This is a genomic window from Kribbella sp. NPDC051137 (assembly GCF_040682535.1).
Classification (GTDB): Bacteria; Actinomycetota; Actinomycetes; order Propionibacteriales; family Kribbellaceae; genus Kribbella; species Kribbella karoonensis.
The window spans coordinates 756,388-812,496 of the sequence record NZ_JBFBBI010000002.1 but is presented as its reverse complement, the minus strand read 5'-3'; the positions used below and the strand labels follow the sequence as shown (position 1 = coordinate 812,496).

Genomic DNA, 56,109 nt, shown 5'->3' with positions numbered 1-56,109 from the left:
GGCATGGCACATTGCTCCTCATGTGGGTTTGATGTTCCCGGCAGGCACCCGCGCGGCTGCGATGGGTCAGCTGTGAATTGCGCCAATGTGATCGCGGACGGCAACGGGTCCACCGGATAGCGCCCCCGTTTCGGCCACTTCTTACCGGCTAGCACCCGTTTCGGCCGCTTCGTGACGAATTCGTCGCCAGCGGCGGTTCGCCGGCGACCTGTTGCGGGTCGAAGACCCAGACGTCTCCCTCGCGCTCGCGCAGACCGCGGGTGGTGTCGAGGATGTCGCGCTTGTTCGACGTGGCAGTGACGGCACCGGGCGCGTGCACTTCGCGCACAGGCCCGTACGGACGGGCGACCGCCGTGCGGGCCTGTGCTGCTTGGTCCGGTGCGGCGAGCAGCCGCGCCCTCGTCAGCTGGAGGACTGGACGTACTTGATGAACCCCACCGCATCCGGGGCATTCAACCGACCCACTGCTCCGGTCGAGTATGTGCTCAGCAGCACGCGGCCGTCGGGATCGAGGATGAAGCCGGTCGCCTGCACGTACGACGGGCCCTCGTGGACGAACGCGCCGGTGAGTTCCGCGAGCCGCGCGGGCGAGGCGCCGTACCCGACGGGGAACGCGATGCTGTGGGAGTCCACCATCGTGCTCGCGTCGTCCTTCGGGTCCGCGGAGATGGACACGACGGCCGCCCCGACGGCGTCCAGGTCGGGCAGGGCCCTGGTGAATCCCTTGAGTTGCGTCACGCAGAACGGGCACCACGAGCCCCGGTTGAAGAGCACGACACCGTACTGGCCACGCAGGTCGTCCGGGAGGACGATCTCCCCGCCTCCTACGCGATCCACGACCAGGCTGGGGAATTGATCACCTTCGTTGAGCAACGGCATGGGCGAACTTTCCTTTCGTGAGTTGTCACGGGTTAGAGCCCGCCCGGGCCGGGTTCTTACCCCCACCGACGGAGATCGCCCCGTCCCCGGTCACGGGCGTGCGGCGGCTGCCGTCCCCGGAGTACCGCACGAGCGAGTTGCCCTTGGTGTTGATGTGCAGGCTGAACACGTCCGGGCGCGAGTAGTGCCCGACCGGGTCCAGGTGCGACTTGACGCCGACGATGTCGTTGAGGTCGATGTCGGCATAGAGGATTCCCTCGGCGTCCGGAGCCAGGCGGGCAACACAGCGGCGCTCTCCCTGGGGACGCCCTGCCAGCTTGCCGAGCAGGTCTGGCCTCAGGCTTTGAGGAGCTCGGCCGGGATCATCTGGTCCGCTTCCAAGGGCGCACCGAGGATCGTCTGACCGGTGGCCCGCGACGCCTGCCCGAGCCCGTCGTACGAGACCTGCCAGCCGTCCGGCCGGGGCTGCCGCACGTCACGGCCGGCCATCCGAAAGAAGTCCTCCAGCCCACCCGGCGTTGTGACCGCGAGCATCTCTGCGTCCGAGGTGATGCGGTACGCCATGGGAACACCGCGCGGCACGACCACCACACCACCGGCCGTCAGGTCGTAACGGTGCCCACCAACCCAGTAGATGCCGCTGCCGCTCAGCAGCACGATGATCTCGTCCTCTTCGTTGTGCACATAGACCGGCGACGCCGAACCCGCCGACGCATCGGACCGGAACAACGACAGTTGGCCTCCCGTGTGCTGCCCGTTGAGAAGGACCCGCATCAGTCCCCCGCCGAGCCATTCGAGCGTCTCGTGCTCACCGGCCCCGGCCACGTAGGCCGCAAGACCTGCGGCGGCTTCGACATCGGTCGGCAGCTTGTCCTCCGGACCGAGCGGCGGGCCGAGAATGAGCTGACCGTTGTCCGCGGCCGCCTTGGCCATGGTCTGCGGCGTGACGCTCCACCCCTCCGGCTTCGGCGTGCGGAGGTCGTGGCCCGCGCCCCGGAAGAAGTTCTCCAGGCCGGACGGCGTACTCAGCGCCAGCAGGTCCGCGTCGGACGTGATGCGGTACGCGTGCGGTACGTCGCGCGGCAGGAACGCGACGCTACCCTCACCCACTTCGAACCGCTGGTCGCCGACCCAGTAGATGGCACTGCCACGCAGCAGCACGAAGATCTCGTCCTCGCGCGTGTGCAGGTGCGCCGGCGAGGCCGCCCCGGCCGGCGCGGACGACCGGAACATGGAGAACTGCCCGCCGGTCCGCTCACCGTCCAGCAGGACCTGCATGACGCCGCCACCGAGCCACTCCAGCTGCTGGTGATCAGCAGCTGGCCCCGCATACGAGATTGCCATCGTTTCGTCCTTCCGATTCGTGCTGCTGCCAAGTTCCCGCGCCGGGACAACTTAGTGGGGCAGGCCCAGGCGTGACCCGTTTCTTTCAGTCCCGTAAGAGATGGACCAGCGGAGGTTCAGCCGGTCGGCCAGGGCTTCTTTCAAGAGCGTAAGAATTCTCCGGCCGGGATCGGCCGCCGCTACGGTGGTGGGCATGGAGGACAACGTCGAGGTGATGATCGTGGAGGACGACGCCACCGTCCGAGCCGTCGTCACCGACTACCTCCGCGGTCGCGGGTACCAGGTCACCGAGTTCGCCGACGGCCGCACGGCTCAGGAAACGCTGCGCACCGCCCGGCCGGACGTGCTGGTCCTGGATCGGATGCTGCCCGGCGTCAGCGGAGACGAGTTATGCCGTCAGGTGCGGTTCGCGGCGCCGCAGACGTCGATCATCATGCTGACCGCGCTGGGAGCGGCCGACGAACGGATCGACGGACTCGAACACGGCGCGGACGACTACATCGCCAAGCCCTTCGTGCTGCGCGAGCTGCAGCTGCGGATCGACGCGATGGTCCGGCGCAGCCGCCGTCCGCACTTGTCCTCCGCCCCGTTCACGGTCGGCCCGTTCCGGGTGCACCCCGCACAGCGGACGATCTGGCTGAACAGCACCGAGATGACACTCACAACCCGCGAGTACGAGCTGTTCCTGTACCTGTTGCAGAACCCGGACCGCATCCTCAGCCGGGACGACATCCTGCGCGAGGTCTGGGGATGGAGCTTCGGCGAGACGTCCACCGTGACCGTGCACGTGCGTCGGCTGCGGGAGAAGATCGAACCGGAGCCCCGATTTCCCCGCTACCTGCTCACCGAGTGGGGCCGCGGCTATCGTTTCACGGTGGAGGGCGTCGCGTGAGGCTTCCCGCGATCGACCTGCTGCTCATCCTCGGCAGCGCCGTCGGCTGCACCATTGTGATCACAGTGATGGCGCTGCTGATCCTCCGGTACTGCCCACCCCGGTCCATCACATTCCAGTTCACGGTGGTGGTCGGCGCCGCCATCGCGTCCATCGTCTGCTCCACCGTCGCGGTCGCCGTACTGATGTATCTGTCCCTGCACGATCTTGCGGTGCTGCTGTGGGTCGTCGGGATCTCCGCGGCGCTGAGTCTCGCGGCGACCCTGCTGACCGCTCGCACGGCGAGTCGCGCGTTCGACGACCTGCGGGTGACGGTCTCCCGCGTCGGCCAGGGCGACGTCGTCGACGCCCAGCCTCACAGCGGCAAGGAGTTCGCCGAACTGTCCACCCTGCTCGCCGACGTGTCCGAGAGGCTCGCGGCGGCCCGCACCGAGATCGAGCAACTGGACGCCTCGCGCCGGCAGTTCTTCGCGTGGATCTCGCACGATCTGCGCACCCCGCTCACCGGAGTCAGCGCCCTGGCCGAGGCGCTCGAGGACGGCGCCGTGGAGGATCCCGCCGACTACATCCGCCGCATCCGCCAACAGGCCGCAACCATGAACCGGCTGGTCGACGACCTGTTCGAGCTCTCCCAAATCCAGAGCGGGCAGCTCCGGCTCCGGCCCGAGAACATCGAACTGCTCGACATCGTCTCCGACGCCGTCGCCGACGTCCACCAGCTCGCGCTCGCGAAGGACATCCGGATCGTCCAGGCGAACGTCGAGGGCCACATGCTCCGGGCCGACCCGCACGAGCTCACCCGGGTCGTGGTCAACCTGCTCACCAACAGCATCCGCCACGCCCCGCACGGATCGGAGATCCTCATCTCCGCCGACCAGCACGACGACCGGCTGGTGCTGTCGCTGCTGGACCAGGGCGGCGGCGTCGACAGCGAAGACCTCACCCGGATGTTCGAGGTCGGCTGGCGCGGCACCGCCGCCCGTACCCCCGCGGTCCAGCCGGCCGGATCGCCCGGTGCCGGGCTCGGGCTGGCGATCGTCCGCGGCATCGTCCGGGCCCACGGCGGCGACGTCCACGCGGAGCACGCCCCCCAGGGCTTCCGGCTGAACATCGCCCTGCCCACGACAGCGACACCAGCCGGCTGACTCGCCGCCCACCCGCTCCGTTGTGCGGCTCCGCCTCCTGGAATCCCCTCCGTCCTGCACAGAGTTGTTCAAACCTCTTCAGCTGGAAGTACGCAGCCAAAGGGGACTGCACGACCTGGATCGTCAGGGCTGGGCTGTCAACTGGTGACGTCACGCCCAGCGGACCGGGCGTCCAGCGTCATCGCGCTTTCCAGCGTGACCAGACGGGCGTTCTGCAGGGTCGCTACCTCCCAGCGGCCGTTCCGCGACCCGACCGCGAGTAGTTGCATGAAGCAACGGTTCGAGAGTACTTCGTCCTCGCCCGGCATCACCAGGCAGACGCGGTGGTGCACCACGCCCCAGCCGGGGCGGACGATCCGCGCGAACGGCACCTCGCTCCGGACCATTCGGGAACCCTTCAGTACGGTGTCGAACAGGGGCTGATTGAAGGCGATCACCGCCTCGCTCCCTCGGTGGATGGTTCCCTCGAAGTCCACCAGCTCGGCGTCGTCCGCGAGCTCGGCGGCGAACGCGGCGGCGTCGCCCTTGTTCCAGCCCGCGTTCATCCGCGCCGGGATGGCGGCCATCGCTTCGACCGTCTGTTCCATCTGTTTGCCCTTCTGTTGCTCCGCTTTCAGGCACCATCCTCGGCGGACCAGGCGGGAGAAGCATTGACCATCTGTGCACGGTTGTTGGGTCTGAGCGTCACCGCGTTGTACCCGTAGGTCTCCTTGAAAAGCCGACTGAAGTGCGCCGGATCGGCGAATCCCCAGTTCGCCGCGATGGCCGCGCAGGGGCGGCAGGCCACTCGTCGCGAGAGCCTCCAGAAAGGCGTCGGCGCCGCTCATGCCACGCCCGGGCGCTGGTGTTTCGTCACGCCCGGCCCCCGTCGTCGACGAGGCCGCCGAGGATCAACTCCAGCTTGGCGGACAGCTCGTCGCCGAGTGCGAACGGTGGTGGCTGGTCGGCGATCTGCGGCGGGGCCCACCGGGTCACCGTGTCCGTGAAGCGGGCCGAGAACACCTCAGGGACCCCACGGGCCGGTACGGCGATACGGAACTCCCCTCGATCCTGGCCCGACTGAACGGCCAGGCGCAGTGCCTCGAAATGCGGGAACAGCGCGCTCGGGTTGCCGATCTCCGTCAGTCGGCCGGAAGTTTCCAGGTCGTCCCGGAGCGGGCGGCCGGCGACCTCCGATCCGGCCGGGAACGACGGCGGGATCAACTGACCCGGGCTGCGGCCTTCTGCACGCGCTCGGTGAACTCGGGGTCTTCGAGGATCTCCGGCCCGGCCACGAGATTGATCAGCCGGACGAGAACCTCACTGACCTCGACGTCCTGCGACGCCGCCCGGTACATGCTGCTCATGAAAGCGTTGATCTGCTCGACCTCGGGAGTTCGCGGTCCCGCGACCTCGGGGTACCGCAGATCGGCTCCCACTGCCGTCGCCCAGGCGAGATCGACCATCGGCGTGACCTGCGCATAGAAGTCCCGGCTGACTCCCGCGCCTTCGGACCAAGGTCTGCCGGCTCGGACCTCCAGACAGCTGTCGAGCAGTTCCGCTTCCAGCGCGGCCATCGCCATGCCCTGACCGTAGATGGGGTTGAAGCTGCACAACGCGTCGCCGAGCGCGACATAGCCGTCGGGCAGCGTGGCGAGCGTCTCGAAGTGGCGGCGCCGGCTGGCGGGGAAGCGGATCAGCGTCCCGTCGTCGAGCGGCTCGGCGCGCTCGATCACCTCGGCCACGTCCGGGGCGGGCACGCTCGCGGCGAACGCCCGGAACCCGTCGAGGTCCACCGGTGATTCCTCGCCGAGGTACCCGAACAAGGTGGCGATCCAGGTGCCGTCCTCCTGCGCGTTCAGTACGGCGCCGCGGCGGTTCTCGGCCGTAGGCGTAATGATCACGGCCTGATCGCCACCGAGCTCTCCAGGGGAGCGCCGGAAGTGTCGCGTCGTGTAGGCGATCCGGATGGTGGCCTCGTCCTCGTCGGGAACGCCGAGTCCGGCCGCCCGCAGCCAGGCGGTTCCGCGGCCGCCACGGCCGGTCGCGTCGACCACGAGCTCGGCTTCCAGGAGCGTGCTCGCGGTCGGGTCGTCGGCGGGTGCGGTGTACACCCCGCTGACCCGGCCGGTCTCGCTGTCGAGGGCGAGCCCGGTCACCTCGTGGCTGTCGCGGAAGGTGACGTTCGGTACGGCGCGCAGCCGTTCGCGGATCCGCCCTTCGAGGAGCGGCCGCCCGGCGAGAACGGCCTGCAGATCCATCGGCGCCCGCTCGGCGCGGTGACCTTCCAACACGTAGCGGATTCCGCCCAGCACGTCGGTGGACACGGCTCCGTCGGCCAGCAGTTCGGCCGTCAGGCCGGGCATCAGCTTCTCCATCGTCTGCCGTCCCAGCCCGGGCAGGATGTGCAGGTGCCGGCTCTGCGGCACACCGCGCCGGTGGCTCCGGTCGTTCGCCGGGAGCAGATCGCGTTCGACCAGCGTGACCCGGGAGAAATGCCGGGCCAGGCAGTGCGCGGCCAGCAGGCCGGACACACTGCCGCCGGCGACAACGGCGTGGCCGTACGGTCGATCGTGCGTCATGATTCGAGTCCTTCGTTCGGTGCGGTACAGGGAGGGGAGGTTCCGCCTGGCCACGCCCGCGGACCACTGCGGGCGGCCGGCAGAACGACCTGGGTCGAGGCTAGGAGCCGGACAGAGGCCGAGTCGTGGACCGCAGCGACGACATCGATGGAACACCGGCGCCACCCGCGGGCTCACCACCAAGATCGTTTGAGCTCGAACGAGACGACTGGAGCGCGTGGTCGAGTTCCCTCTCGGCCCAGATGGCAGGCCCGACGTCACCCTCGGCCAGCCGCTGAGCATCATCTCCCAGACGGTTATGTCGGCCCGACACGTGTTCGCCGAGGCCGAGCACATGGCTACCAGTGGTTACGACCGGCTGATCAGTCTGGCGGGCCGCATCACCGAGCAGCTGCCCGGCAACCACGTCACCGCCCTGCAGCGATCAAGCATCCGGATGGAGGTCGTCTCCGTCCTGCAGCAGTTCCAGCGAGCCGTCGGCCTGCTGCTGGACCTGCACGGCTCCAGCGCATTTGCCCTCGGCAACCTGTGGCAACGGTTCTGGCGGGACCTGAACGTCGGTGCCCGCCACGCCCAGATGCTCGGCGGCGTACGTCAGGAACACCGCGACCTGCTCGTTCTCGACCCGCCGGCCGGGTCCGTGTGTTGCCGCTGCACGCCGACCGACCTGGTGCCCTTCTTCAGGTCTCCGGTCTCGTCGACCACGAGCACCGCACAGGAAGCGGTACTGGGAAGGGAGGGTCAACGGTTGTGACCCTCCCTTCGCCCGCGATTCGGCCACCCCTGGCGCGGGATCTGCGCTCTGGCTATGGTCGCGTCCGTTTACGCGACCTACTCAGTTCCTGGCAGTTCTGGTCTGCGTAGCGTTGGCGGCCCGCACGAGACCCATGCCCAGGCGGGACAGCCGCGGCCGACCCAGCAGGCGGTCGAGCGCCTTGTTCAGGGAGGCAGCCTCGCCCCGAACCACCACCTCACCTGGGCCCGAGACGGGCAGCTCGACGATCGCGATCCGCAGCACGTCGACGGGCCCGTAGATGTCGCGGAGGAGAGCCCTCACGTCGTCACCGGCCGTCGCTCGACGTTACCGGGACGCGCTGCAGGACGAGGAACTCGGTGACCCCGAGGAGGCGCACCCAGAAAGTGTGTCCCCGGAACAGGTGGGGCGCCGCCTCGGCCCGCCCGACGACGCGCGCGGCCGATACCTGGTGCGCCTGGCCGTCGACCACCAGCTCGGCGATGCCCGCCGCGCGGAGATTCCGCAGCCAGTCCGTCTCCTGCCCGTACGACAGGTTGACGAGATAGCCCTCCTCCAGCGGGTACACACCAATGGGCGTCTCGTAGGGCTTGCCCGAGCTCCGTCCCACGTGCCGGAGCACACTGAGCTCCGCTCCGGGCTTGCCCGCGTGCCGCAGCATCCGGGGGTTGTTGAGCCGCCGGTTGAACCCGCGGACGACGGCGAGCGCCCGCGGCTGCTTGGTGCGCATGGTGAGCACGAGCGCGAGGGTCGCGCCCAGCGTCAGCACCACCAGGCCGACAACCGTCCAGAGGACCCAGCTCCACATATGTTCCGCCTTCCGCGACGTAGGTTCCCTGAGTGCGGCTGAGCATCGGACTGGCCTCCGGCCAGCGTGATCAACTGGATGGGCCTTGGATATGCCGGAAAGTGTCAGCACCCGCCCAACGACAGCAGCGCGGGCGCTTAAGGCCCTTCGATGCCCAACTTGCAGCCTTTCGCCCCGCACTGCCGACTTGTCCGAATTTGAGGCAAGCGCCGCCCGGACGGGTAAATCCTTCGGGATCGTAAGAAATCGAATCGTCCCGATGGGCCAGAGCGGCGGCGTTGACTGGCCTGCTGGGCAGGCAGTTGCGTGGCCAGGCCCCACAGCGTCCGCCCGTCGGGCTGGGCTCAAGCGCACGAGCACCGCCGGCGCCTTGCGCGCGTAGACGCGACTGGTCCTGTTGAACCCGGCCATATGGAGCTGGACCGGTCCCCCGCTCGTCAGCGTAACCACAGCCGGTCCAGGTCCGGGTGTTCTTACGTTGTTGAAAGACTTCCCGGTCCGGAGTCCGGCCGTGCCTATGTTCGGGGGACGTCGGCGGTATGGGTGTTGCCTCCCCCCATGCCGCCGGCCTCAGACCGGACCGGACAGAAAGAAGAAGCCGGCGTGTCGAGAACCAGCGACGAGATGGAGGACGCATGACACGGATGGTGCAGTTCGCCTGGCGGACGCTGGTACGGACCAGACCGGTGCCCGGACGCCGGCTGCTGGACCCGGTGGTCACCCGGATGCGGGTGCTGCCGCAGGACCTGGACGCGATGATGGTGGTCAACAATGGCAGCCATCTGCAGCTGATCGACGTCGCGGCTGCCCAGCAGATCGCGGAGATGGGCGGCACGCGGCTCGCGGCCAAGCGCTCCTGGGTCGGGTTCGTCGCGGCGTCCACGATGCGCTACCGCCGGCCCTTGAAGCTGTGGGACCGGATCGAGATCACCTCGCGCGTGATCGGCTGGGACGAGCGCCTCTTCTACACCGAGCACGTGATCACTCGCGGCGGGGAGCTGTGCACCCGCGGCGTGGTGGGCCGCCGGTTCGTCAGCACCCGCACGGGCGACCGCATCGTCCCGGGCGACATCGCGTCGCTGCTGGCCCAGGAGCGGGGCTACGTGCCGCAGGAGCGGCCCGAGCTCCCCGCCGACGTCGCGGCTTGGATCGCGTCCTGGAACGGCGCACCAACCGATGCTGTGCCGACCGGCCCCACCCCGACCGACCCCACCCCTACCGCGCGGACTGCGCAGTGAACCGACAGGAGTCCTTGGTGTCCACGAACCCCCTCGACGCCGCAGGCTTGCGGGCCGCGCTCGTCGGCAGCCTTGTCCTCCCCGGGGAGACGGGCTGGGACGAGGCGCGCCAGGCCTTTCAGCTGGCGGTCGACCAGCGGCCCGACGCCGTCGTGCTCGCCGCGTCCCCGAGCGACGTGGTCGCGACGGTGAACGCCGCACGGGCGGCCGGTCTGCGGGTCGCGGCCCAGTCGACCGGTCACAACGCCGGGCCTCTCGGGGCTCTGAACGGCACGGTGCTCCTGCGGACGTCCGGTCTGACCGGGATCACCGAGAATCCCGGGGCCGGCATCGTCCGCGTCGAGGCGGGCGTGCTCTGGGGCGACCTGACGGCCGCCGTCGCTCGTCACGGGTTGGTCGGTCTGGCGGGCTCCTCACCGACCGTCGGTGTCGTCGGTTACACCCTGGGTGGCGGGTTGTCGTGGCTGGGCCGCCAGCACGGGCTCGCCGCCAACCACGTGGTCTCGGCCGACGTCGTGACGGCAGACGGCGTGGAGCGGCACATCGACGCCACAAGCGACCCCGAGCTGTTCTGGGCGATCCGGGGCGGCGGCGGCAGCTTCGCCGTCGTGACCGCGCTGGAGATCGCCCTCGTGCGGACACCCGACCTGCACGGCGGCGTCCTGTTCTTCCCGCTTGAGCGGGCCTTCGAGGTGCTGCACGCCTGGCGGGAATGGACCGCCACCGTGCCGGACGCGGTCACCTCGATCGGGCGGATCCTGCGGTTCCCACCAGTGCCGGACATCCCGGAGGAGGTGCAGGGTCAGTCGTTCGTCGTGGTCGAGCTGGTCTCGCTCCTGGGACAGCAGGAGACCGACGAGCTGCTCGCCCCGCTTCGCGCACTCGGACCCGTGATGGACTCTGTGCGCCCATCGAGCCCGGTGGAACTCGCCTCGATCCACATGGACCCGTTGGTGCCGGTGTCCGCAGCCGGCGACGGGTTCCTCCTGACGGACCTGCCCACCGACGCCCTGGACGCCTTCCTGTCCGTCGCCGGGCCGGGCGAGGACTTTCCCATGCTGGGGACCGAGATCCGGCACCTCGGAGGGGCCTTCGCGCCGGACCCGGCCAAGGGCGGCGCCGTGACCGGACTCGACGCCGGGTACGTGGTCTTCTCGGCCGCGCTCACCCCCGACGAGCTGAGCGCCAAGGTGGCGCACTTCGCCCTGGACCGGCTGCGCGACGCCCTGCGGCCCTGGGGAGCGGCGACGTCGTACCTGAACCTCACCGAACGTCCTGGCGGCGCCCCGTTCGCGGACGAGGCCACGCTCGACCGCCTCCGCCGGGTCAAGGCCCTGTACGACCCCGCGGACCTGGTCCGCGGGAACCATCCGGTCGAGCCGGCCCGGTAGGCGGCCCCGCTGGTCCCGGCCACCTGAGGGATGGCGGCTACGGCGAGGGCCCGCACGGCGAGCTGACGGACCACGTGACGCCTCGGTCCCGGCCGGGTGGCTCGGTCACGTGGTCTACGGCGCTGCCGAGCAATGCCCGTGCAGTCGGCGCACCTGATCATGCACGGGACGACGCACATCGCGGCAGTCGGGGTCGATCGCCACAGCTACGCGATCGGAGGACTTCAACACGGCAGAGCCCTCGGTCCTGATCCGAGTCTTCAACCGCTCCCGAAGCTTGTCCTTCGCGTCAGATCGCGACGTTCCCCAAGCAGCTCGCGCAATGCGCAACGGCGTACCCGAAAGGGTCAGCGTGGTGCGGGTGTCCTGGGATCTCGATCGCAGTAGGCGACAGCGAAGAGGACCAGAGCGGTCACGATACTAACGCCCGCGTTGGTGAGGAGGTCGGACGTGGCCATCCCGATCTCGTGGCCCCAGTAGGCAAGTTGCGAGGTCGCGTCCCAGAGCAGATACAGCAGCGCGTTGACAATGACCAACTTGCGCCGATCGGCGGCGCGGGACAGTGTCATCGCGATGATGGTGACGGCGATGATCAGGACGTGGCAGCCGGCGACGGCGTACCACTGGAAATGGCGTGTCGGGGTCATCTCGCCGCCGCGGTAGGCGCGGTCGGTGAGCTCGGGGTCGAAGGTGAGGACCACGACCTGCAGCAGGTTGAACGCGACGTAGAACCAGAGGACGACTCGCAGCGAAGATTTCATCCCAGACCCCTCTCAGAGGCCGACATCGGCGGAGACCCCCGGACGGACCTCGACCGCATGGGCCACCAGCAAACGTGCGGTTAAGGTGCCCCCTCCGACACAGCAACACCTTGGGGGCTGAAGGCAACGCGAGTCTGCCGGACTCACCTCCTTCAACGACGAACAGTCGCTCCTTCTGGCTACTAACAACCTGCTGCTGGAGCGCGCGCTCGACGGTGCGCTCGCACGACAACCGCCGCCTGTACGTCGTGAACCGGGGTTCGGGGAAAGTCACGACGTACCGATTGGCGGCGAAGGAGAGCTCGACGACCCGGTCACGGTCAGCGTCGATCGCGTCCTGCCCCGGTCGCCCGCCGATCGGGCGGCACCGTCGGTCTGATCCACCCGTCCGAGCAGTTGCTGCGGCTCGGGCTCAGGGGTACGGCGGGCGAGTCGCGACGGTGGTTCGCCGTACTCACGCTTGAAGGCGCGGACGAAGTGGCTGGCGTCGGCGAAGTGGTAGCGGGCGGCGACCTCGGAGATGCTCGAGCCGCTCCCGGCGCCTGCCGTGAGGACCTGATGGGCCTGCGCCAAGCGGCGGCGCCTGATGTAGCTGGACGCGGACTCACCCGTGGTGGCGAAAGCTCGTTGCAGCGTGCGCAGGGACACGTGCAGCTCGCTCGCCAGGATGTGGGGGCTCAACTCGGCGTCGGTGAGCAAGGAGTCGGCAAGGGACCGGGCAGCGTCGGCGAGCGCGACGGCGAGCTGTGGCTCCGACGGGTCGGGCCCCTCACCCGAAACCACCGCCCTGGTCAGCTCGACCAGCGCGTTGCGTGCGGCCTTCACCGCCGCCGGGCTGAGGTCGGTCAGGGACTGCTGGACCGCGGTCACATGGGCCATCAGCAGCCGGAGGTCCGCGGACTCCGTGGTGCCGACGATCGCCCGGTCCGTGAACAACGAACCGAGGTCGGCCGTGGGCAGGATGAGCACGGTCGAGCGGGTCCGTGGACCGATCCCGAAATCCCACGACCGGTCGTTGCGCCGGGCAACGAACTGGTTGCGCGCCATGTTGATCACGTCGCCGCGCTCGTCCGAACGGGTGAAGCGCCATGTTCCACGCCGGCCGAGGTGGACGACGACCCGGTCGTTGAGGTGCTCGAACCGGCCGCCGGTGCCGCCCACGATCGACTCGCTGTAGAGGTCCTCGACGACTGCATCGTCGATCTTGCTGTGCCGGATGCGGATCCGGTAGTCGCCCGCGCCGACCGGGGACGACGGCGGGATCGGGATCACACGGCCAACCTGCGCGTCCCAGCGGCGCTCGAGGCTCTCGATCATGTCGTCTTCCTGCGGTGACACAGTGACATCCACTGTGTAGACGCGCTGCTCGCCGGCGGACCGGGCCGGCGCGGGCGTCGGTGCCACTCGGGTGTTGTCCATGAGCCGTCCCCTTCAGCTGCGCCGGCCCGCCAATGAACGCAGTACCAGGTCGTCGAACTCCGGGTCGTCGGCAACGGTCACGAGGCATCTACCCTGTTCGGGCCCCCGCGGCGCCCCGGCACGAGATGCACGAAGTGGCCGTGTCACAGGACCAGCTCTGCCAGGCGGTGGACATCGTCGATCTCGTCCGTCGCAGAGTTGAGGATGAGCTCGTCGGCACCGATGTCGGCGAAGGCTTTCACTACGGTGCGCACCGCTTCTGGCGTGTCGCTCAGTGTTCCGACCACGAGGTCTGTGAACTCGGTGTCGGCGTAGTAGTCCTTGAGGTTCCGGCGTCCGAGCCCGGGGTCGGTGAGCGCGAAGTACGCGATACCAACGAGCCATGGCTCACCCCGTCGGTCGGCGTCCCGCCACGCCGCACGTGCCTGGTCGAAGGAGGCCTCCGCCATCGGTGGGGGTACCGAACCGGCGATGTAGCCCTCTCCCCACCGTGCCATCCGCGCGAGAGCAGGCGCGGACATCCCGCCGAACAACAGCGGTATCGTCCGCGCCTGGCTCGTCACCGCCGGGTTGGTGCCACCGCCCGCCGGAGCACCGCCCCAGACCTCGCGATAGGTCGCCAGGTCTGCGTCCATCCGACGGCCACGGCTGCCCGGCCCGAGACCGTCGACGACGAAGTTGTCCGGCCGGATACCCGCACCGATCCCCAGGGTGAGCCGCCCGCCCGAGATCTCGTCGATGCCTGCGACCTCCTTGGCGAACAGGGTGGCGGGCCACACCGTGCTGACCGTGATCGCGCTCATCAGACCGATCCGGCTGGTCGCACCGGCAGCCGCGGCCAGCGTGACCGTGTCCATGACTCCCGGGTAGGCGATGCGGCCCGTGGTGCCGAGCGTGGAGAACCCGGCTTCCTCGGCCATCGCCGCCCACCGGGGAAGGCGCGCGGGCCGCACGTCGCGGGCCTGGTTGGGAAGTCCGATGCCAATCTTCATCAAGCACCTCATGACGTATCAGGACGGAACGACAGCGGGTGCACACGGTAGGCACGCGCCGATGTTCGGCCACGTTAGGTACGACGAAGCTCCACGTGCGAGAACCTTTCGGAACCGTAAGAAGTCCGCCCGACAGCGACCCTGGTTGGCACACCAGAAGACGTCAGCCGATCATCAGGTTGCCCACGCACTTTCCGGCGTCCTCCCTCGAGGCGGTCCCGAACATCTGCGCGAACTCGAGCTCCTGCCACTGGAAGGGCCGCAGCACCTCGCCGACTCCGCTCGCGGGCCCTGCGAGCGCCGGCATGTACGTGATCTTGTAGCCGTGGAAGCTCGGGCCCGGCCGGTAGACGTCCGTCGTCTCCGGTGGCCGGTTCCGGGCGCTCAGTGGAACCGTCCTGGGGCGGCGGCGGCCGCCCCGCCGCCGTACGGCGGGGGGAAGCTTACGAAGTCTTACGAGTTGCGTCCGGACCTCGAACACCGGCGCGTCATGGTGGAGCCTGTGTGCGGGACGGGCCGCCGTCGACGTGTGCGGCATCGGCCCGTGCCGCTCAGGAGTACTTCAACCGGAGAGTGATCATGGAACACGACCAGCTGGTCGAACCGGGTGCGGCCCGCGTCCTGTCGTCCTATCTGACGTGCGAGGCCGCGACGATCTCGCGCTCAGGCACACCGATCGCGTGGCCGGTCACGGGCGTGTGGCGTGCCGACGAGCAGACCTTCGCGCTGTCGACATCGATCGGTTTCCCGCAGAAGGCGTTCAACATCCGGCGGGACCCGCGCGTCGCCCTGCTCTTCTCGGACCCGACGGGAAGCGGCCTCGACCAGGCAGGTCAGGTCCTCCTGCAGGGCGAGGCCGAGTGCAAGGACGAGATCGTGACCAAGTTCTCGCAGAACGCGGATGTCTGGCAGCGGGTAGCGCAGGCGCAGCCGTCGTCGCGGGCCCTGTCGTCCAACCGAATCCTCCGCCGCCTCCTGGACGTCTACTACATGCGGTTGTTCATCACGGTGACGCCCACCGTCGTCACGGCGCGTCCGTCACTGCCCGAGACCACAGCCCGGCTCTCCGACCTGGCGGTGCCGGGCCTGACCCCGACGATCGTCCGGAGGATCGGCGAGTTCCCCAGCGGAGTCCTGGCGAGCCTGGGCGACGGCGGGCAACCCTCCCTCGCCCGGGTGGTTCCCGAAGCGGACGACGGCGGCCTGCTGCTCACCGGCACCGACGCGCGGCCGGGGCAGGCGAGCCTGCTGTTCCACCGGCACGACGAGCTGCTGGCGAACCAGCGAAGCTTCGTCGTGGTCGGCGAGCTCTCCGAGAGCGCCCGCGGGCTCGTGCTACGCCCCGAGCGGGTGGCCGATGGAGTCCAGCCCGGGGGGATCTTCTCGCAGATCAGCACGACCCGCGGCCTGCGCCGCCGGGCCCAGGCGTACTTGGACAAGCGTGGACTGGACCGCCCGCGGATCCCGTGGCACGAGCTCGAGGAGATCCACGCGCGGATCGACGCAACGAACGTCGACGCAACGAGCTCAGCACGCTGACCGCTTCCTCTCGGTGTGCGTTCGAGACCGAGAGGAAGCGTGCTCGTCACACCACGTCGGGCAGCCTGACGTCGCCGGCCACGACGGTCCAGTACGACGCCGACCCCTTGCACGGGCAGTGGCTGACGGTCTCAGTACGGATCAGCAGGTCCACTCGTCCTGCGCGAGCCAGGTGTCAAAGGATGCGTGCCCGTGTCCCACCCGGTGGGGTTCTTACGCTCCTGTAACACCTCGGCTGCGGCGTCTCCGCATGACTACCGTTCCCATCGACGGCCGCCGACCCGCGAGCTCAGGGTCGTGGCCGTGCGTGGTCCTGGTCACCACGAGCAGCGCCGGCGGCGCACGGGTCAGAGGACAAGAACGATGATCGGTCAGGGCAGAGGACACGCCGTGGTCATCGGCGGGAGCGTCGCGGGGCTGACCGCGGCACACGTACTCGCCAAGCATGCCGCGCGTGTGACGGTCGTCGAACGCAACCGGTACCCGGAGCAGCCCGTAGCCCGCAAGGGTGTGCCCCACGGCAAGCACACCCACATCCTGCTGCGAGGTGGCCTGGCGTCGATGCTGCGCCTCTGCCCGGTATCGACGGGGACCTGCTCGCGGCCGGGGCGGTTCGCGTCGGGCGGGAGCTCGATGACCAGGGCGTTTTGTTACGGGTCCGAAAGAATCCCCCGGCGGCATCCTCCTTTACCGACACTGGGGACGAACCAGACGGGGGCAACTCACGAGGCCTGCCCTGCTCAGGCATCACTCAAGAGGAGACACTTCATGGCACGCGCCCTTGACGACACCATCGCCGCGATCGACGCGCTGGATGCCGACGGCTTTATCGCGGGTCTCAGCACCGATGTCGTCCTCACCTTCGGCAACGCACCGGCGGCCACCGGCCACGACCAGGTTCGCGCGGCCTGTACGCAGCTCTGGTCGACGATCAGTGGTGTCCGGCACCGCGTGCAGGACCTCTGGCACCCGGAGCCCGATGTGACCGTCGCGTACATCCAGGTCGACTACACGCGACTCGACGGAATCGTCGTGACGGTTCCCTGCGTGGACATCCTGCGCTGGAAGGGCGACGTGGTCGCCGACTGGCGGATCGTCATCGACATCGCACCGGTCTTCGCCCCGGCCGACGGGACCGTCTAGGTTCCCCGGCCGCGCCATGGCCGTCTCGTACGCTGCGCCAACTCGCGTCCACCGGCCGGGGCGGATCGTCGCCGGCTCCGTCCAGGTCGTGCTGAACAGCGAGAGCATCGGTGGGCAGCGCGCGACATTCCGCCGGACCGCGCCGGCCGGAGCGAAATGCGCACTCATTGGAGTTTCACTGCAGTGAATAGAGCCTCACTTCATCTAACTCGAGGAGCATCATGCAGTACGTCTTCGTGCCCGGCGCCTGGCACGGCAGCTGGGCCTGGCATCCCGTGGCGCAACGCGTCACCGCTGCCGGCCACGGCGCAGTCGCCCTGACCATGCCCGGCCTGGCGGCCGGTGACGATCCCCGAGGTCTGCGCCTCGCGGACGCCGTCGATCACCTGGTCGGGGAGGTGGAACGTCGGGACCTGTCCGATGTGGTGCTGGTGGGCCACAGCTGGGGCGGCATCCCGATCGCCGGCGCAGCGCCTCGACTGGGCGACAGGCTGCGCGCCGTGGCCATGGTCAGTGCCTTCGTACCGCGTCCCGGCGAGTCGATGGCGGACGCGCTGGGCCCGGACATCGGCGCATTCGTCCGCGCCTCGATCGCGGCATCCGCCGAAGGGACGATCGGCGTGGATCTCGCCGCGGTCCGCGAGTCCCTGATGCCGGGTGAGCCGGAGCCCCTCCAACGTCTCGTGCACGACCTGCTGCTACCACAGCCCGGCGGGTACATGCTCGATGCGCTGGACGAGGTGGAGCTCACGAGCCTCGGTGTGCCGCTGAGCTACCTTCTGGCCGAGCGGGACCAGGCCCTTGCCGCACCCGGGGCGCAGCTCGCAGCGCGGATCGACGCCGAACCGCTGATGGTGCCGGGCACGCATGAAGCGATCCTCACGCACCCGGACGACGTCGCCAAGGCATTGCGCAACGCCACCGGCGGCTGACCGCGCCTGCTGAATCGTCGGGGTTGAACGACCGATGCTGGGTTGGTGCTGCGTTCTGATGTGATTTCTGATGAGTTGTTTGAAGGGCGCTGCCAGTCGCGATCTGTGACGGGTGCCCGGCGGTACGGCGGGAGGAGTACAGCCGAACATGAACCCGCACCATCCGAACATGGCCGGGCAAGCTGCCACGACGGTTGAGTGCGTGTCATGAAGTTTCGACTGCCAAGCCTGGCCGTGCCGTCGCATCTGTGGACATGCGCCAGGCCTGCGCCACCGTCCTGTCCCGACCTCGCTTCCGCACGGAGGCCACGAACCGGCGATCCGAGGTGGTGACCCTGCCGACGGCCGGGGCGCTCGTACGCGATCTCGAGAACCTCGCCGGCAGCCCGAAAGTCCGAGAGTTCACCGTTGACATCCCGAAACCTGTGCTCGACCTGGCTCCCCGACCATCTCCCCGGCACCGGTCATGACCTGGGGTTCGACGGAACATATCTGCGGGACGTCCTCGAACACTGGGCGATCGACTTCGACTGGCGTGCCGCTGAGGAACGGTTGAACAGCTTCGCGAATCGCACCGCCACCATCGACGGCACGGCACTGCACTTCGTCCACGAGAGGTCACCGCAACCGGACGCGGTACCGCTGCTGATGCCGCACGGCCGGCCGAGTTCGTACGTGCAGATGCTCGACATCATCCCGATGCTGACCCACCCTGAGCGCGACGGGACACCATTCGACGTCGTCGCCGTGTCCCTGCCCAGATATGGCTTCTCCGAGATCCCGCGGCAGGCCGGCGTGACCTTCCCGGCCATCGCAACCCTGACGCATCGATTGATGACCGAGGCGCTCGGGTACGAACGGTACGGCATCCGTGCGAGCGATCTCGGCTTCGGTGTCGCCAACGCCAACGCGGTCGCTCATCCTGATGTGGTCGCCGGTCTTCACACCAGCGGCACCAACCCGACCCTGCCCACACCGTTACCCGAGGATCTGACCGGCGAGGAGCGCCGATTCGTCACCGATGCCCAGCAGTGGAACGCGAACGAGATGGCTTATCTGCAAGTGCACGCCAACAAGCCGCAGACCCTCGGTGCCGCACTGAACGACAGCCCAGCCGGTCTCGCCGCCTGGATCGGTGAGAAGTTCTGACGCTGGACCGACAACAACGGTTTCGTGGAGGACGCGATCGACCGTGACGCCTTCCTCACGAACCTCACCATCTATTGGGTCACCCAGACCGTCACGTCGTCCATGCGTCTCTACTACGAGGCGTTCCGGGATCCGGCCGGCTGGCAACCCGCGACGGTGCCCATCGGATACCTCATGTCTGATCGGGACATGTTTCCGACGCCCCGGTCCTGGATCGAGCGGCGAGGCCCGGTTGCGCACTGGACGACCACCGACCGTGGAGGCCACTTCCTCGAATGGGAGCAGCCAAGGGTTGTAGCCCAGGGCCTGCGGACCTTCTTCGGTGCCCTCGGCCGGCACCCCGAGCCGTAGCCGGCCGACGGGGACCCGATGGCTGCAGGTGTGCTGCCTCAGCCATCGGGTGCCGGACGGCCGTCGTACCCGACCCGACATGCTTCCCGGAGGAAGATCGTCCGTGACGACTCACGAGAACACCATCATGCGGCTGTTGAACGGGCTCACCGATCAGCTACTCACGCCGGTGCAAGGGCTACCAGAAGACGCCCATGTCGTCCACTTGGGGTGCGGAACCGGCGGGCTGAGTCTCGCGCTGGCCCGTCGACGTCCTGATCTGCGGATTACCGCGATCGACGTCAACCCCACGGCGTTGGAGGCGGGCCGAGCCGGTGCCGCCGGGCAGAATCTGTCCGTCGAGTTCCGGACGATGTCGATGGCCGACCTCACGTTCGCCGACAGCAGCGTCGATGCGGTCATCTCCCGGATGGGTCTGTTCCTGCCCGGGACGGCGCCGTTCGAGGTGGCGGCACGCGAAGCTGCCCGGATTTTTCGACCGGGCGGGCTGCTGAGCATCGGTACCTGGGACGACCTGGACGGCAGCCCTTACACCCGCATCGGTCTTTCCGTACTGCGTAAGGTACTTCCCGCCGGCGCGGTTCCCGAGCTGGAGGTCGCCTTCGCCGAGTCGGTACGGCCCGGCGCTTTCGAGGAGCATCTCAGGGCCGCGGGTTTCCGGGACATCGCCGCTGACTGGTTCCACTGGGACACCGAGTACCCGGACTTCGCAGCATGGTGGGGGTACGACACCCGCTCGCACCGCTGTTCAGCGCCCTCGACGACCGGCAGCAGGCCATCGCCCAGCAGGTGATGACCGACGAGATCGCCAAGCACCGAGCCGTCTCCGGCAGCTATCGCCTGCCCGCGACCGCTCGTGTCATCACTGCCCGGTGCTGATCCGCGCGTCGTCTGCCGGCTGGTCCGGCGCAGGGCGGCGAGTGGCGCGGAAGCCGCCCGGTGCGATGCCGTACAGCCGGCGGAAGGCGTGGCTCAACGCGAACTCGCTGGAGTAGCCGACCCCGTGAGCGATCGCCGCCACCTCGACAGGCCGGCGATGGCACTGAGTTCCGGCAAGGTCCACGGGCTGTCCGGGGCCGCGTGAATGCGATGGAGCACCTCGGCGACCGCCGGATCGTCGACCTGCGCCGCCTCGGCTCCGCGGTTGTCCGTCAGCCACTTGCCGCAGCAGGTGGGTCAGGACCAGATCGAGCAAGGCCGGCCGGGTCACCCCTGCGCCCGGCCCGGCGTCGGCGAGGTCGCTCGTACCAGATCGAACAGCGGCCGTAGCTGAGGATGACGGCCGTGGTCGGGTGCGACTGCGATCACGTCGGGAAGAGTACGCAGGTAGAAGGGGACCGGGCCGTGGTCGAGCCAGTAAGCACCGCAGAGAAACTCGACGTCGGCGCGGGCCTGCTGCGGAAGTCTTGTTTCGCCACGGCGGTGGGCAGCTGGTGAAGAGTGGCCGGCGCGTGACTCAGGCCGTGTTCACCACCGGCCGGGCTGAAGACAACGTCTCCCGGTGCCAGCCGGCGACACGGGCCGTCCGGCGTGATCAGCCAGGCTTCGCCGCTGAGAACCAGATGGAAACCGCTGCTCGCGAAGGCCGGATCCTTGCACTGGCGCCGGCGCGGAAGATCAAGGATCGGGTCGCGTTCGGCAACGGCGTCGAGATCGTTGCCTCCGGCCCTCAAACCTCCGGCTGACTGCGATCGTGTTCGAACACCGGGCTCGCCCGTGAGATCGGTGCAGGCCCCCGGCGCTGACGCACTCACCGGACAACTCGGGAACAGGCAAGGCCGCGCTGGCGGGAAGCCGGAAGGCAGGGGCCACGGGCCCTGACGGGTCATCGGGATGGCGACCCCGCGTGCGTCAGCGTATGGCTGCGCGGACCCCGTCGACGGCGAAGTACGCTCCCAGGCCGCCCAGGAACGTCCCCGCCACCCGGTCGACCACGCCCACGCTGCGTGCGTAGACCCGCTGCGGTCCCGGCAGCGACAGGACCGTTGCCACGATCAGGTACCACGTCGTCTCCACCAGCGTGACGCCGATCGGCACCGCCACCAGCGTCGCCACTGACGCATCGTGCGGCAACGCGGTGGCGAATATGCTCCCGTAGACCACGATCACCTTCGGGTTACTCAGGTGGGTGAGCATCGCCGACAGGAACGCCCGCCGCGGCTCCACGCGCACCTCCCCCGCCTCGACTGGCGCCCCTGTCCGGTGCGCCAGCCACATCCGCACCCCGAGGTAGACCAGGTAGATCCCGCCGGCCACTTTGAGCACCGTGAACAGCCATCCGGCGTAGACCAGCGCCACGCTGAGGCCGGTCACTGCGATCACCGAGAAGACCAGGCCGGCCGCCCCGATCCCCGCCGCCGCCAGACGGCCCTCACTCGGGCCCGCCGACAACGCGGTCCGTGCCACCACGATGACGCTCGGCCCAGGACTGATCGCGCCCACCGCGATCACCCCCATTATCGTCAACAATGCGACAACATCCAGCACAGCCTGCTCCTCCGGTCTCTGACATCTGACAGCCCAGAACTAAACCCGACGAACTGCCGAGCGGACCACGATGTTTCAGACCCGTAAGATCTCCACACGTCGATTGCTCGCGAGCCGGGGCCGCACTGGAGAACCTCGACATCGACGGTTTGGCTGACACTCGGATGGGCTGCATTGCTAGGCGTTCGTTGGTAGCCGCATAAACCGCCCCGCCCGCGGAGCGGGCGAGGCGATCTGCGAAAGGGCAGGCCAGTGGGCGGGCGTGCCGCAGCTGGAGCAGGCCGTTGGGTGTTAGCGGTTGTGGCGCCAGGGACCAGGGCAGAGCGGTCACTGCGGTATCCGGCTCCCGGTGCCTCGCTTCCCGGGCGGCGGGCCGTGGCCCGGATCAATCATCAGCATCCGCAGACGACGACGTATGGCCGATTCTTTTGCCGGTGCCGGTTAGCGCATCGAGATGTTCCTTACGCCCCTGAAAGATTCCCCAGGCGGCCGAGACATGGCCCTAAGGTCAATGACCGACCCTGAGGACCGCCGTGACCGTGCGCTCTTTCTGCGTACGCCACACCTGACCCAAGGAACATCACATGACAGCACACGGGGAAGCGCCGAAACCTGGTGGGATGCGGCCGCGGCACGAGCTCCAGTCCCGGCCGGACGGACCCTCCCTGGCCCTGGTCCGCGCCCAGGCGCTCCTGGCCTCCCTCGCGCCCGGTGGCGGGGTGACTCCCATCGCCCACGGGGTGGACATCGTCGACACCACCGTCCCAGTGCCAATGCTGAACGGGCTGGTGCTGACCGCAGCGAGACACGACCGCGTTGGCCTGGACCGTGCGCTGGCTGCCGCGGCGGAGCGTCTGCCCGCCTGGTCGATGCAGGTCGTCGGGCACGAACCCACCGGGACGGAGCGGTCCGCGGCCGCTGTCCGTGGCCTGCGCGAGCTTCGGTTTCCGACGATGATCCGCCCGCTGGCGGACTTGCCCGACGAGGACGGCATCATGCCGTCGGTGACCTTCCGGACGGTCCGGACGCCGGAGGACCGCGCCGCGTTCGTGCGCGCGCTGGGCGAGTCGTTCGGAGCTGACGCCTCCCTCGGCGAGCCGTTCGTCACCAACGCGGTGCTCGCCCACCCCGGAATCACGGTCTACATCGCGGTAGTCGACGGACAGGTCGCGGCTACCGGGATCACGATGCTCGACGACCAGGGCTGGCTAGGGGTCTACTCGGGCGGGACGATCCCGGCCTTCCGCCGGCGTGGCTTGGGCCGCGCGCTGCTGCTGCACCGTCTGACCGAGGGCCGTCGTGCGGGCGCACACACCGCCTACCTCCAGTCCAGCGAGATGGGCCGCCCGCTCCACGAGGCGGTGGGCTTCCTGGACGGCGACGACGACATCATCTATTTCACCCACTGACCGGAGGCCAGGTGCATGATTGATATGTCCATACAGCCCGTTTTCCAGGCCCTCGAGTTCCTCCGCGACGATCCGCTGCACACCATGCGGCTCGTCCCCGATCCGCTACCCGAACCAGCGCGGGGCAGCCTGCTGCTCAAGATCGAGCGCTTCGTCCTGAGCTCGAACAACATCACGTACGCCCGCTACGGCGACCAGCTCGGGTACTGGGCTCCGTTCCCGGCCAGGGAGCACGGCTGGGGACGAGTGCCTGCCTGGGGCACCGCCCGCGTCATCGGCGGCGACACCGACCTGGCGGCGCCCGGCGAACTGTTCTACGGCTTCATCCCGATGGCGACGCACGTGCTGGTCGAGGCGGAGCCGCTGCCCACCGGGTTGCGCGCCACGTCGCCCGAACGGTCGGAGATGTTTCCGCTCTACCGCGACATGATCCGGATGAACGACCCGGTCGAGGACGTGGTGCTCGCGACTACGGGGGGAGCGGCAAAGACTGCGGCTCACCTCAGTGATGAGATACAGGCGTCGGGACCTGCGCAGGTCGTGTTCTCCAGCGCCACGAGCCGTACCGCCCTCACCACAGCCGTTGTGCTGCGGGAGGCTGGCCTGCGGGTCGTCGGGCTGACCGCCGCTGACCACGCCAAGGCCGCTGCTCGCGCCGAGGCCTTCGACGAGGTCCTGTCCTACGACGAGGTTGGAGATCTCGTGGGCATTCCGGGCACCGTGTATGTCGACGTCGCCGGGCGGCCCGAGATCACCGTCGCGGTGGCCCGGACCCTCGGATCGGCGCTCGTTCGCAGCCTCCGAGTCGGCGAGACGCATCCGTCGAGCGAACCTTCCGCGCAACTCTCCCTGCCGGGGCCACCCGTCGAGCAGTTCAACGTCGGGCTTCGCCGGATTGACGTGGCCGCACGGATCGGCGAGGAGAATATGGCGGTGCTCGAGCAGGCCGTCGAGAAGTCGATCGCAGTCTGGGCCGCCGAGCATCTCGCAGTGGAGACGGTCACCGGACTCGAACAGGTCCGTCACGTCTGGCACCGCGTGCTGCGAGGTGAAGTCGACCCGTTGACGATCGCGGTGATCGATCTGTCCTGAGAACCGTTCGCCTAGGACAAACCCTCGGCCGCCGCGCAGGACTCTGCTGGGGACGCAACCAGACGGTGGTGCGAGCCCAATGCGGCGTCAGATCACCAGCCGGGAGGTCGTTCCAGTCTTGGACAGCGGCTGCATGATCTGCGCGGTGTGGCACCGTTCTGAGGCTCCGTGATGTTCGCATCCGAGCACACGCCCGGCAAGCAGCGCGACCACGGGCGACCTGATCACGACACCGCCAACGTTCTGCTGGCCGTGGATTCCATCAGCTCGCCTCGCTCCGGCCCTCGAAGCGGCCGATGATCTGCGTACCGGCATTGCCGCGCAGACCGGTGGCGTAGTGCCAGCCGTCGAGTGCGCCTGGTTGGGTGAAGTCGATCCGGCCCTGGGTGGTGGTCGTCATGATCTGAGACCAGCCCCAGCCGTAGCCGTGGTCGACCCAGACGCTGATGGCGTTGCCGTCCAGGATGAACGCCCAGCGGTCGCCGGATTGGAGCGGCGCGCTCGAACAACAGGAGGTGGTGAGCTTGCCGTCGATCTTGATGTCGACGCCGTGCTGGCCCTTGATACCGGTCCACGCCAAGACGTAGTTGTCGGCGTCCTTGACGAGTCCGTTGAAGTGCGCGTCCTGTCCCTTCCCGGTCCCGGCCCACTGGTCGTGGTCGACGATGACGACCGCGCGGGCGCTCTTCGGTCCGGACTTGTGAGCGACCAGGCCGTAGTACGCACCGGGCGCGTAGGCCCGCAGACTCCCGCCGCCGAAGGTCAGCTGCGGCAGAGCTTCGTTCGTCGACGCCTTGTAGACCGTGTAGTCGGCGCTCGAGTCAGCATCGAAGGTGTCATCGACGCCGACCTCGGAGTACGCGTCCGGGTCGAAACTCACGGTCGACCTGCCAGCTACCTGGATCGCGCGCTCGCCCCAGCCGGCCGTGGCGGTGAAGGCAACGGTTTGCCCGGTCCGCACGGGTGAGCCGGAACGGACGGCGAAAGCTATGTGTTTCGCCTGCCCCGGTTCGAGCCTGCGGATGAGACTTGGCTCAGTGCCGACCGACGTCCAGCCGTCGGGACCGATCAGCCTGACGCGGACGTTGTCCGCCGCCCGGCCGCTGTCGTTGACAACCGAGACGATGACGGTGCCGGTTCCGGTCGCCGGAGCTATCACTGCGGGAGCCTGGTACACCGACAACCTGGTGTCGACGGCCCGAACCGAAGGCCGCTCGTCAGGCACCTTGACGGTGCCGCTGACCAGGGCCGGCGGTGTGCCGTGGCGGCCGGAGCGGGCACCGAAGATCGACAGCCCGCCGCCGTCGGACGCGAACCGGAGCGTGGCGGTGTCCGCATCGCCGAGCTGATCGGCTGTGACCGGAACAGCGATGCGATAGCCGTACCGGTTTCCATAGTCGCCGCCGATGGAGCCACGCGAGCGGCCGGCGACGGCGCGCGGGCCGTTCGGGTCATCGGGCAGTACGACCGCCGGCAACGTTTTGCCGTTCACCGAGACCGTGAGATCGGTCGGATACCGACGGGCGGTTGTCACGTTGTTCGCGTCGTACCACCCAGGCGCCTGGGCGGACGCGACCTCGGCGACAAGCGTGGCACCGTCGCGTACGTCGTTCGGTACGTCGACCTTGTACTCGAAGTACCCGCGACCGTATCCGGTGACCCAATCGGATCCGCCTGTTGTCCGCGCCTGAGCACCACCCGTCCACTCCTGCGAGACCACGTTGCCAGGCGAGAAGCCGGCCTCACCGACCGGGCCCGGGGTGTCGAACGTCAAGTAGTTCTCGGCAGTGGTCTTTCCCTGCGCCTCGATCCAGATCCACACGTAGCCGACGCGCAACTTCGCGGGTGCCGCGACCGATACTGTGCCGGCGTCGCTGACGCCGTACCGGCTTGGGCTCACGGGTCGGGACCCTTGCCCGGCGTCGGCGATCCAGCGGCCTTGGTCGTCGTACCCGCCGATCTTCCAGCGCAGCACGGCCCGAGAGAGGTCGAGGTCGCTGAAGTGGCTGATCTTGACCGGGACGTCGATCGTGTCGCCGCGGTTGACGGTGCGTCCCGTCGTACCCATCAAGGAGACTGCGTCGTCGCCCTGGAAGAGATCGATGCCGCGCGCCGCTCCGAGATGGTCGACGAACTCCGGCTGGTTCGGCTGGCGGTCGAAGGTAAAGGGGCTGTTGACCTCCTGCTCGGTCTCGGCCAGCTGTACGCCGACGTACCCGTCGAGCTTGGGATAGGCCCGGAACAGGCTTGCCGTGTGGGGGAACTGACCGGACTTGATGGCGAACTCGGAGTTCAGCCATGGCTGTCCGCTCTGCACTCCGTCATTGAAGTTCCAGGCAGATCCGGGCGCGACCTGCGCGTCGAAGCCGTCGAGCAGCTTCTTCCACTCGTCGTACGTCGACAGGTAGTAGTGGAAGTCGTTGAGATCAGTGTCGAGATGGCCGTTCTGGCAACAAGCGGAGTTGTCGACGACCAGTCTCGACGGGTCAAGGTCGTGGGCCAGCGTGACCATACGTCGTACGTACGGGAAGGCAGCGGCTGGGATCGGCTGCTGCCACGGCTGATCGTTGATACCCCAGGACTCGTTGAAAGTCGTCCAGATGACGATCGACGGGTGGTTGTGGTCGCGCTGGAAGGTGGTCCGCAGCAGACCCTCGTAGAGTTCCTCGGCCCGGTCACCCAAGGAGTTCCAGCCGGCGTTGGGCAGGTCCTGCCAGATCATCAGACCGAGCTTGTCGGCCAAGTGGTAGTAGGCCGGCTCGTTGATCTTGACGTGGGTGCGGACGACGTTGAAGCCGAGCTGCTTGGCGTTCTTCAGATCGAGGAGCATGGATCCGCGGCCCGGCTGCGCCTCGGACCCGGTGTGCAGGTCCGGGCCGGCGGTGACACCGGTGTAGGTGTACACACCCCATGGGTTGTAGGCCTGGTCGAGTACGCCGCGGACATAGATCGGCCGATTGTTCAGGTAGATGTACTGGTACTCGTCGGTGTGTCCGGGCGCCCATTTGCGTTCGACCTTGCGCATCCCGAACGTCGTCCGGAGGCCGTCGGCGTGCCCCACCTGGAAGTCGGCGGTGTACAGCGCAGGATCGGCCGGCTCCCACAACCTCGGACGCGTGATCGCTATCCGCGCCGTGCCCTGCCCGTTCGTGAGCGGTACGACGGCCGTGCCGGCAGGTCGTCCGTCCGGATCCCTGATCGTGACGGTCGCCGACGTAGCTCCGATCGCCGTCACGTCGACTTTCGCGGCTGCCGTCGACGGCGTGCGCCCTGTCCCCTCGAACGAAAGCTCAGGGGTCACTTGGGTCTGGGTGAGCCGCGCATCGGCGTACGGCTCGATCCACACGGACTGCCAGATGCCGCCGATATCCGTGAACCAGCCGGTGTTCTCGCCGTCGGGAACGCCGGTCTGCTTGCCCATCGGGTACGGCGAGTCCGCGGTCGTCGGCGGCGCGACCACCCGGATCGTCAGCGTGTGCGTCGATCCCGGGACCAGTGCGCCGAGATCTGCGGTGATCTCGGTGTACCCGTCACCGGAGTACGGGAGGACAGGCTTGCCGTCGAGCCACGCCGCCGCACCCCAATCGGCCGCTCCGATGCGAAGCCGTGTCCGCTGATGACCGAAGTTCCTCGGGACGGTGAAGGTACGCCGGTACCAAACCGTGCCGCGGTAGCTGGAGAACGCGCTGCGGAAGACCTCCTTGGTCGCCAGATCCTCCTCACCCCAGGCGGCCAGTGACTGGTAGCCGAACGGCACCCGGATCGCTTTGCCGAACGAGTGGGCCGGATCGAACCACTGCTCGTTCTCGCCGTCGTTGCCGGGGTCGAAATCGAACGACCATGTCCCGTTCAGCGTCATCCACTTGTTGCCCGTGAACGGACGCCGATCCGCGTCCGGGCGTGGGTACTCTGCCCGCGCCGGCGCGGTGTCGCGTTGCAGCTTCAGAGTGACCGACGACGCAACGGTCGCCGAGGCGAAGGCGTACCCCTCCTTGGCTGCGATCACCAGAGCGCTGCTCTCAGGTACGCCGCTCAGGACGAACGTGCCGTCCTTGGCGGAGTTGGCGAACACGCTGGTTCGGGAGGCATGAATGCTGGCGTTCGCGATCGGTGCGCCGCTGTGCGCATCCACGACCCGGCCGCGAACGTCCGCCGCGGCACCGGCGGCTGCCGGCGACGCGTTGGGGTGCGGATCGGCCGCGAGGGCGGGAGCCGATGGGGACAGCAAAGCCACGACGGCGATCAAGGCGACGGGGAGCTTCCGGCGCGATGTGCTGGCTGGGGTCGACATGCCCCGGACAGTAGCGATGCCGGCCGGAGTGCGCAATAGCTCATTTTGACGTTGTAATCTGCCGCGAAGTGACAAACCCCGCCTAGATTGGTGGTATTTGCAAGGGTTCCAGATCACCATGTACAACGTTACACAGGCTGTCGATGAGATGGTTGCGCGATGCTGCGAGAATGCGTGCATGCTGAGTCCGGGACCGCCGCGCCCCACCGTCGGCATCCGTGACGTGGCCGCGCTGGCACGGGTGTCACCGACGACGGTGTCGAACGTGCTGTCCGGGAACCGCCCGGTGAGCTCGGCCACCCGGGAGCGCGTCGAGTGGGCGATCGAGCAGCTCGGGTACCGGCCCAACCTCTCCGCGCGCAATCTCCGGCTCCGCCAGGGCGGACTCATCGCGGTCGCTGTGCCCGAGATCGACGTGCCGTATTTTGCCGAGCTGATCAGCCACGTCGTCCAGGACGCCCGAGAACGCGGCTACACCGTCCTCGTCGATCAGACGAACGGTCGCCTCGAGGCGGAACGCTTCGTCCTGAGCGGTATGAACCCAGGCATGGTGGACGGCATCATCTTCAGCCCCCTGGGCATCCAGCGTGCCGAGTACGAGACCCGTCGCGACACGACGCCCCTGGTGCTGCTCGGCGAGCGGATCACCGGGGCCGGCCTCGATCACGTTGCCATCGACAATGTCGCGGCGGTCGCTGACGCGATCGGCTATCTCGTCCAGCAGGGGCACCGCCGGATCGCTGCGATCGGCCACCAGGACCCACGCGGCGGCGGTACGGCGCCGCAACGGACCGAGGGCTACCGGCAGGCGCTGGACAGAGCGCGGATTCCGTACGACGCCGCACTCGTCGTTCACACCAAGAAGTACCACCGGCGCGACGGCGCGGTCGCGACGGCTGAGCTCCTCGACCGGGGAGTCGACGTCGACGCGATCTTCGCTTACAACGACCTGCTCGCCCTCGGTGCCATCCACACCCTCCACGAACGCGGCCTCCGGGTGCCCGAGGATGTCGCCGTCATCGGCATGGACGACATCGACGACGGCCGCTACAGCACGCCGACCCTTAGCACCATCGCTCCCGACAAGCCCACCATCGCGCGCACCGCTCTCGACCTTCTCCTCGACCGGATGGCCGGCGAATCCCAGGCACCCCGCCAGATCGTCATTCCCCACACCCTCGTAGTCAGAAACAGCAGCTAACCAGGACTCGTCCTGCGGCGTCACGCAGAGAACCGCTGTCCTCGCACAGCCGCAGCCGTTCGTTCGTTCCTGGACGGCATGTGCGTGCGTTCGAGGCGCTCGGCGGGGTGCCAACCGGGATAATCCGCTATGACAATCTCAGGCCCGCGGTGGTCCGGGTAGCGTTGGGGCCGGGAACGGTTCGAGCACCCCAGGTTCGTCGCGGTGCGCCCCCCCTACGGCTACGCCTCGTTTACTGCATTCCTGGCAAGGACAGCGCGCATGAGAAGGGCGGGGTCGAAGGCGAGATCGGCCGGTTCCGCCGCCGGCACCGAGCCCGGGTCTCGCAGGCCGACTCGCCGGCGGCGTAACGAGGCGCTCGCGGCAGCCGACACCGCGGACGACGCACGCCGGATCGATGCCCGCGCGGAGACCGTGGGCGCGGCCGCGGCCCGCGAGGTGCCGTTGCTGCGGCCGTTGCCGGCCGAGATCTTCGACGTGTCGGCTCGCTGTCGCGCCGGGCCTACGCCAAGGCCCGTGTCTGTGTCCGCCAGTCACACCACTCAGCGCCTCCAGATACGCCGGCCCCCGGCTCGAGGTCCGCCTCAGCGCCCCAGGTCGATGCGTCGACCTAAGCTTCGTCGTGTCCGGCACGCACCACTTACGCACCACTTGCCGATTCTCGGTCTCTCGCTGACGCACGCGAACTCCAGCGAGACGACTACCGCGGTCTTCACCTGACCGTAACTGTGCGTCACATCACATCAGTTCGCATCGCTGCCGACTTCGCCGGTTCGAGACCGTGCCCAGCGTTGAGCCCCCAACCACTTCACCGGTTGGAGGGGTGACATGGCACGACCACCACTACCCATCGGGACCTGGGGCGAGATCGCCACCTGGGTCGCGCAGACCGACGACAACGGCAAGCCGGTCAAGCACAAGTCACAGGCCAGGTTCCGCGACCACGACATGAATCGCCCCGGGTCTGCTGGAGGCTCTCAATCCATGGAGGATGAGAGTCATGGCAGCACCGAGGAAGTACCCCGACGAGTTGCTTGAGTGTGCGACCAGCATGGCGGTCGAGGCTAGGAAGGACCCGGCCACGCGCTCTGGTGCGATCCCGCGGATCGCTGACCAGTTGGGGATGCACCGGGACACCCTGCGGGGCTGGGTCCGGCAGGCTGAGATCGATGAGGGCGCTCGGCCGGGCACCACGACGGCGTAGGCGGAGCGGATCGCGCAGCTCAAGCGGGCGGTCCGTGAGCTGCGGTGGGCCGACGAGATCCTGAAGAGCATACGATCGGGGGCGTTGCGTGATCATACCGACCGCGGGATCACGTGCCGGTCAGGGCAGCAGGAGTACTGATCCGAGGGTGCGCCGCTGGCTGATCGTGCGGTGGGCGTCGGGCGCGCTCACGAGTGGGAGGGTGAGGTCGATGGTGGCCTCGAGCCGTCCCGCGCCGAGGTGATCCAGCAGGTCCCTGATATCGGTGTTCGCGGGCCGCGACGGTACGTTCAAGGAGTACCCCGTGACGGATTGGTTCTGGAGCATCAAGGACACGGCGTCCACCGCGACCGGAGTACCGCCGGCGGCGCCGAAGGTCACCAACCGGCCGAAGGGGGCCAGGCAGTGGAAGCTCCGCCGGGCGATGCCGCCGCCTACCGAGTCCAGGACGAGATCCACGCCCCGCCCGCCAGTTGCCTTCAGCACCTGTTCCGGCCAGTCGCCGACGGTGTAGTCGATCGCAATCGCGCCGAGCGCGCGAACAAAGTCGAGCTTGAGGGGACTGCTCGCAGTGCCGATCACAGTCTCTGCCCCAAGCAAGCGCGCGAGCTGGACGGCGAGGCTGCCCACGCCCCCCGCGGCCGCGTGCACGAGGACCGACTCGCCGGGCCGCAGTCTACCGGCGCGCCGCAATGTCTGGTACGCCGTGACTCCTTTGACCGGCAGCACAGCGGCGGAGCGGAGGTCAACGCCGTCCGGCAGCGGCACGACTGCCGCTGCGGGCGCGACGGCGTACTCCGCATAGCCGCTCTCGACCCACGCCAGCACCCGGGAGCCGACCGACAGGCCGGCGATCTCGGGCCCCAGTTCGGCGACCGTTCCAGCTATCTCGAGCCCGAGTCCGGCCGGCAGCTGCACCTCCTGACCGAAGGCGCCGCTGCGCTTCATGATGTCGCCGTACGTGACCGCGACGGCTTCGACCTTGAGCAGGACCTCCCCCGCGCCAGGTCGTGGGACGTCGACGTCGTCCAGACTCAGCACGTCCGGATCACCGAAGCCATGCATTCGGATGGCCTTCATCTACTCTCCTTCGTCCGGCAGTTCGCATCGAGATACATCCACAGTTGTCGTAGGTCGGCACCGACGAGCGCGAGGTGGTTGTCGGGACGCACCAGGGTCAGGCCGGTCTCGAGGCCATCGCTCAACCGGGTCTGGTTCATCACCCGCTCGACGTGGACCAGGTCCGAACGTCCCTCGAGCACCTCGGTCAGCCCGGCCGGTTCCGGCCCGGGTACGACCAGCGTGTGCCTGGACGGGTCCAGCATCCGGATGTCCGGGAACCGGTCGCCGACGGCGATCTTTCGGGCCCCGTCGGAACCCGACGAATCGCGGTAGGAGACGTCCAGTTGGGTCAGCGCTCGCGCCAGCGTGCGTTGCATGGCCGGACGCGATGTGATCCGAGGTGCCAGGTTCCGACGCAACGCCGTCGCGAGCGGACTGTGCAGCAACGTCACTCGCGTCGCCCGCCGCGTTCCTCTGACCAGTCGCTGCGCTACCGGCGACCGCTCGACGGCATAACTGTCGAGCAGTTCGGGATGGGCCCGGTCGTGGACGACCGCCGCGATCTTCCAGCCCAGGTTGAAGGCATCTTGGATCCCCGTGTTCATCCCCTGTCCGCCGACGACGGAATGGATGTGCGCGGCGTCACCGGCCAGGAATACCCGCCCCACGGAGTGTCGCGCGACCTTGCGTTGCTGGATCCGAAACCGCCGAGCCTCCTTGACCTCGCCCACCTTCGCACCGGCTGGTGCGCAGACGTCGACGGCCGCCTGCAGCTCGTCGAGCGTCACTTCACCTTCGGGTGCCTTTCCGGCCGGATAGGCGATGGTGATTCGGTGCAGTCCCCCCGGCATCGGGAAGTACGCAACGAACTGGCCCCGGTCCAGGTAGGAATGGAAGACGTCGTGGGGCAGCTGCCAGTCCATCCGCAGATCCGCCACGGCGAAGTTCTCCTCGAACGCCTCACCGACGAACCCCACGCCGAGCTGCTTGCGTACTGTGCTGTGCGCACCGTCGCAGCCGACGACCCATCGAGCGCTGACCTGCTCCGTGTTCCCGTTGCTGTGGGCAAGCGTGACGGCGACGTCTTGAGGCGTCTGTTCCAACCGTGCCAGTTCGACACCGTGCTGCACCTCGACGCCGAGTTCCTCGAGACGCCCGCGGAGCAGGGCCTCCACCTGCGGTTGAGGCAGCATGAGCAGGTACGGATGAGGCGTCTCCAGGTCGCGCAGGCTCAAGCTCAAGAACTGCTTGCCCTCGCTGAACAGCCGGAACTCCGTGACCGGCACTCCCTGGGCGACGGCGTCCGATGCAAGCCCCAGTCGCTCGAACAACTCCAGCGTCCGGGGCTGGACCCCGAGCGCCCTGGTGTCGGAGATCGGCGCCGGCGATGCGTCGATCAGCCGGACTGCCACACCGCGCCGGGCCAACTCGACGGCCATCGTGAGACCCGTCGGACCGGCGCCCACAACCACCACATCCGAGATCATTTCGTTGCCTCCGTCACCGTATCGATGCCGTGCCGAGGTACCCGAGACTAGGTACGTCGGCACGGCGAGGAATCGGTCAAACGACCGGGATACACATCGGGCAGGTCCGGTCGATGGACAGATGCCGCCGGAGAAGGAGGACGCCTACGGTCCCTACCATGACAGAGAGAATCCAGGTCATTCCGGAGTCGCCTGAGGCCTATGAACTGCTGCTGGCCCTGAACAGCTCCGCAGACGGGTCTGCCGAAAAGGCGGGTGTGGAGAATCAGCTGGTCGAGCTGGTGAAGATCAGGACGTCGATGCTGAACGGCTGCGTGTTCTGCGTCGACATGCACACCCGAACGGCGCGTCATCTCGGCGAGACCGACCGGCGGATCGATCTCCTTGCGGTCTGGCGAGAGGCGGATGTCTACACGACGCGCGAGCGCGCTGCCCTGGCCCTGGCGGAGGCACTGACGAGACTGTCCGAAACGCAGGAAGTCCCGGACGATGTCTATGATCAGGCGCTGGTCGCGATGACACCCGAGCAGTACTGCGCCGTTGTCTGGATCGTGACGGTCTACAACGCCTTCAACCGGCTGAGCGTGTGCAGCCGGACGCCGCTGCCGCCGGCGCCGATGGAGGTGTGAGCGGTGGCGGCCTTTGACGCACCGTCGGGCGAAGGGCGCGGGACACAAGCGGTCGTCACCTGGATCACCTTGCTCGGCGGGGTCTTCTTCGTGGTGTTCGGCACCTGGGCATTGCTCTGGCCACACAACTTCTACGAAGCGGTCGCCGAGTTTCCGCCGTTCAATCTGCATCTCTTCCATGACGCTGGAGCGTTCCAGCTCGGCATCGGCGCTTCGCTGCTGGGCGCGGTTCTGTGGCCCGACGCCGTCTTCGTCGCGCTCCTCGGCGGATCGGTGGCCGCGATCATCCACGCGGCCTCGCATGTCATCGACCGGGACCTCGGCGGCGACGCGAGTGGGCCTTGGTCGCTCGGCGCGCTGGCGGTGGTGCTCTTGACGGCCACGGTCCTGCGACTTCGGGTCCGTCGCTGACCCTCAGGAACGATCGTCGCCAAGGACGCTCACCTGCGCGAGTTCGATCCGAGAGCGGATGCCGAGTTTCCGGAAGATGTTCTGCAGGTGGTACCCGACCGTCCTCGGGCTCAGGAACAACTGCGCACCGATCTCCCGGTTGCTCGCCCCGTTCCTGGCCAGTCGTGCCACCTGCAGTTCCTGCGGAGTCAACTCAGTGCGCGGACGCTCACCACCACTCCTGCGAATGCTGCCGGCTGCTCTGAGTTCGCTCTCGGCCCGGCGGGTCCAAGGTTCGGCGCCCAGTTGCTCGAAGGTGTTCATGGCCGCGCGCAGCGGGCGGCGCGCCTCGACACGTCGACGTTGTCTCCGTAGCCACTCGCCGTACAGCAGTTGGGTCCGCGCTCGATCGAAGGGCCGCGACTGGCCGGTGCCGTCCGCTTCGTCGTGCAGGGAGAGTGCTTCGACGTAGAGCCGGTCGGCCTCGTCAAGATCCTCAGCCACCAGTGCACGGCACCGGGCGTCGAGCGCTCTCGCGCGCACGAGCCCGCTCGATGCCGCCCAGGTGCTCAGCTGATCCAGGTTCTGCTTGACCTCGTCGGTGCGCCCGAGCCTTGCCGCAGCCTCGATCAGGTCGGGGGTACGCATGATCGTCACCAACGGATGCTCCGCAGAACCGCTAACGAAGGGCCGTGCTTCGTCCAACGTCTCGGCGGGCCGGCCCTGGCCCAAGGCCAGCAAACTCAACGCCCACCGGCCGAATGCCACTGTCGGAGCGATCCCCCGAGCCTCGGCATGTCCCAACGCCAAGGCGGCGAGCTCATGAGAGGACTCGGTCCGGCCGGCCACCGCATCGAGCCAGGCAAGGAGGGCGTGGAAGTGACAGCTGCGGTTGGTCAGGCCCAGAGCATTCGCCAGCTCCAGTCCTTCCGTCGCGTTCGCTCTCCCGAACTGGTGTCGCCCGATCAGTACGTCGAGAGTGGCAAGCACCTGCAGCGCCAGCACCAAGAGATCCAGCCGGCCGCTGGTGCGGCAGCTCTCAACAGCAGCTTCGGCCGCGTCGATCGCGGCCGCGTCGTCAGCGACTGCCAGCGACACCACGGCGCGAAGTACGAGGTCCAACGGCACCACTTGCTCGCCGGACAGGTCCTCGGCGCGACCGTCCGTCGATCCGCGGAGCGAGCCAGCCCCGGAGAGCATCTCCAGTTGATCGGTGAGCTTCAGCACCGTGCGAACCAGCGACAGACGTGGGCTGTGGGGTGGGAGTACGACGGTGGACAGCGCCCGCGACACCTGTGAAGCCCTTTCCAGGCTATTGCTGAACCAGGCGTTCTTCGCGGCATCGACCAGCATGTCGGCCGCCAACTCCGGGTCCTCTGCCCCGACCTGTTCCCAGTTCGTCATCAGCAATCGGTGCACGGTCGCCTGCTCGCCGCTGTCGAAGGCGACGAGTGCCCGCAGACGCCGAATTCGGGCCCTGGTCACAACATCTTCGGCTGCTTGCTCGGCCTCGTCCGCCAGTGCCTCCGCCCGCGCGGGGTGACCGGCTCTGTTGGCCGCTTCGGCTGCTGCGACCAGTCGCCGAGCCCGGCTCTCGATCGAGGAGGTCAATCGCGCCGACTTCTCCAGCGCCAGAGCCGCGGACGAAGGGGCGCCCCGCTGAAGGGCCCGAAGACCGCTGCGCTCCAGCTCATCAGCGGCGGACTCGTCGGGGCCGACGGCGGAGGCGGCCAATTGCCACGCTCGACGGTCCGGCTCGAGTTCTGGATCGAGTGCCTCAGCAAGGGCTCGATGGGCCGTGAGCCGCGCACCCAACGACGCCGACCGGTACACTGCCGCCCGTACCAAAGGATGCCGGAAGATCACCCGAGGGCCGCTGATCGTGTCCTCCGTCCGCACCAGTCCGGTTTCTACGGCTCTGTCCAGCGCTTCGATGCCGACCCCGACCGTCCTCGCGGCGCGCAGAGCGGCGGCAAGGTCACCGGCGTCGTCCGCCGCGAGCATGAGGAGAAGCTGCTGCGTCGGCTCCTCGATCCGTGCGAGCTGCTTCGCGTAGTGCCGCTGGATGCACTCAGGCAGTGGCAACGGACCGACCAAAGGATCGATACCGGACTGCTGCCGCTCCGAGAGCGCTCCAGGAAGTTCAGCCAGCGCGAGGGGGTTGCCTCCGGTCTCCCGGACCACCCTTTCGGCGACCTGTTGTCGCAGCTCGGGGTGTCGCTCCGCCAGCAGTTCATGTGCAGACTGCGCGTCAAGCCCGTGTACCCGGATCTCCACCGCCCCAGGCAGCGATACCAGATCGGACGCACGTGTTGCCGCGAGCAACATCACGGACTCGTCGCGGATTCGATTGGCTACCAGCGACAAGACGTCGGCAGATGGCCGGTCGAGCCATTGGATGTCATCGACAAGGCACACCACCGGCTGCTCGCTCGCAGACTCGGAGAGCAGGCTCAGCGCGGCGAGCGCGACCTGCAGACGTTCTGTCGGCCGCAACGGCATCAGGCCGAACGCACCGCGAAGGGCAGCCGACTGTGCGCTGGGCAGATCGCTGACGCGGCACAGCAACGGACGGAGCAACTGGTGGAGGGCGGCAAACGGCAACTCCGCCTCACTCTGCAGACCGCTGGTGCGGAGCACTGTAAGACCGTGTGCGCCCTCGGTAGCGACGTCGAGCAGCGCAGACTTGCCCACCCCCGGGTCTCCGGACAGGATCATCGAACCGCCGTGTCCCGCCCGTGTCTGCATGATCAGGCTCGCGATCGCAGCCTGCTCCGCTTGTCTGCCGTACAGCATGAGCTGAACGCTACGCCAGGCCGCGGCCGTCTGATGCGACCAATGGACTAGGTGGGGTCTGAGGAGCTGACACCCGGACTCCCTTCACCGGCGCGGGAAGTCCCCGAGCCTAGCTACGCGCTGGGGTCGCGGCATCTGTCATCCGACCTGGCTTGCCGATTCTTCCCGGGCGTGTCTCGGTCCAGGTCATCTGACGGATCCGACCCCCGTATTCGGCTCCCTAGGCTGCAACCCGACCCAGCGGAAAGAGCAACAGATCATGAAGATGCGAGCATTCCAGCAACGCCAGTGGGGCGACGACCCGGACAACTGCGGTCTGATCGAGATGGATCGGCCCGTGCCTGCCCCGACCGAGCTCCTCGTGAAGGTCCGGGCCGCCGGCGTGAACCCGGTCGACCACTACACCCGCCTCGGCGTGGCCTACAACCGGGTCCTGTCGCTTCCCTTTGTCAACGGCTGGGACGTGGCAGGCGTCGTGGAGGAGATCGGGTACGGCGTCACGATGTTCCGGCCCGGCGACCGGGTCTTCGGTATGCCCTGGTTCCCCCGACAGGCCGGCGCGTACGCCGAATACGTCACGGCGCCGTCGCGACATTTCGCCCTAATGCCCGCGAACCTCAGCTTCGCGGAGGCGGCCGCGCTGCCGCTGGCCGGGCTCACGGCCTGGCAGATGCTCGTTGATGTCGGCCAGGTCCGGGCCGCTCAGCGCGTCCTCGTGACCGCGGCGGCAGGCGGCGTCGGTCATCTCGCGGTGCAGATCGCCAAGGCCCACGGCGCCCACGTGATCGGCACTGCCCGCGCTACCAAGCACCGGTTCCTCTACGACCTGGGCGTGGACGAGGCGATCGACTACAGGACGAGTGACGTGTCAGAAGTGGTCAAGGACGTCGACGTTGTGATCCAGATGTTCGGCGGCGAAGAGGCGTTGCGAACGATGACGTGCCTGCGGCCGGGCGGCGTGATGGTCAACAGCCAGGGCGCCTGGACTCCCGGCATGGATCGGCAGGCGTCCGAACTCGGGGTCCGCGCCACGGCGTTCCTGGTCGAACCGGACTCCGCCGGACTCGAGAACCTGACCGAATTGATCCAAGCGGGTGAGCTGCGCGTTCACGTCGACCGCGAACTCCCACTGGCCGCCGCGCTCGAGGCGCACGACCTGATGGCTACCGCGAGAACCAGCGGAAAGATCGTGCTCACCACCGACCACGAGGAGAAACAATGAGCAGCTTTGTCCTGGTCCACGGGGCCTGGTACGGCGGCTGGTGCTGGACACGGGTCGCACAGCGGCTGCGCGATACCGGGCATGACGTCTTCACCCCGACGTTGTCTGGCCTCGGCGAGCAACCGGAGCCCGGTGCCGAGGCGATCGATCTGCGGACCCACGCAGAGGACGTCCTGAAGGTTCTCGTCGAGTACGACCTCGAGGACGTCGTCCTCGTCGGTCACAGCTACGGCGGTCTGGTGGTCCGAGAAGCCGCGGACAGTCTCCCTGACTATGTACAGGAGCTCGTCCTGATCGACGCCTGGGCCGGTATCGACGGTCAGTCGCTGGATTCTCTGGCACCCGCCTTCTTCAAGGCATGGATCGATTCGGCGACGTCCGGCGGTCTGATCGCCGTTCCACCAGCGAGCTCGGTCGGCGTCGTCGACCCGCAGCAGGCAGCGTGGCTCGAGGACCGGCTCAGGCCGCAGCCCAGACTGACCTTTTCTCAACGGACCAGCCTGAGCGGAGCCGTCGAGGACATCCCCTGCCGCGCCATCTTGTGCACTCCACACGGCCCGATGCCGTTCGCCGAATTCGCGCAGGCCTTCGGATGGCCGACGACGGAGATCGCGTCCGGCCACGACGTGATGACCCTGGCGCCGGACCAACTCGCCGAACTGTTGCTCAACCCGTGACTTCAGTTCCTCGGCGCCGTACGGCGCCGATTCGGAAAGGACGGTACTGATGCGAGTCCTGGTGACCGGTGCGACCGGAATGCTCGGCAGGGCGGTCGTTTCGGACCTGCTGGCCAACCGGCACGCCGTCGTGGCGATGAGCCGGCGCTCCCGTCGACGGCCGGGGGTGGAATCAGCACTCGCGGATCTCACCGACGGCAGCGGACTGGATGATGCCGTTCGAGGTACGCACGCCATCGTTCATCTTGCATCGGCCCCGTACCAGCGCGGTTATACCGACGAGGTCGAAGTCGCCGGCACTCGGAGGCTGCTGGCAGCCGCGGCGACCGCCGGCGTGAAGCATGTCGTCTACACCTCGATCGTCGGCGCCGATCTCGTCCCGTGGGGATATTTCGGCACCAAGATGCAGGCCGAGGCGATCATCAGGGAATCGCCGGTGCCGTGGTCGATCCTCCGCTCCACCCAGTTCCACGACTTCGTCGACCAAGCGCTTACCACGATGTCCCGGCTGCCGTTCGCGGTCAGCGATCGGGGAGTCGTTGGGCAGCCGATCGACGTGCGGGACGTCGCGAAACGCCTCACCCGGCAGCTTGTCGAAGGCCCCAGCCTCGACGTCGAACAATGTGGCGGACCCGAGGTGCTTACCTTCGATCAGGTGATCCGGCAGTGGCAGGACCTCCGCGACGTACGGAAGCCGATCCTGCACGTACGGATCCCCGGAAAGCTGGGCAAAGGCTTCCGCAACGGCGGCGCCACCACCAGCGATCGGACCGGTCGGATCACCTGGAAGCAGTACCTCACCGAGAAGGACCTGTGACCATGATCGAGGAATCCGCCGAGGTGCTCGTGGTCGGCGCCGGCCCGGTCGGGCTCATGGCTGCCGGAGAACTCGCCCGGCGCGGCGTCAGCGTCCGGCTGCTGGAGCGGGATGTCGAGCGTTCCGCGTTGTCCAAAGCACTCGTCGTCCACGCTCGCACACTGGAGATCATGGATCTAGCCGGACTCGCCGGTGAGTTCATCGACCGTGGCTATCCCGCGCCGGGCATCGACGTCGGTCTCAGTCGTTCAGGGAAACCAGCCCCGGTCAACTTCAGAGGTCTGGATACGCGCTTTCCCTACATGCTGGTGCTGCCGCAGCGGGAGACAGAGGCGATTCTCGCGCGACGTCTCGAGTCACTCGGTGTCCGGATCGAGACGGGGACAGAAGTGGTCGCGGTGGCGCAGAACGACGAGGGCGTTGTAGCGACCGTCCGTACGGCCAACGGGCAGGAGACCCGGATCAATGCTCGCTATCTGCTCGGCTGCGACGGCTCGCACAGCACGGTGCGCGGTCTCGTCGACCTGCCGTTCGAGGGCGGTCAGTCGGACAGTCTGGTGCTGATCGGCGACGTGCGGGTCGACACCGAGCTCGTTCGCTCGCGGATCACGAACTTCACGTCGTCCAGGGGCTTTGTCTCGATCCTGCCCTTCCTGGGTGACTACGTCCGGGTCTTCGCTGTCGACTTCGCCCAGCAGGACCGGACCCGTGGTGAAGCGCTGACTCTGGCCGAACTGCAGGAGTCGGTGAACGCGATCACGACACTCGGCGTCACCTTGAGCGATCCGACCTGGCTGACCCGGTACATCGCTCCGAGCCGGCAGGTGCGCACTCTCCGCGTCGGCAGGGTGTTCCTCGCCGGCGACGCGACCCACGCGCACAGTCCCGCGGCCGGGCAGGGAATGAACATGGGACTGCAGGACGCGGCGAATCTGGGCTGGAAGCTGGCGATGACTCTGCGGGGTGCGGCCACGGCCGAGTTGCTCGACACCTACGACGAGGAGCGACATGCCGTTCACAGCCGGGTCCGCCGCGCAACCGACCGGATGTTCCGGGTGTTCACCCTCCGCGCTCCCGTCGCCAAGGCGGCACGCGATGTCGCGATGCGCTTGCTGACTCCCAGGAAAGCGATCCAGCGCCAGTTGGCAGGTGCGATCTCCGGCATCGCGTTGTCCTACCGGCCGCCTCGCCGCGCCCCGCGAGGATTCCGGCCGGCCGTCGACGTCGGCGACCGGATTCCCGACGTGGACCTGTGGGCGGCCGGTCGTCCCGAGGTCCGACTGTACGAGCTTCTGCGGGAGCCGGGGTACCTTCTCCTGCTGTTCGCCACGGCGGATCGGCTCGGCGGAGACCGCGCACGTATTCGGGCACTCTTCGCCGAGATGCCGGCGATCTACGGTGACGCAGTGCGCCCGTACCTCGTCATCGACGAGGGCACCACCGATCCGAAAATGGTCGGCGGACCCGTGCTCATCGACGTTCGCGGTCAGTTCGTACGCAAGCTCCGCACTCGCCACGGTACGGCGATCGCGGTCCGCCCTGACGGCTACGTCGCTGCCCGTTTGGACAGCTTCGGCAGCTCCGCGATCGCCGACATGCTCGCTCCCTGGTGCGTTCGAACGGCTACGGATCGATCCGCTTCGTGACCTCATCGGTTGCCCGATGCACCAGGACCTCGCCATGGATGCGTTCCGTCTCGGTGACGCCGTGCGTCGCATCCAGCGCATCCCGCACCTCAGCACTGACCTTCATTCCGCGCCTGGCCGCGTCCTCGTCGGGATACAGCACGATCGTCGTCGCGGTGCCGTCGCCGGTGTCGATCGCCGTGTACAGCAGGCTGCCGATCTGCGCGGGAACCCGGTCGGCGAAGTCCGTGCTCACCGACTGCATGATCGACGCGACGGCCTGTTCGTTGGTCTCGTAGCGGTAGATGACGGCGTACATTTCAGTGCTCCTCACCGAGGATCTTCTCGAGTTCTTCCAGTGCGTTGACGGTCTTGACGATGCCGAGTTCGGCCGTGAACCGGACAGCGTCACGAATGTCGTCGTCCGGTACGCCGCTCTGCTGCGCGATCCGCACATGGCGCCGGAACGTGTTCCCGAGCGTCTGGAAACACACGTCGGCGGTCATCGCGACGAATGCCCGCTCGCGGATCGAGAGTCGCTCCTCCGACCAGGATCTGCCGACTCGCGAGGCCAGGAAGCCGGTCATCCAGGCATCGGAGCAGGCCGGCGTCCGGTCCGGTTGTCCCGGCCGGCCGCCGTCGATCGAATCCAGCTCGGCATCAGCCGGGAATTCGGCCTCGAGCCCGACGCTGCCGGCGAGATCGGCGAGTCTGCCGAGCGCGTCGGCCGCGGCCGGGTAGCCGGAGTACGGAGCCACGAACCGGATCACTGCCAAGATGTCGCCGTACGGTACGCCGTGCACCTCCGTAGCGGCCATGAGGTGCATGCGGAACGCCATGCCCAGGTTGGGATTGCAGATGTCGTGGGCGAAGAGCTGCAGGAACTTCTCACGCACGGAGGTGCCGGCCAGCCCGAAGGTACGCGATCCGGTCTCCAAGGCCATCTGCTCGAAGATCGGATCTACTTCGGCGAGTGGACCGCTCGGGAGGTCAACCATTGTTCTCCTCATCTCTGAACTGTCGGGACAGACCGTAGATCGGGGCCTGCGGCAACCGAATCTGTCAACCGACCAGTACCGACGGGCCGTCGTCGGAGAATCCGGTCAACTGACGGATGTGTGCGGCATCGCGAACGACGTAGGTTCCTGATCGACGGCTCGTACTGAGATCCACGGAGGCCTGGTGACTGTCAATCGGACGTCCTGCAATCTGTGCGAAGCGATGTGCGGTCTGCTCGTGACCGTCGAGGACGGCCGCGTGACCGAGATTCGCGGAGACAAGTCCGACCCCCTGTCGAAGGGGCACATCTGCCCCAAGGCCGTTGCGCTCCGCGACCTGCAGGAGGACCCGGATCGCCTGCAGCGACCGGTACGCCGAACCGCGGACGGCTGGGTGGAGATGAGCTGGCCGGATGCGATCGACCTGGTGGGGACCCGACTGGCCGAGGTTCAGCGCGAACACGGGAAGGACGCGGTCGGCGTCTACCAAGGGAATCCGAACGTGCACAGCCTCGGTGCGCTGACACACATGCCCGCGTTCGTCGGCATGCTGTCGACGCGCAACAGATTCAGCGCCACCTCACTCGACCAGTTGCCCCACATGCTGGCGGCGCGCCTGCTCTACGGACACCAGTACATGATCCCGGTGCCGGACGTCGACAGGACGTCGTACCTGCTGATCCTCGGCGCCAACCCGCTGGCGTCCAACGGCAGCATCATGACCGCACCCGGTATCGGCCGCCGGCTGCGCTCGATTCGGGCCCGTGGCGGCCGCGTCGTCGTGATCGATCCCCGCCGGACCGAGACAGCCGCCGTCGCCGACGAGCACTACTTCATCCGTCCCGGGACCGATGCAGCCTTCCTGCTCGCCCTGATCCATCAGGTGTTTGCCGATGACAACGTCACGGCTGCCGGCTACATCGACGGACTGGACGCCGTCCGGAACGCCGTACAGGAGTGGAGTCCGGAACGAGCCGCAGCCGCGACCGGGGTCGATGCCGAGGTGATCCGTCAGGTGGCGAAAGACTTCGCCGCCGCCGGGAGCGCCGCCTGCTACGGGCGGATCGGCGTCTCGACGCAGCGCTTCGGTGCGGTGTGCCAGTGGGCCATCCAGGTACTCAACGCGCTGACCGGGAATCTGGATCGACCCGGTGGAACGATGATTCCCAGACCCGCCGTCGACACCCTGCGGGGCGCCGGGCCGGGTCACCTGGGCAGGTACCGCAGCCGGGTGCGCGGACTGCCCGAGTTCGGCGGTGAGCTGCCCTCGGCAACGATCGCCGACGAGATCCTGACGCCGGGCAAGGGCCGGATCCACGCACTGATGACGATCGCCGGGAACCCGGTCCTGTCCACACCCAACGGCAATCGCCTCGACGACGCGCTGCGCACGCTCGACTTCATGGTCGCGATCGACCCGTACATCAACGAGACGACCCGCCACGCCGACGTCATCCTGCCCCCGACGCCGCTGTTCGAACGGGCCCACTACGACCTTCTCTTCCACCAACTCGCGGTCCGGAACACAACCCGCTGGAACGAGCCGGTGCTACCGAAGCCCGCCCACGCCCGTCACGACTGGGAGATCTTCCGCGACCTCGGCCGGGTCTACGCGCGGAGGGCAAAGCGTCGGACTTCCTTGCGGATCATGATGACACTCGGCGCGTTGCGGCTGACGCCTCGGCGCATCGTCGACCTGGGCCTGCGGATCGGTCCGTACCGACTGAGTCTCCGGCAACTCAGCAAGCAGCCGGGCGGCGTGGACCTGGGCGCACTGGAGCCTGCACTCCCGAAACGCCTGCGGACCCGAGCCAGGCGCATCGATCTGGCACCCGACCTGATCCTTGACGAACTTCCACAGGTCCGGTCACAGCTCATCGATCGTCGCGCGGGTCAGGATCTGCTGCTCGTCGGCCGGCGGCACCTGCACGACAACAACTCCTGGATGCACAACTCCGCGAGGCTCGTGAAGGGGCGGGCACGCCATCAACTGCTGATGAATCCCGGCGATCTCACGCCTCGTGGTCTCAAGGACGGCCAGCGCGTTCGGGTCTCCTCGTCCGTCGGCACTGTCGAGGTAGACCTTGTTGCCACGGCCGACATCATGCCGGGAGTCGTCAGCCTTCCGCACGGCTTCGGGCATACCCGGCCGGGCGTCCGCCTCGGGGTGGCGACAACGGTTCCCGGCGTGAGCGTGAACGACCTCACCGATCCGGGCCTGTTCGACGAACTGGCCGGTACTGCGGCTCTCAATGGAATCCCTGTTGCCGTGACAGCCGTGATCCAGCCGGAAGGCGGTACGCGGTGAGGTCGTTCGATCCGCAGGTAGCGAAGATGCGTGCCGCGCGCGCGTCCGCCGATGTGCGACAGTTGTACACGCAGACTGTGGCGGAAGCACGTATCGCCGATCTGGAGTCGATCCGCGCTGCTGCCGGCCGGCCGGAGCCGGTACATGAGGTGATCGACCGTACTGTGCCCGGACCAGGTTGTGAGCTGCCTGTGCGGATCTACCGACCGGCCAGCCGCGTATCGTTCCCGACGTTGATCTACTTTTTCGGTGGTGGCTGGACGCTGGGCAGCATCGACACTGCAGACGGCATCGCTCGACGGCTCGCCAACGCGACGCCGTGCCAGGTGATCACGGTCGGCTATCGGCTCGCGCCTGAGCACAAGTTCCCTCTTGCAGTACACGATTGTCACGCCGCGACGCGGTGGATCGCCGACCATGCCGAGGAGGTCATGGCCGACCAGGAGCGGATCGCAGTCGGAGGCGACAGTGCGGGTGCCAACCTGGCGGCGGCTGTCACCCACCTCGCCCGCGACGAGGCACCGGCACTCGCAGCTCAGTTGTTGGTGTACCCGAACACGTTGTACGGCTCAGATACGCCTTCGATGCGAGCGGGCGACGACCCGTACCTGTTCAACAAGACCTCCGTCGACTGGTACTGGCAGCACTACCTGGCCGACCCGGCCGATGGCCTGAATCCACTCGCGTCTCCACTCCTGGCCGGCGACTTCACCGGATTGCCGCCAGCTCTGGTGATCACCGCCGAGTTCGACCCACTACGGGACGAGGGCGAGCACTACGCCGACAAACTGTCCGACGCCGGAGTACCGACCGAACGCATCCGGTACGACGGCATGGTGCACGGGTTCTTCGCGATGCACGGGATCCTCCAAGGCGGCGCCCAGGCTGTCGCCGAAGCCGCACGATTCCTCGCCCAGGCGTTCAGCCAAGGGCAGTAGTTCCCGTGGGCAGGGTGTCAGGCAGACGCCGAACGCCAATCCCGCCCAGCACCCTGAAGGCGTGCTCGTGGCACTCGACGAGGGCCTAGGCGCACACCCGGTGCAGCGCCGTCAGTCACTCCAGGTAACGCCGTACTTGCGCCGCAGCGCAAGTACGGTTCGTCAAGTCCGCATGGGAGTCACGCCGCAGCGCGGCATCTTCACCTGCATTGGCCTCCTGGACCGGCTATGAACTGACCAGAGCGGCTGTCAGCAACCGTTCCGCCATCGCTGACGACCTCACCTCGAAGCATCGTACGGGCGATCCGTCCGTGAGCCGACCGTCCGTCGTAAGGTGTCCAACCAGCCTTGGACAGCATGTCGGCGTTCGCAGGGTGCGTGTGACCGCCGGTTCGAAGAAGACGATGTCAGCATCGAATTCCGGAGCGATGCCGGACCGTCGGAGTACCTTGGCCACGCGGATCCAGGTTTCACGCTGCAGATGTACATGCATCTGCTCCCGTCCTCGTACGACCGAGCGCGGCAGGCCGTGGATCGCCGGCTGGCGCGGGTTGCTCCGTGGGCGACGGAGCAGAGACGGAGCAGGCCGGATTCTGCCACGACGTACGGGGTCGCCGACGATGGTCCGAGCCTGTTCTGAGCGGCGACGCAGAGCAGGCTAGATGCGTTGCAAATAAGGCTATTTGAGCTCGGCCGACGTCTTGCCGAGCAGGCGGCGCGCGACGATCAACTGCTGGATTTGCTGGGTGCCTTCGAAGATGTCGAGGATTTTGCTGTCTCGGGACCACTTTTCGAGGAGGTGGTGTTCGGAGTAGCCGAGGGTGTTGGTGAGGGCTACGCAGCGGAGGGTTATGTCGTTCGCGGTGCGGCCGGCTTTGGCTTTGGCCATGGAGGCCTGCAGGGAGTTGGGCTGGGCGTTGTCGGCCATCCAGGCGGCCTGGAGGGTGAGGAGGTAGGCGGCTTCCCAGTCGGCTTCCATGGCTAGGTAGGTCGCGGCTGCGTGGGACTGGAGTGCGGCGGGGCGGTCGTAGTCGACGTGTACGCCAGCTTCGGCCAGCAGGTCGCGGGTCAGTTCGAGGGCGGCGCGGGCGCAGCCTACGGCCATCGCGGCGACCAGGGGGCGGGTGTTGTCGAAGGTCTGCATGACACCGGCGAAGCCCTTGTCGATGTCGGCGGTGCCGAGCAGGTTCGCGGCGGGGACGCGGCAGTTGTCGAAGCGGATGGTGGCGGTGTCGGAAGCGCGGATGCCGAGCTTGTGTTCGAGGCGCTCGACCGTCATGCCCGGGGTGTCCTTCATAACCACGAACGACTTGATCGCGGCCCGGCCGAGGGACTGGTCGAGGGTGGCCCAGACGACGACCGCGTCGCAGCGGCCGCCGGCGGTGACGAAGATCTTCTCGCCGTTGAGTACGTATTCATCGCCGTCAAGCCGGGCCGTCGTCCGGATGTTGGCCGAGTCGGAGCCGCAGCCGGGTTCGGTGATCGCCATCGCGGCCCAGACGCCCTCGAAGCGCTTCAGCTGCTCGTCGGACGCGACCGACGCGATCGCCGAGTTGCCGAGGCCCTGGCGCGGCATCGACAGCAGCAGCCCGACGTCACCCCAGCACATCTCCATGATCGACAGCACCGAGGACAGGTTCGACCCGTTCACGACGCCGTCCTCGGCGGCCGCGGTACGCCGTACCCCGGACGCACCCGCGCCGGAACCGGTGCCGGAGGCCCCTAATCCGTCGACCATCGCCGCGAGCATGTCCAGCTCGACCGGGTACTCGTGCTCGGCGAGGTCGTAGCGCCGCGAGTTCGGCCGCAGCATCTCGGCCGCGACCTGGTGCGCCTGGTTGACGAACGCCTTGAACTTGCGAGGAGTCTCGAGGTTGATCATCAGACCAGCACCGCGCCTTCCATGATGCCGATGGCCCGCAGGTCGCGGTACCAGCGTTCGACCGGATGCTCCTTGACGAACCCGTGCCCACCGAGCAGCTGTACGCCGTCGGTCCCGATCTGCATACCCTTCTCGGCGCACAGGTGCCGCGCCAGCGCCACCTCCCGGTCGAACGAAAGCCCTTGTGACGCACGCGATCCGGCTCGGTACGTGACCAGCTTCATGCCCTCGAGCTCGATCCCGATATTCGCCACCATGAACGCCACCGACTGCCGATGGCTGATCGGCTCACCGAAAGCCTCACGCTCGTTCACGTACGGCGTCACGTAGTCCAGCACGGCCCGTGCCGTACCCAAGGCCAGCGCGCACCACCCGAGCCGCGACAGCCGTACGCACTCCCGATAGTCGTCCGGGGTCCCCAACGGCACCGCGGGCACGTCGGACAGGATCACCCGCGACAGGGACGCCGCGCGGAGTCCCATCGACGGCTCGGCCTCGATCGTCACGCCCGGGTGGTCCGGCTCGACCACGAACAGCCGCGGCCCGGCGTCGGTCTGCGCGCCGATCACGAACAACTCAGCCTCGGCGGCCCGCGGTACCAGCGACTTCACGCCGTTCAGCAGCCCGCCCGTGAAGCGCGTCTTTAGCTCGAACGGGTCGAACAGCGCCCGCGGCTCCAGCAGCGCGAGCGCCGCGGGCGGCACCGAGGAGCCGGTGAAGGACGGCAGGTACGTCGCCTGCTGCGTCTCGTCGCCCCACAGCGAGATCGCCGTACTGACCGCGGACGGTGCCAGGCAGGCGACGGCCTGGCCCATGTCACCGTGCGCGAGCGCCTCGGCGACGAGTACGCCGGTCATCGTGGAGCGCTCGGCGACGATGCCGCCGAGCTCCTCCGGCACCTCGATCAGGCTCAGCCCGAGCTCGGCCGACGAGTCCAGGATCTTCGCTTCCGTCGTACAGGCGGTATCGGCCGCGGCGGCAGCGGGCCGCAGTACGTCGGCGGCGAACTCGCGGACGACCTCGACCATCATCTGCTGGTCCTCGGTCGGTGTCAGGTCGAACCGCCCGGTCCCACGGGCCGCTGGCAGCCGCGACGGGGAGGCCAGCCTGGACGCCGCGGTGAACCGGCGGGACAGCGCGCCGGCCGTCCGGAATCCGGTCTTGGTGGCCTCGAACACCGCCCGCTCGGCCGGCTTCCGGAGCCCGAGCCGGTCGATCGCCCGCCACTGCGCCAGCCGGTTCAGCAGCGCGACCCCGACGCCGATCGCGTCCCGCCGCCCGCGTGTCCGCTCTTGAACGCTCATGCCGCTACTGTAAACCGAAGTTACAACCCAGGTCACGCCTCGACGTTGACAACACGTTGGTAACCTGACGCAATGGCGGTCAGCATGTCCGACGTGGCGCGGCACGCGGGCGTCTCGCAGCGCACCGTCTCCAACGTGGTGAACAACTACGTGCACGTCTCCCCCGCCACCCGCGCCCGCGTCCAGGCCAGCCTCGACGCGCTCGGCTACCGCCCGAACACCGCCGCCCGCCGGCTCCGTACCGGCCGCACCGGCACCGTCACACTGGCTGTCCCGAGCTTCCGCGAGCGGTACTTCGCCGACCTCGCCGAGGCAGTCGTCGGCGCCGCCCGGGATCGCGGTACGACGGTCCTCGTCGAGACCACCGGCGGTCACCGGGACACCGAACTCGCGCTGCTCCGCGGCGGCGGCGACGTCCTCACCGACGGCGTGATCATGAGCGCGGTCGCACTCGGCCGCGACGACCAGCGCGGCGCGCATCCGGTGGTCCTGATCGGTGACCGCGAGCCGGGCAGCACGATCGACCACGTCGGCATCAAGAACCGCGAGGCGGCCCAGGCCGCGGTCACACACCTGCTCGAGACCGGCCGCCGACGGATCCTCCTGCTCGGCGCGAACCACGGACCGAAGAGGTCGTACCAACTCCGCCGCCAGGGGTACCAGGCCGCGCTCAAGAAGCACGGTACGGCGCTCGATCCCGACCTGCTGGTCGCGTGCGACTGGACCACCACCGCGGCGGCCGCGACCATCACCCGCACCTTCGAGCACCTGCGGCCGGACGGCATTTTCGCGATGAACGACTCGGCCGCGCTCGGTGTCCTGCAGGCGCTGCACCGCGGCGGTGTCGACGTACCGAAGGACGTGTCGGTGGTCGGCTTCGACGACATCGTCGAGTCGAGTCTGTCCACGCCGACACTGAGCACGGTCGCGCCGCTGCTCGGCGACATCGCGGCGAGCGCGCTGGATCTGCTCGCGGAGCAGGTCGACGAGGACCACGTCCCGCAGCACCGGATGGCCGGGTACGAACTCCGGATCCGGGAGAGCTCGACCCGCTGACGAGCCAACCGTCAGCGACGTCTTGTGGCGCGGATTTGCTACGTAGTAAATTCCGGCACCATGACGCGCACCGCTCTCGCCCCGAAGTTCACCGGAGCCGGAAACATCCAGTTCGCGGCTCACGACTACACCGATCCCGGCCCAGGCCAGCTGCTGCTGTCCGTCCAGGCCAACGCCCTCTGCGGCACCGACCGCCACCAGTACTTCGGCGGCTCGTCGGTCGTCCCCGGCCACGAGGCCGCCGGGACAGTTCTGCAAGCCGGTGAAAGCACCAGCACGCCCGTCGGCACGCGCGGTGCCGTGTTCCTGATGGACTACTGCGGCGAGTGTCGCAGCTGCCGGTACGGCGCCACCAACCAGTGCTTCGCGAAACGCGCCGACATGGGCTTCACCCACGACGGCGGTTACGGCCCGTACGAGCTGGTCCACGAGTCCAACTTCTTCCCGATCACCGACGACGTCGAGATCGGCAACGCCACCATGCTGCTGGACGTGATGGGCACCAGCAGCCACGCCCTCGGCCGAGCAGCGCTGGTCCGGCAGGACGTCGAGAGCGTGTACATCGCCGGCGCCGGGCCGATCGGGCTCGGGCTGACCGTGATGAGCAAGCTGACGTACGGCGCCGACGTACCGGTCTACATCTCCGACGTGTCCCGCTGGCGGCTCGACTTCGCGGAGACGTTCGGCGCGATCCCGCTGCTGGCCGGCGACCTGCGGGCGGCCGGGAACCCGGACGTCGCATTCGATGCCTCCGGCAAGGAGTCCGCTCGGCGGGCGGCGCTCGACATCATCAGCAAACGCGGCGCGCTGATCTGCGTCGGCCACGGCGAGGGCGTGACCTTGAACGTGTCTGACGACCTGATCAGTCCCGAGCACGCGGTGCTCGGCAGCGAGTACTTCCGGTACGACGAGATGCCCGGCAACCTGGCGCTGCTCTCGGAGCACCAGGAGCTGATCTCGCGGGTGATCAGCCACCGCTTCCCGGTGTCCGAGATCGCGGAGGCGTTCCGGTTGTTCATGGCCGGCGAGACCGGCAAGGTCGTCATCACCCAGGAGGGTGCGTCGTGAGGGTCGCGGTCGTCGGCGCCGGCGGATGGGGCGAGCACCATGCCCGGATCTTCGCGCGCCGCGAGGACACCGAACTGGTCGCCGTCGTCGGGCGGACCGCGGAGCGCACCCGGGCGCGGGCCGAGCGGTACGGCAGCACGCCGTACACCGATCTCGACCTGATGCTGGAGCGCGAGCGCCCCGAGCTGATCACGGTGTGCCTGCCGAACGAGGACCACTTCGACGTCACGCTGAAGCTCGTCCACACCGGCATTCCGCTGCTCGTGGAGAAGCCGCTCGTGTTCGATCTCGGCGAGGCCGACACACTCCTCGACGCGGCGCGGGGCAACTTCTTCGCGATCAACTTCAACCATCGGTACGCCGAACCGGTGCAACGCGCCAAGGCACTGATCGACGCCGGCGAACTCGGCGACCTGGTCTTCGCGACCTGGCGCTTCGGCGGCGAGGCGAACCGCGGCGGCTCCCCGCACGCGAACCTGATCGAGACCCAGTGCCACGGCTTCGACATGCTCGAGCACCTGGCCGGCCCGATCTCCGCCGTCTCCGCGCACCTGACCGACAAGACGTACGGCGCGTTCAGCACGGTCGCGATCGCCCTGGACTTCGCGAACCGCGCGGTCGGCACGATGCTCGGCAGCTACGACTCGTCGTACGCGTACCCGGACACGCACCACCTCGAGATCAACGGCACCGAGGGGCGGCTCGTCATCCACGACACGGTCCGGTCGCTCAGCTTCAGCAAACCCGGCGATCCGGTCGAGCGGCGCTGGCAGTCGACGTACTTCGACGACGAGTCCCGCAACTTCGCCGGCACCTTCGACCGCCACGTCGACGCCGTCCTCCAAGCCCTCCGCGCCGGGGCCGAACCACCCGTCCACGCCCGCGCCGGCCGTCGTGCCCTCCAACTGGCCCACGCCGCGATCGAGTCCCACGCCACCGGGAGGCGCGTCACCGCCTAGAGGTTGTCAGCCTTCGACTGCAGGTAGCGCTGCTCCGGGAGGCTGGTGGTGCGGCGGGCGGCGGCCAGGTAGTGCTCGTGAGCCTTGAGCGGCTCACCGAGGCGTTCGTAGAGATGCGCGCGGACGGCGTCCAGGCGGTGGGTCTCGGTGATGTTCTTGTCGTCCTCGATGGTCGCGAGCAGGTCGAGGCCCGCCTGCGGGCCGTCCACCTGGGCGAGGGCGATCGCGCGGTTGAGCGTGACCATCGGGTTCGGCGCGAACTTCTCCAGCACCAGGTACAGCGCGTGGATCTGCTGCCAGTCGGTCGCGTCCGCGCTCGGTGCCTCGGCATGGACGGCGGCGATCGCGGCCTGCAGCTGGTACGGCCCGACGGTGCCCTGTTGCAGGGTGTGCAGGATCAGGTCGGCGCCTTCGGTGATCTGCGCGCGGTCCCACAGTGAACGGTCCTGCTCGTCGATCGGGACCAGGCCGCCGTCGGCCGTCGTCCGGGCGGCGCGCCGCGAGTCGGTGAGCAGCATCAACGCGAGCAGACCCGCGACCTCGCCGTCGTCCGGCAGCGCCGTACGCAGCAACCGCGCCAGCCGGATCGCCTCCGCGGTCAGCTCGACGCGCTGCAGCTCCTCCCCCGAGCTTGCCGTGTACCCCTCGTTGAAGATCAGGTACAGCACCTGCAGCACCACCCGCAGCCGCTCGGCCTGCTCCGCCGCCGGCGGCATCTCGAACCGGCTGCCGGCCGCCTTGATGCTCTTCTTCGCGCGGCTGATCCGCGGCGCCATCGTTGCCTCGGGCACCATGAACGCCCGGGCGATCTCCGCCGTCGTCAGGCCGCCGACCGCTCTCAACGTCAGCGCCACCTGGGATGCGGGCGTGACCGCCGGATGACAGCACAGGAACAACAGCGTCAACGTGTCGTCGGCATCCGGCCCCGAGTCCACGTCGGCACCCGGAGCAACCAGCTCGTCCGGCCCGGCCATCGCCGCCAGGTTGTCCTCACGCCGCCGCCGCGCGCTCTCGCTCCGGAACGCGTCCGTCAGCCGCCGCGTCGCGACCGTGATCAACCAGCCCCGCGGGTTCGCCGGTACGCCGTCCACCGGCCACTGCGTCGCCGCCGCCAGCAGCGCCTCCTGTACGGCGTCCTCACACAGGTCGAACTGCCCGTGCCGCCGCGCCAGGAACCCCAGCACCTGCGGCGCGAGCTCCCGCAACAGCCCCTCCACGTTCACCCCGCCGAGCCTAGCGTGCACAGCGACAGGACATGTACGCCGATCAGCACCACTCCGCCGACCGGCCGAGCGTCTGTATCGCCGCTCGGGGCGGACATCTCCTGTCGCTCTGTCCTCATCTGAACGACCACCCGGACCAGCCGCCGGCGCTGATCGCGATCACCGGGCCGCGCGGCGGGTCGGACTCGTACTGCGGGTACTTCGCCACGAGCAACTCGACCGCCGCCGGCTCCTCCGTCGGCACCCCAGCCGAACCGTCCACGCGGACCCACCACAGGTGTGTCCAGTCCTCGTCGTACTCGTCCACGAGCAGCGCCACTTCCGGGTGGGCGGCGATGTTCCGCAGCCGTTTCAGCGCGGTGGTCGTCTTCGGCTTCTGGTCGACGGCCACGAACAGCGAGTCACCATGGACGGCGTAGGTCACCGGGACGATGTGCGGCCGCAGGTCCGCGCCGACGGTCGCCAGCCGGCCGACCCGCGCCGCCGCGACCCGCGCCCTGCACTCCGCTTCGTCCAATCGCACCCCACGACCCTAACTGGAGGCGGTGTAGGAGCGTCAGCGTTGGAGGTGACGGAGCACTGCGGTGGGGACCTTCCGGGTGATGGGGCCGAGGAGCGACGCGTCGCGCAGTGCGGTACGCGCCGCGAGGTGACCGCACGCGCCGTGGACGCCGCCGCCGGGGTGGATCGCCGAGCTGCCGAGGTACAGCCCGTCGACGAAGGTCCGCGCGCTGCCCAGACCGATCGTCGGCCGGAACACCAACTGCTGGTGCAGCTGCATCGTCCCGCCGCCCAGAGCGCCGAAGCCGAGCGCCGCGTTCGCGGACTCCAGCGAAGACGGCCGCTGCAGGTCCCGCCCGACGATCAGGTCGCCGAAGCCTGGGGCGAACCGCTCGATCGCGCGCTCCATCCGGCCGGCCAGCTTCTCCGCCGACGCGTCGTCCGCGATCCCGCGCGGGAGATGTGCGTAGGCCCAGACCGCCTCGGTGCCGGCCGGCGACCGCGACGGGTCCGACTTCGTGGTCTGCCCGATCAGCAGGAACGGCTGCGACGGCACCCGCCCGGTGTCCAGGTCCGCGGACAGGTGCACCAGGTCGTCCGCCGTACCGCCGAGGTGTACGACGCCCGCCGAGCGTGCCTCGGCCGCCTTCCACGGGATCGGGCCGCTGAGCCGGAAGTTCAGCTTGACCGTCGGGTAGTCCCACTCGAACCGCTCGTCCAGGTCCCGCCGCAGCCCGGCCGGAACGAGTGCCTCCGGCAACAACTCGCCGTACAGCACCGGTGCCGCCGTGTCCGCGACGACCGCCCGCTCGACTGTCACCACTTCACCGGATGCCGTCCGTACGGCGGTCGCGCGGCCGCCGGAGACGTCCACGCCGGTGACCGGCATACCCGGCACCAGCAACGCCCCGGCCCGCTCGGCCCGGCGGACCAGCGCGCCCGAGAACGCGGACGAGCCACCGGTCGCGACCGGGTACCCGACGTCCTGCGCCAGCATCGCGAGCAGCCAGCCCATCGTGCCGCTGACGCTGCCCGACAATGGGGCGTCGGCGTGCAAAGCGTTCCCCGCGAGAATCGCCGGACCCTGCCGGCCGGTGAACAGCTCCTGGCCCATCCGGTGCATCGGCATCGCCATGAACCGCGCGAACCGCAGCAGCTCCCCCGCCGAACCGAGCTTCCGGGCCAGCTGCAGCCCCGGACCGACCGGCGGCCAGGTGGTGAGCAACGCGTTCAGCAGCGGTTCGCGGACCGCGACGTACTGCTGGTAGAGCCGCAGCCAGGCCTCGCCGTCGCCCGGGTGGTCGGCGCCGAGCGACTTCGCGGTGTCCTCCGGGTCCGGGTGGATCGCGGCCGCGGCGCCGTCCTCGTCGAGCAGATGCACCAGCGGCAGCGGAGCGTGGGCCCACTTGAGGCCGAACTTCTCCAGCTCCAGGGCGCGGATCACCGGCGAGGCGACCCCGAGCGGGTAGTTCGAACTGAAACGATCGCTGATCCAGCCGCCGTCCTCGGTCGACCGCACGGCGCCGCCGAACGTGTCGGCGGCCTCCAGGACCAAGACGTCCCAGCCGGCGTCGGCAAGCGTGATCGCGCTCACCAGCCCGTTCGGCCCCGAACCGATCACCACGGCGTCAACACTGCGCGGCAGCATGCCTACGACCTTAGCCGACCGCGTCCCGCGGACCTCCTCCACTCACCGGGGGTTGGTGAGTGCTGGACGTCCGGATCTCCCGGACGAGTGCGGTGACCTCGCGGGCGCGGCCGATCATCGCGGGGTCGACCATCCGGCCGTCGGGCAGCACCAGGACGCCGCCGTTCGACACGTCGGCCTTCTCGACTGCCTCCAGCAGTTCCTCCGCGGCGGCGACCTGCTCGCGTGTGGGCGTGAAGGCTTCCACGATGGTCGCCAGCTGCCGAGGGTGGATCGCCGTACGCCCGACGAATCCCAGCGCGCGGCCTTCGGCGGACGTACGACGCAGACCGTCGAGGTCGCTGACGTTGGGGTAGACCGACATCATGGGGGCGCCGAGGCCGGCCGCGCGGGAGGCGGATACGAGGCGGGCGCGGGACCACGCGAGCCCCGCGGGACCGTCGACTCCCAGGGCACTGGAGAGGTCCGCCTCGCCCAGCGCGACGGCGACCACCTGCGGGCTCGCGGTCGCGATCTCGAACGCCCGTTCCACCCCCA

General features: G+C 68.3%; 53 protein-coding genes and 4 pseudogenes (2 of these 57 cut by a window edge). 28 read left to right on the top strand and 29 right to left on the bottom strand.

The window, feature by feature from the left end; translation table 11 throughout:
- The 3 genes from AB0M51_RS11335 to AB0M51_RS11325 all read right to left on the bottom strand — a co-directional run.
- Positions 1-5 carry the 5' portion of a nuclear transport factor 2 family protein gene (locus AB0M51_RS11335; RefSeq protein WP_363749088.1) on the bottom strand. Its footprint begins 376 nt before the window's first position, so only the first 5 of its 381 coding nucleotides appear in the window; its start codon is at positions 3-5; the stop codon falls past the left edge of the window.
- A 397-nt stretch (positions 6-402) separates the two neighbouring features.
- On the bottom strand, positions 403-879 hold the full coding sequence (locus AB0M51_RS11330; protein WP_363749086.1) for a redoxin domain-containing protein: 477 nt from the start codon (positions 877-879) through the stop codon (positions 403-405).
- Between the two features lie 336 nt (positions 880-1,215).
- A complete protein-coding gene (locus tag AB0M51_RS11325; RefSeq protein WP_363749084.1) occupies positions 1,216-2,223 on the bottom strand; it encodes a cupin domain-containing protein in 1,008 nt (335 codons plus the stop codon).
- A gap of 193 nt (positions 2,224-2,416) precedes the next feature.
- On the opposite strand from AB0M51_RS11325, the gene AB0M51_RS11320 reads away from it, so the two are divergent.
- Together AB0M51_RS11320 and AB0M51_RS11315 are read left to right on the top strand one after the other, a co-directional pair.
- Positions 2,417-3,115 (top strand): response regulator transcription factor, encoded by a 699-nt coding sequence (locus tag AB0M51_RS11320; protein WP_363749082.1) that lies wholly within the window; start codon positions 2,417-2,419, stop codon positions 3,113-3,115.
- A complete protein-coding gene (locus AB0M51_RS11315; protein ID WP_363749080.1) occupies positions 3,112-4,260 on the top strand; it encodes a HAMP domain-containing sensor histidine kinase in 1,149 nt (382 codons plus the stop codon). The genes AB0M51_RS11320 and AB0M51_RS11315 overlap by 4 nt, the downstream gene beginning before the upstream one ends.
- 137 nt (positions 4,261-4,397) lie before the next feature.
- On the opposite strand, the gene AB0M51_RS11310 is transcribed toward AB0M51_RS11315, so the two are convergent.
- The 3 genes from AB0M51_RS11310 to AB0M51_RS11300 all read right to left on the bottom strand — a co-directional run bounded on the left by AB0M51_RS11310 (position 4,398) and on the right by AB0M51_RS11300 (position 6,821).
- A complete protein-coding gene (locus AB0M51_RS11310; RefSeq protein WP_363749078.1) occupies positions 4,398-4,847 on the bottom strand; it encodes an SgcJ/EcaC family oxidoreductase in 450 nt (149 codons plus the stop codon).
- A gap of 265 nt (positions 4,848-5,112) precedes the next feature.
- A complete protein-coding gene (locus AB0M51_RS11305; RefSeq protein ID WP_363749076.1) occupies positions 5,113-5,463 on the bottom strand; it encodes a hypothetical protein in 351 nt (116 codons plus the stop codon).
- Entirely contained in the window at positions 5,460-6,821 is a 1,362-nt protein-coding gene (locus AB0M51_RS11300; RefSeq protein ID WP_363749074.1) for a hypothetical protein, read from the bottom strand. Before AB0M51_RS11300 ends, AB0M51_RS11305 begins: the two co-directional genes overlap by 4 nt.
- Positions 6,822-7,119: 298 nt before the next feature.
- Here AB0M51_RS11300 and AB0M51_RS11295 point away from each other — a divergent pair.
- Positions 7,120-7,341, top strand: a pseudogene (locus tag AB0M51_RS11295) (hypothetical protein); the annotation flags it as partial.
- Positions 7,342-7,407: 66 nt separating this feature from the next.
- Here AB0M51_RS11295 and AB0M51_RS11290 read toward each other — a convergent pair.
- The 3 genes and pseudogenes from AB0M51_RS11290 to AB0M51_RS11280 form a co-directional block, all read right to left on the bottom strand.
- Positions 7,408-7,535: pseudogene (locus tag AB0M51_RS11290) on the bottom strand (transposase); the annotation flags it as partial.
- 121 nt (positions 7,536-7,656) lie between these two features.
- A complete protein-coding gene (locus tag AB0M51_RS11285) occupies positions 7,657-7,878 on the bottom strand; it encodes a hypothetical protein (protein WP_363749072.1) in 222 nt (73 codons plus the stop codon).
- A gap of 4 nt (positions 7,879-7,882) precedes the next feature.
- Complete coding sequence (locus tag AB0M51_RS11280) at positions 7,883-8,383, bottom strand: nitroreductase family deazaflavin-dependent oxidoreductase (RefSeq protein WP_363749070.1); 501 nt, start codon at positions 8,381-8,383, stop codon at positions 7,883-7,885.
- A gap of 635 nt (positions 8,384-9,018) precedes the next feature.
- Between AB0M51_RS11280 and AB0M51_RS11275 the strand changes: the two genes are divergently transcribed.
- Entirely contained in the window at positions 9,019-9,621 is a 603-nt protein-coding gene (locus tag AB0M51_RS11275) for an acyl-CoA thioesterase (protein WP_363749068.1), read from the top strand.
- Positions 9,622-9,638: 17 nt separating this feature from the next.
- Positions 9,639-11,012 (top strand): FAD-binding protein, encoded by a 1,374-nt coding sequence (locus AB0M51_RS11270; protein WP_363749066.1) that lies wholly within the window; start codon positions 9,639-9,641, stop codon positions 11,010-11,012.
- A 347-nt stretch (positions 11,013-11,359) separates the two neighbouring features.
- Here AB0M51_RS11270 and AB0M51_RS11265 read toward each other — a convergent pair whose 3' ends face one another.
- The 4 genes from AB0M51_RS11265 to AB0M51_RS11250 form a co-directional block, all read right to left on the bottom strand.
- Positions 11,360-11,773, bottom strand: coding sequence for a hypothetical protein (locus tag AB0M51_RS11265; protein ID WP_363749064.1), 414 nt, complete (start codon positions 11,771-11,773; stop codon positions 11,360-11,362).
- A gap of 270 nt (positions 11,774-12,043) precedes the next feature.
- Entirely contained in the window at positions 12,044-13,192 is a 1,149-nt protein-coding gene (locus AB0M51_RS11260; protein WP_363749062.1) for a helix-turn-helix transcriptional regulator, read from the bottom strand.
- Positions 13,193-13,335: 143 nt separating this feature from the next.
- Positions 13,336-14,184, bottom strand: a complete 849-nt coding sequence (locus tag AB0M51_RS11255; protein ID WP_363749060.1) for an LLM class flavin-dependent oxidoreductase — start codon at positions 14,182-14,184, stop codon at positions 13,336-13,338.
- 163 nt (positions 14,185-14,347) lie between these two features.
- Entirely contained in the window at positions 14,348-14,491 is a 144-nt protein-coding gene (locus tag AB0M51_RS11250; RefSeq protein WP_363749058.1) for a hypothetical protein, read from the bottom strand.
- A 272-nt stretch (positions 14,492-14,763) separates the two neighbouring features.
- On the opposite strand from AB0M51_RS11250, the gene AB0M51_RS11245 reads away from it, so the two are divergent.
- Entirely contained in the window at positions 14,764-15,723 is a 960-nt protein-coding gene (locus tag AB0M51_RS11245; RefSeq protein WP_363749056.1) for a pyridoxamine 5'-phosphate oxidase family protein, read from the top strand.
- Between the two features lie 46 nt (positions 15,724-15,769).
- Here AB0M51_RS11245 and AB0M51_RS11240 read toward each other — a convergent pair whose 3' ends face one another.
- Positions 15,770-15,877, bottom strand: coding sequence for a DUF427 domain-containing protein (locus AB0M51_RS11240; RefSeq protein WP_363749054.1), 108 nt, complete (start codon positions 15,875-15,877; stop codon positions 15,770-15,772).
- 209 nt (positions 15,878-16,086) lie between these two features.
- On the opposite strand from AB0M51_RS11240, the pseudogene AB0M51_RS11235 reads away from it, so the two are divergent.
- The 6 genes and pseudogenes from AB0M51_RS11235 to AB0M51_RS11210 all read left to right on the top strand — a co-directional run.
- A pseudogene (locus AB0M51_RS11235) lies at positions 16,087-16,197 on the top strand (NAD-binding protein); the annotation flags it as partial.
- 294 nt (positions 16,198-16,491) lie between these two features.
- A complete protein-coding gene (locus AB0M51_RS11230) occupies positions 16,492-16,866 on the top strand; it encodes a nuclear transport factor 2 family protein (protein ID WP_363749473.1) in 375 nt (124 codons plus the stop codon).
- A gap of 221 nt (positions 16,867-17,087) precedes the next feature.
- Positions 17,088-17,798, top strand: coding sequence for an alpha/beta hydrolase family protein (locus AB0M51_RS11225; protein WP_363749052.1), 711 nt, complete (start codon positions 17,088-17,090; stop codon positions 17,796-17,798).
- Positions 17,799-18,206: 408 nt separating this feature from the next.
- Complete coding sequence (locus tag AB0M51_RS11220) at positions 18,207-18,947, top strand: epoxide hydrolase family protein (protein WP_363749050.1); 741 nt, start codon at positions 18,207-18,209, stop codon at positions 18,945-18,947.
- Positions 18,948-18,971: 24 nt separating this feature from the next.
- Positions 18,972-19,298, top strand: coding sequence for a hypothetical protein (locus AB0M51_RS11215; protein ID WP_363749048.1), 327 nt, complete (start codon positions 18,972-18,974; stop codon positions 19,296-19,298).
- 103 nt (positions 19,299-19,401) lie between these two features.
- Entirely contained in the window at positions 19,402-20,091 is a 690-nt protein-coding gene (locus tag AB0M51_RS11210) for a class I SAM-dependent methyltransferase (protein WP_363749046.1), read from the top strand.
- Between the two features lie 69 nt (positions 20,092-20,160).
- Here AB0M51_RS11210 and AB0M51_RS11205 read toward each other — a convergent pair whose 3' ends face one another.
- Together AB0M51_RS11205 and AB0M51_RS11200 are read right to left on the bottom strand one after the other, a co-directional pair.
- Entirely contained in the window at positions 20,161-20,319 is a 159-nt protein-coding gene (locus AB0M51_RS11205; protein ID WP_363749044.1) for a hypothetical protein, read from the bottom strand.
- A 185-nt stretch (positions 20,320-20,504) separates the two neighbouring features.
- Positions 20,505-20,833 (bottom strand): annotated as a pseudogene (locus tag AB0M51_RS11200) (cupin domain-containing protein).
- On the opposite strand from AB0M51_RS11200, the gene AB0M51_RS11195 reads away from it, so the two are divergent.
- Positions 20,762-20,983 (top strand): hypothetical protein, encoded by a 222-nt coding sequence (locus AB0M51_RS11195; protein ID WP_363749477.1) that lies wholly within the window; start codon positions 20,762-20,764, stop codon positions 20,981-20,983. The pseudogene AB0M51_RS11200 and the gene AB0M51_RS11195 sit on opposite strands and share 72 nt — an antisense overlap.
- A gap of 166 nt (positions 20,984-21,149) precedes the next feature.
- On the opposite strand, the gene AB0M51_RS11190 is transcribed toward AB0M51_RS11195, so the two are convergent.
- Entirely contained in the window at positions 21,150-21,785 is a 636-nt protein-coding gene (locus tag AB0M51_RS11190) for a LysE family transporter (protein ID WP_363749042.1), read from the bottom strand.
- A 584-nt stretch (positions 21,786-22,369) separates the two neighbouring features.
- Here AB0M51_RS11190 and AB0M51_RS11185 point away from each other — a divergent pair.
- Both AB0M51_RS11185 and AB0M51_RS11180 read left to right on the top strand, forming a co-directional pair.
- Positions 22,370-23,194 carry a GNAT family N-acetyltransferase gene (locus AB0M51_RS11185; protein WP_363749040.1) on the top strand — a complete coding sequence of 275 codons (825 nt, stop codon included), beginning with the start codon at positions 22,370-22,372 and terminating at the stop codon, positions 23,192-23,194.
- Between the two features lie 24 nt (positions 23,195-23,218).
- Positions 23,219-24,286 carry a DUF2855 family protein gene (locus AB0M51_RS11180; protein ID WP_363749038.1) on the top strand — a complete coding sequence of 356 codons (1,068 nt, stop codon included), beginning with the start codon at positions 23,219-23,221 and terminating at the stop codon, positions 24,284-24,286.
- A 262-nt stretch (positions 24,287-24,548) separates the two neighbouring features.
- Here the strand turns inward: AB0M51_RS11180 and AB0M51_RS11175 are convergent, their stop codons facing one another.
- Positions 24,549-28,577 (bottom strand): glycoside hydrolase family 2 TIM barrel-domain containing protein, encoded by a 4,029-nt coding sequence (locus tag AB0M51_RS11175; RefSeq protein ID WP_363749036.1) that lies wholly within the window; start codon positions 28,575-28,577, stop codon positions 24,549-24,551.
- A gap of 178 nt (positions 28,578-28,755) precedes the next feature.
- Here AB0M51_RS11175 and AB0M51_RS11170 point away from each other — a divergent pair, with 178 nt between their 5' ends.
- Positions 28,756-29,778, top strand: a complete 1,023-nt coding sequence (locus AB0M51_RS11170) for a LacI family DNA-binding transcriptional regulator (protein WP_363749034.1) — start codon at positions 28,756-28,758, stop codon at positions 29,776-29,778.
- Positions 29,779-30,778: 1,000 nt separating this feature from the next.
- The gene (locus tag AB0M51_RS11165) at positions 30,779-30,982 is read left to right on the top strand and encodes a hypothetical protein (protein WP_363749032.1); all 204 of its coding nucleotides are present in this window, start codon (positions 30,779-30,781) and stop codon (positions 30,980-30,982) included.
- 120 nt (positions 30,983-31,102) lie between these two features.
- On the opposite strand, the gene AB0M51_RS11160 is transcribed toward AB0M51_RS11165, so the two are convergent.
- Together AB0M51_RS11160 and AB0M51_RS11155 are read right to left on the bottom strand one after the other, a co-directional pair.
- The gene (locus tag AB0M51_RS11160; RefSeq protein WP_363749030.1) at positions 31,103-32,062 is read right to left on the bottom strand and encodes a zinc-binding dehydrogenase; all 960 of its coding nucleotides are present in this window, start codon (positions 32,060-32,062) and stop codon (positions 31,103-31,105) included.
- The gene (locus tag AB0M51_RS11155; protein ID WP_363749028.1) at positions 32,059-33,531 is read right to left on the bottom strand and encodes an FAD-dependent monooxygenase; all 1,473 of its coding nucleotides are present in this window, start codon (positions 33,529-33,531) and stop codon (positions 32,059-32,061) included. The genes AB0M51_RS11160 and AB0M51_RS11155 overlap by 4 nt, the downstream gene beginning before the upstream one ends.
- 158 nt (positions 33,532-33,689) lie before the next feature.
- Here AB0M51_RS11155 and AB0M51_RS11150 point away from each other — a divergent pair, with 158 nt between their 5' ends.
- Together AB0M51_RS11150 and AB0M51_RS11145 are read left to right on the top strand one after the other, a co-directional pair.
- On the top strand, positions 33,690-34,160 hold the full coding sequence (locus AB0M51_RS11150) for a carboxymuconolactone decarboxylase family protein (protein WP_363749026.1): 471 nt from the start codon (positions 33,690-33,692) through the stop codon (positions 34,158-34,160).
- 3 nt (positions 34,161-34,163) lie between these two features.
- Positions 34,164-34,571 (top strand): hypothetical protein, encoded by a 408-nt coding sequence (locus tag AB0M51_RS11145; RefSeq protein ID WP_363749024.1) that lies wholly within the window; start codon positions 34,164-34,166, stop codon positions 34,569-34,571.
- A 3-nt stretch (positions 34,572-34,574) separates the two neighbouring features.
- Here the strand turns inward: AB0M51_RS11145 and AB0M51_RS11140 are convergent, their stop codons facing one another.
- Entirely contained in the window at positions 34,575-37,346 is a 2,772-nt protein-coding gene (locus tag AB0M51_RS11140; RefSeq protein WP_363749022.1) for an AAA family ATPase, read from the bottom strand.
- A 259-nt stretch (positions 37,347-37,605) separates the two neighbouring features.
- Here AB0M51_RS11140 and AB0M51_RS11135 point away from each other — a divergent pair, with 259 nt between their 5' ends.
- The 4 genes from AB0M51_RS11135 to AB0M51_RS11120 are packed head-to-tail and all read left to right on the top strand — an operon-like array spanning position 37,606 to position 41,708.
- The gene (locus AB0M51_RS11135; protein ID WP_363749020.1) at positions 37,606-38,568 is read left to right on the top strand and encodes an NADP-dependent oxidoreductase; all 963 of its coding nucleotides are present in this window, start codon (positions 37,606-37,608) and stop codon (positions 38,566-38,568) included.
- Positions 38,565-39,245 carry an alpha/beta hydrolase family protein gene (locus AB0M51_RS11130; RefSeq protein WP_363749018.1) on the top strand — a complete coding sequence of 227 codons (681 nt, stop codon included), beginning with the start codon at positions 38,565-38,567 and terminating at the stop codon, positions 39,243-39,245. The genes AB0M51_RS11135 and AB0M51_RS11130 overlap by 4 nt, the downstream gene beginning before the upstream one ends.
- A gap of 49 nt (positions 39,246-39,294) precedes the next feature.
- Positions 39,295-40,062: an NAD(P)H-binding protein gene (locus AB0M51_RS11125; protein WP_363749016.1), complete on the top strand. Its 768-nt coding sequence runs from the start codon at positions 39,295-39,297 to the stop codon at positions 40,060-40,062.
- A gap of 2 nt (positions 40,063-40,064) precedes the next feature.
- On the top strand, positions 40,065-41,708 hold the full coding sequence (locus AB0M51_RS11120) for an FAD-dependent monooxygenase (RefSeq protein ID WP_363749014.1): 1,644 nt from the start codon (positions 40,065-40,067) through the stop codon (positions 41,706-41,708).
- On the opposite strand, the gene AB0M51_RS11115 is transcribed toward AB0M51_RS11120, so the two are convergent.
- Both AB0M51_RS11115 and AB0M51_RS11110 read right to left on the bottom strand, forming a co-directional pair.
- A complete protein-coding gene (locus AB0M51_RS11115; RefSeq protein WP_363749012.1) occupies positions 41,686-42,021 on the bottom strand; it encodes a hypothetical protein in 336 nt (111 codons plus the stop codon). The genes AB0M51_RS11120 and AB0M51_RS11115 overlap by 23 nt on opposite strands.
- Positions 42,008-42,697, bottom strand: coding sequence for a hypothetical protein (locus AB0M51_RS11110; RefSeq protein WP_363749010.1), 690 nt, complete (start codon positions 42,695-42,697; stop codon positions 42,008-42,010). Before AB0M51_RS11110 ends, AB0M51_RS11115 begins: the two co-directional genes overlap by 14 nt.
- A 172-nt stretch (positions 42,698-42,869) precedes the next feature.
- Between AB0M51_RS11110 and AB0M51_RS11105 the strand changes: the two genes are divergently transcribed.
- Positions 42,870-44,993, top strand: coding sequence for a molybdopterin-dependent oxidoreductase (locus tag AB0M51_RS11105; RefSeq protein ID WP_363749008.1), 2,124 nt, complete (start codon positions 42,870-42,872; stop codon positions 44,991-44,993).
- A 26-nt stretch (positions 44,994-45,019) separates the two neighbouring features.
- Positions 45,020-45,931, top strand: a complete 912-nt coding sequence (locus AB0M51_RS11100; protein WP_363749006.1) for an alpha/beta hydrolase — start codon at positions 45,020-45,022, stop codon at positions 45,929-45,931.
- Positions 45,932-46,610: 679 nt separating this feature from the next.
- Here the strand turns inward: AB0M51_RS11100 and AB0M51_RS11095 are convergent.
- Together AB0M51_RS11095 and AB0M51_RS11090 are read right to left on the bottom strand one after the other, a co-directional pair.
- On the bottom strand, positions 46,611-47,813 hold the full coding sequence (locus AB0M51_RS11095; protein ID WP_363749004.1) for an acyl-CoA dehydrogenase family protein: 1,203 nt from the start codon (positions 47,811-47,813) through the stop codon (positions 46,611-46,613).
- A complete protein-coding gene (locus AB0M51_RS11090; protein ID WP_363749002.1) occupies positions 47,813-49,117 on the bottom strand; it encodes an acyl-CoA dehydrogenase family protein in 1,305 nt (434 codons plus the stop codon). The genes AB0M51_RS11095 and AB0M51_RS11090 overlap by 1 nt, the downstream gene beginning before the upstream one ends.
- Before the next feature lie 72 nt (positions 49,118-49,189).
- On the opposite strand from AB0M51_RS11090, the gene AB0M51_RS11085 reads away from it, so the two are divergent.
- From AB0M51_RS11085 to AB0M51_RS11075, 3 genes are read left to right on the top strand one after another with little or no spacing between them, the layout of a single operon-like run.
- Positions 49,190-50,173, top strand: coding sequence for a LacI family DNA-binding transcriptional regulator (locus AB0M51_RS11085; RefSeq protein ID WP_344187916.1), 984 nt, complete (start codon positions 49,190-49,192; stop codon positions 50,171-50,173).
- A gap of 60 nt (positions 50,174-50,233) precedes the next feature.
- Complete coding sequence (locus AB0M51_RS11080; RefSeq protein ID WP_344187917.1) at positions 50,234-51,241, top strand: alcohol dehydrogenase catalytic domain-containing protein; 1,008 nt, start codon at positions 50,234-50,236, stop codon at positions 51,239-51,241.
- Complete coding sequence (locus AB0M51_RS11075) at positions 51,238-52,200, top strand: Gfo/Idh/MocA family oxidoreductase (RefSeq protein ID WP_344187918.1); 963 nt, start codon at positions 51,238-51,240, stop codon at positions 52,198-52,200. Before AB0M51_RS11080 ends, AB0M51_RS11075 begins: the two co-directional genes overlap by 4 nt.
- Here AB0M51_RS11075 and AB0M51_RS11070 read toward each other — a convergent pair.
- The 4 genes from AB0M51_RS11070 to AB0M51_RS11055 form a co-directional block, all read right to left on the bottom strand.
- Positions 52,197-53,423: a DUF6596 domain-containing protein gene (locus AB0M51_RS11070; protein WP_363748999.1), complete on the bottom strand. Its 1,227-nt coding sequence runs from the start codon at positions 53,421-53,423 to the stop codon at positions 52,197-52,199. The two genes, AB0M51_RS11075 and AB0M51_RS11070, sit on opposite strands and share 4 nt — an antisense overlap.
- A gap of 115 nt (positions 53,424-53,538) precedes the next feature.
- Entirely contained in the window at positions 53,539-53,946 is a 408-nt protein-coding gene (locus tag AB0M51_RS11065; RefSeq protein ID WP_363748997.1) for a TIGR03668 family PPOX class F420-dependent oxidoreductase, read from the bottom strand.
- A gap of 33 nt (positions 53,947-53,979) precedes the next feature.
- Positions 53,980-55,572 (bottom strand): NAD(P)/FAD-dependent oxidoreductase, encoded by a 1,593-nt coding sequence (locus AB0M51_RS11060; RefSeq protein ID WP_363748995.1) that lies wholly within the window; start codon positions 55,570-55,572, stop codon positions 53,980-53,982.
- A gap of 10 nt (positions 55,573-55,582) precedes the next feature.
- Positions 55,583-56,109, bottom strand: partial view of a CoA ester lyase gene (locus AB0M51_RS11055; protein WP_344187922.1) — the 3' portion only. The gene runs 346 nt beyond the window's last position; only the last 527 of its 873 coding nucleotides appear in the window; the start codon falls outside the window, past its right edge; it ends in the stop codon at positions 55,583-55,585.

Excerpts from the sequence above, each read along its gene's own strand:
- AB0M51_RS11160 (WP_363749030.1), bottom strand. The coding sequence starts at position 32,062 with ATGAAGGCCATCCGAATGCATGGCTTCGGTGATCCGGACGTGCTGAGT.
- AB0M51_RS11255 (WP_363749060.1), bottom strand. The coding sequence starts at position 14,184 with ATGAAGATTGGCATCGGACTTCCCAACCAGGCCCGCGACGTGCGGCCC.
- AB0M51_RS11085 (WP_344187916.1), top strand. The coding sequence starts at position 49,190 with ATGGCGGTCAGCATGTCCGACGTGGCGCGGCACGCGGGCGTCTCGCAG.
- AB0M51_RS11125 (WP_363749016.1), top strand. The coding sequence starts at position 39,295 with ATGCGAGTCCTGGTGACCGGTGCGACCGGAATGCTCGGCAGGGCGGTC.
- AB0M51_RS11245 (WP_363749056.1), top strand. The coding sequence starts at position 14,764 with ATGGAACACGACCAGCTGGTCGAACCGGGTGCGGCCCGCGTCCTGTCG.
- AB0M51_RS11310 (WP_363749078.1), bottom strand. The coding sequence starts at position 4,847 with ATGGAACAGACGGTCGAAGCGATGGCCGCCATCCCGGCGCGGATGAAC.
- AB0M51_RS11330 (WP_363749086.1), bottom strand. The coding sequence starts at position 879 with ATGCCGTTGCTCAACGAAGGTGATCAATTCCCCAGCCTGGTCGTGGAT.
- AB0M51_RS11110 (WP_363749010.1), bottom strand. The coding sequence starts at position 42,697 with ATGAGGAGAACAATGGTTGACCTCCCGAGCGGTCCACTCGCCGAAGTA.
- AB0M51_RS11225 (WP_363749052.1), top strand. The coding sequence starts at position 17,088 with ATGCAGTACGTCTTCGTGCCCGGCGCCTGGCACGGCAGCTGGGCCTGG.
- AB0M51_RS11175 (WP_363749036.1), bottom strand. The coding sequence starts at position 28,577 with ATGTCGACCCCAGCCAGCACATCGCGCCGGAAGCTCCCCGTCGCCTTG.
- AB0M51_RS11165 (WP_363749032.1), top strand. The coding sequence starts at position 30,779 with ATGGCAGCACCGAGGAAGTACCCCGACGAGTTGCTTGAGTGTGCGACC.
- AB0M51_RS11325 (WP_363749084.1), bottom strand. The coding sequence starts at position 2,223 with ATGGCAATCTCGTATGCGGGGCCAGCTGCTGATCACCAGCAGCTGGAG.
- AB0M51_RS11120 (WP_363749014.1), top strand. The coding sequence starts at position 40,065 with ATGATCGAGGAATCCGCCGAGGTGCTCGTGGTCGGCGCCGGCCCGGTC.
- AB0M51_RS11265 (WP_363749064.1), bottom strand. The coding sequence starts at position 11,773 with ATGAAATCTTCGCTGCGAGTCGTCCTCTGGTTCTACGTCGCGTTCAAC.
- AB0M51_RS11250 (WP_363749058.1), bottom strand. The coding sequence starts at position 14,491 with ATGCCGGCGCTCGCAGGGCCCGCGAGCGGAGTCGGCGAGGTGCTGCGG.
- AB0M51_RS11135 (WP_363749020.1), top strand. The coding sequence starts at position 37,606 with ATGAAGATGCGAGCATTCCAGCAACGCCAGTGGGGCGACGACCCGGAC.
- AB0M51_RS11095 (WP_363749004.1), bottom strand. The coding sequence starts at position 47,813 with ATGATCAACCTCGAGACTCCTCGCAAGTTCAAGGCGTTCGTCAACCAG.
- AB0M51_RS11140 (WP_363749022.1), bottom strand. The coding sequence starts at position 37,346 with ATGCTGTACGGCAGACAAGCGGAGCAGGCTGCGATCGCGAGCCTGATC.
- AB0M51_RS11280 (WP_363749070.1), bottom strand. The coding sequence starts at position 8,383 with ATGTGGAGCTGGGTCCTCTGGACGGTTGTCGGCCTGGTGGTGCTGACG.
- AB0M51_RS11130 (WP_363749018.1), top strand. The coding sequence starts at position 38,565 with ATGAGCAGCTTTGTCCTGGTCCACGGGGCCTGGTACGGCGGCTGGTGC.
- AB0M51_RS11170 (WP_363749034.1), top strand. The coding sequence starts at position 28,756 with ATGCTGAGTCCGGGACCGCCGCGCCCCACCGTCGGCATCCGTGACGTG.
- AB0M51_RS11080 (WP_344187917.1), top strand. The coding sequence starts at position 50,234 with ATGACGCGCACCGCTCTCGCCCCGAAGTTCACCGGAGCCGGAAACATC.
- AB0M51_RS11260 (WP_363749062.1), bottom strand. The coding sequence starts at position 13,192 with ATGGACAACACCCGAGTGGCACCGACGCCCGCGCCGGCCCGGTCCGCC.
- AB0M51_RS11100 (WP_363749006.1), top strand. The coding sequence starts at position 45,020 with ATGCGTGCCGCGCGCGCGTCCGCCGATGTGCGACAGTTGTACACGCAG.
- AB0M51_RS11060 (WP_363748995.1), bottom strand. The coding sequence starts at position 55,572 with ATGCTGCCGCGCAGTGTTGACGCCGTGGTGATCGGTTCGGGGCCGAAC.
- AB0M51_RS11185 (WP_363749040.1), top strand. The coding sequence starts at position 22,370 with ATGACAGCACACGGGGAAGCGCCGAAACCTGGTGGGATGCGGCCGCGG.
- AB0M51_RS11090 (WP_363749002.1), bottom strand. The coding sequence starts at position 49,117 with ATGAGCGTTCAAGAGCGGACACGCGGGCGGCGGGACGCGATCGGCGTC.
- AB0M51_RS11155 (WP_363749028.1), bottom strand. The coding sequence starts at position 33,531 with ATGATCTCGGATGTGGTGGTTGTGGGCGCCGGTCCGACGGGTCTCACG.
- AB0M51_RS11230 (WP_363749473.1), top strand. The coding sequence starts at position 16,492 with ATGGCACGCGCCCTTGACGACACCATCGCCGCGATCGACGCGCTGGAT.
- AB0M51_RS11150 (WP_363749026.1), top strand. The coding sequence starts at position 33,690 with ATGACAGAGAGAATCCAGGTCATTCCGGAGTCGCCTGAGGCCTATGAA.
- AB0M51_RS11320 (WP_363749082.1), top strand. The coding sequence starts at position 2,417 with ATGGAGGACAACGTCGAGGTGATGATCGTGGAGGACGACGCCACCGTC.
- AB0M51_RS11300 (WP_363749074.1), bottom strand. The coding sequence starts at position 6,821 with ATGACGCACGATCGACCGTACGGCCACGCCGTTGTCGCCGGCGGCAGT.
- AB0M51_RS11275 (WP_363749068.1), top strand. The coding sequence starts at position 9,019 with ATGACACGGATGGTGCAGTTCGCCTGGCGGACGCTGGTACGGACCAGA.
- AB0M51_RS11180 (WP_363749038.1), top strand. The coding sequence starts at position 23,219 with ATGTCCATACAGCCCGTTTTCCAGGCCCTCGAGTTCCTCCGCGACGAT.